The organism is Roseovarius sp. CH_XMU1461 (assembly GCF_037027165.1).
In the GTDB taxonomy this organism is placed as follows: Bacteria; Pseudomonadota; Alphaproteobacteria; order Rhodobacterales; family Rhodobacteraceae; genus Roseovarius; species Roseovarius nubinhibens.
The window spans coordinates 55,054-111,702 of sequence record NZ_JAYMDV010000005.1 but is presented as its reverse complement, the minus strand read 5'-3'; the positions used below and the strand labels follow the sequence as shown (position 1 = coordinate 111,702).

Genomic DNA, 56,649 nt, shown 5'->3' with positions numbered 1-56,649 from the left:
ATCATATTCGGATTTCGGCGTCGCATCACGCCAATGCGGCTGCCAGCCCTTGTTGCCGGTCAGCCCCTCTTTCAGGACACGCCACCCCGAAAAGCCCATGCTCTTACCCCCGATTCCCGATGTTGCGTCAATCAATCAACATGCGCCGGATATAGCAATGGGGGCCACCCCCACCGGCACAAATTCCGACCCGCGCCGACATGGGTGCGACGGGCCGAGGATTTGGGTCTCTGCACCCGGCGCTTCTGTCCCAAGACCAGATAAGCTCGCAAAACTTACAGAGCGCGCGCCCCTGCCCTCACATCTCACACGGGTCCCGCCCTCCAACGCGTGAACAATTGCGCCTGCGCCCCTCGGCCGATCTGTTCAACGTCTCCGATGAAAAGATCCTCCCTTCGAGAATGTGACCGCCGTGGATCACAGCCATGCGGTGTCAGCCGCCCGGCGAACCTCAGGCGCCAAAAAAGTCCGACCCGGCTGGTCAGTTTCGCCGGCAATGGCACGCATAGGTAAAAAGGCGCAGCGCTCCGGCGCAAACTCTCCCTGAAAGCAAAAGCTGCCTCGCAGACAAACTACCGCGCTGCGAACAATGGCCTGTCCGACCAAGCGCGTTCCCAGCGCTCTTTTTGCAAAACGATCTATCCTCTCGCGCGGCAAGCCGCCCTTGCCTGCACTTAATCGCTTCGCCAGAAGGGCTGAGAAGGGCTGGACCTCGCAGTTCAGATTTCTACTCGCATCCGATGCCCTGTCACGCGACCGGTGTCTCGTTCCGCAACCTTAGCTTCGTCCTGCAAACAAGACCTATATCCGCAGATTTGGTTCGGTCTCTCTAAACGGGCTTTGCCGAGTGAACCGGTTGCACACAGGACGAGACACCGCATCCTTCGCAAGCCAAGCGTCGTCCCGCGAAGGCCAAGCGTCACCTAGTGTATGCCGCCCTGGTCTCTCACCTTCGTTTCGCAACCAAGGCCCCGTTCGGCACATTCTGCCCCGTCGCTGATCGCAAGCATGACCGCCTGTACCAAGGTGTCCCTGCTGAGACATCTCTCATCGCAAGCAAGGCTTCGCCTCGCATCCAAGGCCGCGCCACCCGAGAGCGCATGAGACCCGCATGCTGTCTCTTGGTCTGCCAAACACCTGCACGCGACCCGGCCCTAACGAAGGGCTGGGCAGGGCCGCGCGCGGCCCCGCCCCTCATCCTAAGTTTTGGCGGTCAGAGACCCGCCGCGCGATAGCTCGCCGCGACCTTGTCGATCGACACGAGATATGCAGCAGTGCGCAGGTCGGTCACATCCTGCCGGCCGTGCCAGACTTCGCGCATCGACTGATAGGCCGCGCGCATCGTGTCATCGAGCCCCGAGCGCACCAGCTCGAGCTCACCCGCGCCGCGCAGATACTGCTGCTTGAACCCCGGCGTCAGGGTCCAGCCGAGGTTGCGGTCCGCGCTCAGCTGTTCGAGCTCATCCACGATGAGCTGATGCCGCGCCTCTTCCTGACGACGGCCCATCCGGCCAAAGCGGATATGGCTGAGGTTCTTGACCCATTCGAAGTAACTCACCGTCACACCGCCCGCGTTGGCATACATGTCGGGGATGATCACTGCGCCCTTCTTGCGCAGAATCTCATCGGCCCCGGCCGTCACCGGCCCGTTCGCCGCCTCGATGATGAGCGGCGCCTGAATATTGGCGGCGTTACCCATGTGGATCACCCCTTCGAGCGCTGCAGGCACGAGGATGTCACAGGCGTTTTCCAGAACCTTGCTGCCATCTTCGACATATTCGGCATCCGGATAGCCCTTGACCCCGCCATGTTTGGCGATCCAGTGGCGCACCTCTTCCACATGCAGCCCGTCTTCAGAGACCAGCGCCCCATCGCGCTCGATGATGCCGGTGATGATACAGCCGTCCTCCTCCGACAGGAACTTGGCCGCGTGATAGCCCACGTTGCCGAGACCCTGCACGATGACCTTCTTGCCGTCGAGCGTGCCGCTCAGACCGGCGGCCTTCATGTCCTCGGGATGGCGGAAGAATTCCTGCAGCGCATATTGCACGCCGCGCCCGGTCGCTTCGGTCCGGCCCTGGATGCCGCCGCCATTGATCGGCTTGCCGGTGACACAGGCGCGGCCGTTGATGTCGGTGGTGTTCATCCGCTTGTACTGATCCGCGATCCAGGCCATCTCGCGCTCGCCGGTGCCCATGTCGGGGGCCGGCACGTTCTGGCTCGGGTTGATCAGGTCGCGCTTGATCAGCTCATAGGCAAAGCGCCGGGTGATCCGTTCCAGCTCATCCTCGTCCCATTCGCGCGGATCGATGCGCAGCCCGCCCTTGGAGCCGCCGAACGGCGCCTCCACCAGCGCACATTTATAGGTCATCAGCGCCGCCAGCGCCTCGACCTCGTCCTGATTGACGCCCATCGCATAGCGGATGCCGCCCTTCACAGGCTCCATATGTTCCGAATGCACGCTGCGATAGCCGGTGAACGTGTGGATCTGCCCGCGCAGCCGCACGCCGAACCGCACCGTATAGGTGGCATTACAGACGCGGATTTTCTCTTCGAGACCGGGGGGAAGATCCATCAGCGCGACCGCGCGGTTGAACATCAAATCTACACTCTCGCGGAACGTCGGTTCCTTGGCTGCACTCATATCATCCTCCCAGACTAGTGGCGGGCCTTGCTGCCTTGCTATCGCGCAAAGCATGTCAATATCGTTAAAGCACCACAGGTATTTGTCCAGCCATATGGCCCGAAGCCATGATTTCGCTCTGCCTTGGTCGAGGGACGCCAACCCTCGGATTGTCGCCAGCAGCGCGACAATATTCCAAATCCCGCAAAAACGTCCACTAAACCCCTGAATTTAAGGTAATTTTGAGCGAATTCGGCCCTATTTTCGCCACTTTGCCCCGCCAAAACAACTGTTGCCGTAATCCGACTCGGCTTTGGCCACCCCGGCCTGATGAGGTGATGAAATGACAGCGCGAATTTCTTTCCAGACTCTCCGCCACGCGGTCGCAAAAGGCTGGCACGCACTGCCCGCCGCGACCCGCGCGTTCCGCCGTGACGAAAACGGTGGCGCGACGATCATGGCCCTGGTTTTCTTTCTCATCATGATCGCCGCTGGCGGCATCGCAGTCGATATGATGCGCTATGAAATGAAACGCGCACAGATCCAATCGACGCTCGATTCCGCCGTGCTGGCCTCGGCCGGTGCACCCTACGGGTCGGATCACCGTGCCATCATCGAGGATTACTTTCGCGTCGCGAATATGACCGACTATCTCGCCGCTGAAAAGGAAGGCGAGATCGTGGTTACGGTCAACTCGGCCTCGGTGACCGCCAATGCCGATATGACGATGGACACCTATCTGATGAAGCTCAGCGGCATCAAAGAGCTGCGCACCACCGGCGGCTCGACCGCTGTGCGCAAAGTGCCGAAGCTCGAAGTGGTTCTGGTCCTCGACGTGTCGGGCTCGATGGGCAGCAACAGCAAGCTGGTGAACCTCAAGAAAGCCGCCAAGGAATTTGTGACCTCGCTGCTGAACGGCTCCGAGCCGGGCAATACCGTGATCTCTATCGTGCCCTTTAGCTGGTCGGTGAGCCCGTCGGTCGCCACGTTCGAGGCCCTTGCCGTTGACCGCAAGCATGAATTTTCGACCTGTATCCGGTTCAAGGCCAACGATCACAGCCATGCCTCGCTGGCCACCGGCAATTCGGGCTTTTCCAGCGGTCAACCGCTCGACCAGATGATCTACACCGCGCTTTACGGGAATTTCGACGAATTCAGCGGCAGCGAAAGCTCGTCTGACTATCGGTCCTGCTACGCCAATGATTACATGGAAATCCTGCCCTTCTCGGTTAGCGAAACCGAGTTGCACGCCAAGATCGACAGCCTTCAAGCCTCGGGCAATACCTCGGGCAACCAGGGCATGATCTGGGGCGCGGCGCTGCTCGACCCGAGCTTCCGCCAGATCACCGACGACCTGATCGCCGCGGGCGAGGTTGCCTCGTCGCAGGCCGCCATCCCGTCCAATTACGGCACGGCGGAAACGCTCAAGGTCGCCGTGGTCATGGGCGATGGACAGAACACCACCTCTTATTTCTTCTCAACTGGCGGCCAATGGCGCGGCCAGAACTCGGACCTTTACGAGGTCAAGTCTCAGAAACGCGTGTTCAAATACGCCTATCGCAAGAACAAGAAGGACAAGATCAGCTACGATCAAAGCAAGTGTAGCAACAACTCTTGGGAATGCGTTTACGAATCCTCGGGAGAGATCGAAAGCGCCTTCTACCTGCACGACAATTATGACGACAATCGCTACTACAACACCGAAGAAGGCGAATACCTGAGTTCTAGCGAATGGAATGACCTTCAAGATAGCGATGAATTCGTCAGCATGCGGCGCCTCGATTGGGAAGAGGCCTGGGGTTACATGTCGCCCTATTACTACTACCAGGTCACCGGCGACCCCAACGCATATTACGATTATTACTACTATGACCGCCTCGACGGATCGGAAAAGGACACAAGGATGAAGGCCTCCTGCACCGCCACCAAGAATGAAGGTGTCGTGGTCTTCTCGATCGGCTTCGAAATCGATCAGGGCGGGACGGCTGAACAGGTGCTCAAGAACTGCGCGTCGAGTGAAAACCACTACTTCCGGGCCGAAGGCATCAACATCAATGACGCCTTCAGTGCCATCGCGTCCAACGTTGTGAACCTGCGGCTGACCCAATGATGCGCCTCGTTCCTTCCAAACTGGCGCGGTTCTGGCGCGGACAGGCGGGCAATGCGACCGTGGAATTCGTCATCGTCTTCCCGGTCTTCCTGACCCTGTTCCTGTTCTCGCTCGAACTGGCGATCATCACTCTGCGGCACACGATGCTCGAGCGTGGCCTCGACATCGCGGTGCGCGAGTTGCGGCTCGGCACCGGCAGCGCGCCGCAGCATGATGAGATCAAGCAGATCATCTGCGACAACGCGATGATCATCGCCAGCTGCAACAGCACGCTGCGGCTCGAAATGGTGCGCACCAATATCCGTACCTTGGGATCGCTGCCTGACGATGTGAACTGCGTCGATCAATCGGAAGAGGCCGCCCCGGTGCGGACCTTCCAAAACGGCCAGCAAAACGAGCTGATGCTACTCCGCGCTTGCGTGAAATACAGCCCCCTTCTGCCCGGCATGGATCTGGCCCAGGCGCTGGACAAGGATGGCGCCGGACAGGTGGCAATCGTTTCCAAAACCGCCTTTGTACAGGAGCCGCTCTGATGTTTGGCTTAGGGACATATCTCGGCCGCGGTCTGCGCCGCTTCTGGCGGCGCGACGACGGGTCGTTCGTGGTGGAATCGGTGATCGCCCTGCCCTTGCTGTTTCTCGCGGCGATGGTGATCTACGAATTTTTCGAGGTCCACCGCTTCAACAGCGCCCGCGACAAGGCGAGCTATACGGTGGCCGACATGCTGTCGCGTGAAATGGGCACGGTGAACACGACCTATATCGACAACACCAAGAGCCTCTTTGACAGCATCGTGGACGACAACGCGGGCAGCCAGCTCCGCGTCACCGCCATCAGCTATGACGTCGACACCGACCGCTATGCGGTCTACTGGTCTGAGGTGCGCGGCACCGGCCCAATGTCGGTTCTGACAACCTCGGATATCGCGACGAGCCACGCCACCCTGCCGTTGATGTCGGATGGTGAACATATTCTGCTGATCGAATCCGTCTCTGACTATCAGCGGATGTTCGCGGCGGGCTTTTCCGAGGATATGGAGATCAAGACGCGGGTCATCACCAGCCCCCGTTTCGTGCCGAAGATCGACTGGGCCAGCTGATCCGGCGCATATGATCCAGGCCTTGGGGACACGCTCTGCTCGGTGTGTCCCTTTTGGTTTTTCAAAGGGTGCACATAGGGCTGATCGCCCGCCCGAGCGCAGCGCAGAGGGTCAAAACCCGCACTGTCGCTTTGCCGACGCAATACCGACGTGTTACCGACCCGCCATTATTCGCTGTTTTGCCGCGCCAGGATCTGCCCGGAAATCACCTCGGCCATGGCCTTGGCCTCGGCCGCGCCGGTGACACCGCCGATGCCCACACGCCGTCCCAGACGCCACCACATGCCCGGCTCCCAGCGCGGTTTCTGGGCCTCTTTCAGGATCACGATAAACCCGTTGGACGGCTTGAAAGCAAAGGCCCCCCGGTCCACCCGGTCAATCTGATCGAGCTCGGCGATCATCTCGCCCGCGCCATCATGCAGCCCGGTCTCATCGAGGATGATCGCCTGCTCCGTCGCCCGGAACATCCGCTGGGTGACATAGAGCGCCAGCGCGCCGAGCGCGATCAAAAACACCTTGATACCAAGGGTTTGCCCCTCGCCATTCAGCGCGAGATAGAGCAACAGCCCGCCCAGACCGGCCAGCATGGCCAGCCCGAAATAGCGCCGTGGCGCCGAGGCGCGCATGGTGATCTGCATCGGTTCTGTCATGGCTTTACCCCTTGTGCTACGCGCTCATATCGCGAACGCCGCAAGGGGTGAAGCGAGCGCCGCTCAACGCGGCGGAAAGACTTCGGCCCCCGGCTCTTCGGGCTCGTCATCGACCATCTCGGGCGGAAAGCCCGGTGCCGTGACATCAAGCCCGGTCGCCTCTTCTAAGCGCTTGATGATATTGGGAGAAAGCTCTCTCGGGCCAAAGCGCGAAATGCCATCCTGAAAGATCGAAATGAGCAGCGGGTTGAGCTCGAGCGGCACCTGCGCCCGGTCCGCAACCTCTTGAAAAAGCCCGATATCCTTGGCCACCAGATCCATGGTAAAGCTGATGTCGCGGCTGCCGTTGAGGATCACCTGGCTTTCGGTCTCATGCACGAAACTGTTGCCCGACGAGATGCGGATCGCCTCAAACGCGGTGTTGAGATCCATCCCCGCCCCCTTGGCCACGGTCAGCGCCTCGGCACAGCTCACCAGGTTGGCGGTGGCAAGGTAGTTGGTGATCACTTTGAGCACACTGGCCGAGCCCAGATCACCCGTGTGCAGCACCCGCCGCCCCATGATGGTCAGAAGCGGCAGAATGCGTTCAAACGTGGGCCGGTCGCAGCCCGCGAAAATGGCGATATTGCCCGTATCCGCCCGGTGACAGCCGCCCGAAACCGGACAATCCACCGCCGCACCGCCGCGTTCGATCACCAGCGCGCCGAGCCGTTTGACCTCGGCCTCATCGGTGGTCGACATCTCCATCCAGATCTTGCCGGGCCCCACCTCGGGCAGCATCTCCTGCATCACCGCATCACTCGCAGCCGGGCTCGGCAGACAGGTGATGACCGCATCGCAATCCCGCATCATCTGCGCCGGGCTGCCCCCGGGACGCGCACCCTTGGCTTCGAATTTCGCAACGAAATCAGGGTTCAGATCATGAACGCTGAGCTCGACACCATTGCGCAACAGGCTGCCGGACAGTTTGCCCCCGACATTGCCCAGGCCGATAAATCCAATTTTCAAAGCACTCTCCCTGCTTGTGTTTCGCCCTTGATGGCAGCCCGTTTGCGACCTCGCTACTGAAAACGCGACCTCGCGGTGAAAAAACTGCGCGAATGTTCATCTCCGCTCATTTTGCGCACAGGATGCGTGCGACCCTGCATATGGGCGCAGCCCCTGCGCCACTCTATCTTCTGCCGCAGAAGGGCTTCACAGCGAGGCCCGCCAGAGGAGAACCGGATATGTCCCTCAGACCCGTGATCGAAACCCGTCAGGCCCAGCCTCATATCGAGGGCGCGGGCGTCCAACTTCACCGCGCCTTCGGCTTTGGCGACCCGAGCGAGCTCGACCCGTTCCTGCTCTTCGATGACTTTCGCAATGACGATCCCCGCGCCTATGCCAAGGGCTTTCCCTGGCACCCCCATCGCGGCATCGAAACCATCACCTATGTGCTCGCAGGCAGCGTCGATCACGCCGACAGTCTCGGCAATCAGGGCGCGCTCGGCGCGGGCGATGTGCAATGGATGACCGCCGGGTCGGGCATCCTGCATCAGGAAATGCCCAAAGGTGACGCACGCGGCCAGATGCACGGGTTTCAGCTCTGGGCGAACCTGCCGTCGGATCAAAAGATGACCGCCCCCCGCTATCAGGACATCGGCGCGGCTGATATCCCCGTGGTGATCGATGACGACGGCACCAGCGTGCGGGTGATCACCGGCGATTTCTGGGGCAAGCGTGGCCCGGTCGACGGCATCGCCGCTGATCCGCAATATCTCGATGTGCATGTGCCCGCCGGGGTGAAAAAGACCTTGCCTGTCGACACTTACCGCAAGAGCTTTGCCTATGTGTTCGAGGGCAGCGGCGCCTTCTCGGACGCGAGCGCCCCGCAGGGCGTACTGCTCGAGAAAGAATACGAAGGCCGCGAGTTGCACCTGCTCGACATGTCCGGCGATCGGACCTTGATCCGCTTTGGCACGGGCGACGAGATCACCGTTCAGGCAGGCGAGCAAGGCGTGCGGTTTCTGCTGATCTCCGGCGCGCCGATTGACGAGCCTGTGGCTTGGCACGGCCCGATCGTGATGAACACCGAGGCCGAGCTACGGCAGGCCATTCGTGAGCTGAACAACGGCACATTCATCAAGTAAACCCCGGGGCGGCACAAGCCGCCCCCCCCCGAGCCTAAAGGGCGGCACAGGCCGCCCCACCCGCCTCAGGCGGCGACCGTCCGGCGCACCATGTCGAGATAAATCCCCTCCACCTCATCGAGGCTGAGCCGCCCCTCTTCGCGGAACCATGTGTTGACCCCGGTCAGCATCGCGATGAGCGCCATGGTCGTCACCCGAGGCTCGGCCAGCCGAAAATGCCCCGCCGCCACGCCCGCGACGAGAATCTCGGTGAGCTGATCCTCATAGGTGCGGCGCATCGCTTCGATGGCTGCGAAATTCTCGGGCGTGAGATTGCGCAGCTCCATATAGGCGATGAACACCTCGTCAGGCCGGTTCGAGTGAAAGCGGATGTGAAACCGGGTGAATTGCTCGAGCGCCTGCACCGGATCGGCGGGCGCGTCCAGTTCGGCGCGCGCCGTTAACAATTCCTCCATATGCGCCTGCATAATCTCGAACAGAAGCGTTTGTTTGTCCGGGATGTAATTGTAGAGCGCGCCGGCCTGCACACCGACTTCGGCGGCGATCTTGCGCATCGACACGGCGGCGAAGCCATGCCGCGCAATCAGGCGCCGCGCTGCCTCTCGCACGCGCGGGCCGGTGATATCGGAGTGTGAGCCTTGGGTTCTTGCCATTGGCCGAGGTTTATCTGAACACGCGTTCAGATCAATCCCTTGCTTGCCACCTCGGGCGAAAGAGTGGCATTAGGGTCTCCGTATCGTTGCGAACCGGACCTGATCATGCCCCACCGCGCCTCTCGCCTCTCGATGGCTCTGGCCCCTGCCCTGATCCTGGGTGGGCTGGTGTTTGCAGTCTCCGGCTGCACGCAGTTCCCCGAGGTGAACGCCTCGGTGAGCGACGAGATGGCCAACAAGCCCTATCCCGATCTCGTGCCGATCCACACGCTCCGGGCGCGCATCGACAGCCCTAGCCTCACCCCGCAAAACGCCGACGCCGTCGCCGCCCGCGCCGACGCCCTTCGATCCCGTGCCGCCGCGCTCAAGCGGCGCGAAGCGGTCGATGCCCAGACCCGCGCCCGGATGGAGCGCGGAGTTAGGTAGAAAAGGGGTAAAAGCCGCGTTGCGCCCCTGACCTTTACCCGTTACATCGCCTTGAACCTAGCGAAACGGGAGAGTGAGATGAGCCAGCCTCTGCGCCTTGGGATTGCCGGTCTGGGGACCGTCGGCACCGGAGTGGTCAAGATTGTCCGCCAAAAGGCCAATCTCCTGTCGATGCGCGCCGGTCGGCCCATCGAGATCACCGCCGTGTCCGCCCGCTCGCGCAGCAAGGACCGGGGCATCAACATCAACCATTACGCCTGGGAAGACGATCCCGTGGTGCTCGCCCAGCGTGACGATGTCGATGTCTTCGTCGAGCTCATGGGCGGCAGCGACGGCCCCGCCAAGGCCGCGACCGAGGCCGCCATCGCCGCGGGCAAGGATGTGGTCACCGCCAACAAGGCGCTTTTAGCCCATCACGGTCAGGCCCTCGCGCTCAGCGCCGAAGAGGCCGGCCGCGTGATCCGGTTCGAGGCTGCCGTTGCAGGCGGCATCCCGGTGATCAAGGCACTGACCGAAGGTCTCGCCGGGAATGAAATCACCCGCGTCATGGGCGTGATGAACGGCACCTGCAACTATATCCTGACCCGGATGCAATCGGCGGGCCTGCCCTATGATGTGGTCTTTGAAGAGGCCAATCAGCTCGGCTATCTCGAGGCCGATCCGACGCTCGACGTGGGCGGCATCGACGCCGGTCACAAACTGTCGCTGCTGGCCTCCATCGCCTTTGGCACCCAGGTCGATTTCGGCGCGGTCGAACTGGAAGGGATCGAGCGGATCACCATTCAGGACATTCACCACGCTGCTGATCTCGGCTTCCGGATCAAGCTTTTGGGCGTGTGCCAGATGACCGGTCGCGGACTCGAACAGCGCATGTCGCCTTGCCTCGTCCCGGCCGAGAGCCCGCTGGGCCAGCTCGAGGGCGGCACGAATATGTGCGTGCTCGAAGGCGATATGGTCGAACAGATCGTGCTCCGTGGTCCCGGCGCGGGCGAAGGCCCGACCGCCAGCGCCGTGATGGGCGATGTGATGGATATCGCGCGTGGCTTCCGGGTCTCGACCTTTGGCATGCCGGCCGCCGAGCTGAGCGCCGCCAAACCGGCCCAGGCCGTGACCCCCGCCCCCTATTACCTGCGCATTTCGCTCGATGACAAACCCGGGGCGCTGGCCAAGGTCGCCAAGGCGCTGGGCGAGGCAGGCGTCTCCATCGACCGCATGCGTCAGGTCCGCCATGACGAGGCCACCGCGCCGGTTCTCATTGTCACCCATAAAACCACCCGCGCCGCGCTCGACGAGGCACTGGCCCATATGGCCGGTCTCGATGTCATCGCCGAGACGCCGGTGGCGCTGCGCATCGAAAAGGTCTGACCTCGCGGCCTGCCCGCGCGCATGTCCCGCGACTTGTGCGCGGGGCGGCACAAAGATAAACCTGTCTGCGACCCAAAGTTTCAAGGAAGATTGCCCATGTCCGCCGCCACCACCGATTTTGACGACCGTATGCTGTCGCTGGGTCTTGCCCGCGTTTCCGAACAGGCGGCGCTTGCCTGCGCGCATCTTATCGGGCGCGGCGATGAAAAGGCCGCCGATCAGGCCGCTGTCAACGCCATGCGCGAAGAGCTTGGCAAGCTGGCCATCGCCGGTGTCGTGGTCATCGGCGAAGGTGAACGCGACGAGGCGCCGATGCTCTATATCGGCGAAGAGGTCGGCACCGGCGAAGGCCCGGGCGTCGATATCGCACTCGACCCGCTCGAAGGCACCACACTGACCGCCAAGGCCATGCCCAACGCGCTGACCGTGATCGCCATGGCGCCGCGCGGCAGCCTGCTGCACGCGCCTGACGTCTATATGGAAAAGCTGGCCATCGGGCCGGGCTATGACAAGGATGTGGTGGGCCTCGAGATGAGCCCCCGCGAGCGTGTCGAAGCGCTGGCCAAGGCCAAAGGCGTCAAGCCCTCCGAGATCACCGTTTGCATTCTCGAACGCCCCCGCCACGAAGACATGATCGCCGAAGTGCGCGAAACCGGCGCGGCCGTGTTCCTCATCCCCGATGGGGATGTGGCCGGTGTCATCCACTGCGCCGAAGCCCGCCTGACCGGCATCGACATGTATATGGGCACCGGCGGCGCCCCCGAAGGCGTGCTCGCAGCCTCGGCGCTCAAATGCATGGGCGGTCAGATCTGGGGCCGTCTGCTGTTCCGCAACGACGACGAAAAAGGCCGCGCGACCAAGGCCGGGATCACCGATTTCGACCGTGTCTATTCGCGCGACGAAATGGTCACCGGCGACGTGATCTTTGCCGCGACAGGCGTCACCGACGGTTCGCTCGCCTCGGGCATCAAATCGCGCCCCGGCTATGTGGAAACCGAAACCGTGCTGATGCGGTCGAAATCCGGCTCGCTGCGCCGCATGGTCTATCGCAAGCCGGTGTGAGCCAGCGCGAGCCCCTCACATGAGCTTTCTGGGCATCGCGCAATCGCTGACCGGACGGCGCTGGATCGGTCCCACGACCGAAATAGACCGGCTCGCCGAGGCGATGGCCCAGACCACCGATTTGCCCCGCGCCCTGTGCCAGATTCTGGCCCGGCGCGGGGTCGCGCCGCAAGAGGCCGAGAGCTTTCTCACCCCGCAGATCCGTGACCTGTTGCCCGACCCCCGCGGCCTCAAGGATATGGAAGCGGCCGCACAGCGGTTTCTTTTGGCGGTACAACGCGGCGAGAGAATCGCGATCTTCGCCGATTACGATGTGGACGGCGGCAGTTCTGCGGCGCTTCTCATCGACTGGCTGCGGCAGATGGGCCGGGCCGCCACGCTCTATGTGCCTGACCGCATCGACGAGGGCTATGGCCCCAATGATGCCGCCATGGCCGAGCTCGCCAGCAGTCACGATCTGATCATCTGCGTCGATTGCGGCACGCTGAGCCACGGGCCGGTGGCCGCGGCCAAAGGCGCGGATGTGGTCATTCTCGACCATCACCTTGGCGGCGAGACCCTGCCCGAGGCGGTCGCGGTGGTGAACCCCAACCGACAGGATGAAGACGGGGCGCTGGCGCATCTCTGCGCGGCGGCGGTGGTCTTTCTGATGCTGGTCGAGGCCGGGCGGCAGCTGCGCGAGGCCGGGCAAAAAGGCCCTGATCTCATGGCGATGCTCGATCTCGTGGCGCTGGCCACCGTGGCCGATGTCGCGCCTCTCATCGGTGTCAACCGTGCCTTTGTGCGGCAAGGGCTGCGCGTCATGGCGCGGCGCGAACGGCCGGGGCTTGTGGCGCTGGCGGATGCGGCGCGGCTCGACCGGCCGCCTGCGGCCTATCATCTCGGCTTCGTGCTTGGCCCCCGGGTCAACGCGGGCGGGCGGATCGGCCAGGCCGATCTTGGCGCGCGGCTTTTGAGCACCGACAACCCTGCGGAGGCGCGCGCGCTGGCCGACCGGCTCGAAGAGCTCAACCGCGAACGCCGCGATGTCGAGGCCCAGGTGCGCGCCGCCGCCCTCGATCAGGCCGAGGCGCGCGGGCTCGATGCGCCGCTGGTTTGGGCGGCGGGCGATGGCTGGCACCCCGGTGTGGTGGGAATCGTTGCCAGCCGCCTCAAGGAGGCCGCCAACCGTCCCGCCATCGTCATTGGCTTCGATGGTGATGAGGGCAAGGGCTCTGGCCGCTCGATCTCGGGCGTCGATCTGGGGGCCTCGATCCAGAAGCTTGCCGCCGAAGGGCTGTTGATCAAAGGCGGCGGACACAAGATGGCCGCCGGGCTGACCGTGGCCCGCGATCAGCTTGATGCCGCGATGGCGCGCCTGTCGGAACTGCTCGACAAACAGGGCGCAGGGGCTGCCGGGGCCGCCGATCTGCGGCTCGACGGTCTCTTGATGCCCGGGGCCGCGACGCCCGAGCTGATTGATCAGATCGACGGCGCCGGCCCCTTTGGCGCCGGGGCCTCGGCGCCGCGCTATGTGTTCTCGGACATGCAGATCAGCTTTGCCAAGCGGATCGGCGAGAGCCATCTCAAACTGCGGTTTGGCGATGGCATGGGCGCGTCCTTGGAGGCGATCTCCTTTGGCGCGTTCGATGGCCCGCTGGGCCCCGCGCTGAGCGAACATGGCGGGGCGCGGTTTCATCTCGCGGGGCGGCTTGAGATCAATCATTGGGGTGGGCGGCAGAGTGTTCAGCTGCGTTTGGAGGATGCGGCGCGCGCTTAAAATAGGTGGCTCGAAAAAAAATCGGAAAGAAGTGCATTTTGCTGCAAAAATCCTCTTGCACCCGTCCCCGGTTTTGCCTAGTTACGCGACACGCCACGGCGCTGGCCCGTTCGTCTATCGGTTAGGACGCCAGGTTTTCAACCTGGAAAGAGGGGTTCGATTCCCCTACGGGCTGCCACTTCACCGCGGTGTTTCCACAGAAAATCAGACTAAGAAATCAGAGCCTTACCTGACAAAGCTCAGGTTGCGCGCGGCTGCGTTTATCGCGTTGATTTACCCCTCACGGGGTGACCCGTGGCGGCCCAAAAGCGCCACGGATCGCAAGGTTTTCAAAGCGCGTCAGACAGCCCGACCGGCGCGGAGACCTTCGAGCACGGCCTCTTCGGCGGTGCGTGGGGCGATGCAATCGCCGGCCAATTCATGCGAAATGCCCATGCGGCGAAGCGTCTGTTCTACGTCGGTATCCGGTCGGTGCCCCTGACAGAGCACCAGCGTGTCCACTTCTTCGCAAATCACCGCCTCCTGGCTCATGATATGCTGGAGATAGACGCTGTCCTCATCCGCCCCGAAGAGCCGCATATAGGGCAGCACCTCGACGCCGAGGCTATGGAGACGGCCAATGCCTGCGTCGCGCACATACATCTGGATCGTCTGCCCGGGCATATAGCCGTTGACCGCAAGGCGCACGCGATGGCCTGCCTGGGCCAGATGTTCGGCGAGGCCCATGCCGACCCAATCGGCGCGCCAGTCGGCCACGACGACCGAGGCCCCGACCTGAGCCTTGCCCTGCAGCACCTGCCAGGCATCGACCACGTGATCAAGATCATCGCCCTCGAATCGCGGCCAGCGCGGGATGGCCCCGGTCGCCACGATCACCGCCTCGGGGGCAAATTCGGAAATGACCGCCTCATCCACGGTGACACCTTTGCGGAACTCGACCCCGGCCAGTTCGCATTCGCGGGTCAGGTTGGTGATGATGCCGCCAAATTCGGCGCGATGCGGCAGAAGCTGCGCGAGCCGCGCCTGACCGCCAAGCTGGGTCTCGCGTTCAAAGAGCGTCACGTCATGGCCGCGTTCTGCCGCCGCAGCGGCGCCCTTGAGCCCGCCGGGGCCGCCGCCGATGACCATCACGCGGCGCGGGCTGGTGGCGGGCTGCGGCGCGCCAAGGGTTGTTTCACGGCCGCTCACCGGGTTCTGGATGCAGGAGATCGGATAGCCCGCGTGGAAATGCCCGATACAGGCCTGATTGCAGCCGATACAGGCGCGGATATCGTCGAGCCGCCCCTCCCCGGCCTTGTTGCCAATTTCCGGGTCGCAGATCATGGCGCGGGTCATGCCGCACATATCGGCCTGCCCCGAGGCGATGATACGCTCGGCCTCTTGCGGCTGATTGATGCGGCCAGTGACGATGGTGGTGAGGCCGGTGCGGGATTTGATCGCCTGCCCCAAGGGCGCGGTATAGCCCGCCTCTTCATACATCGGCGGCGCGATATGGACCGAGCCTGCCAAGGTGGCGGAAGAGCCCGCCACAACGCTCAGATAATCGAGCGTGGCATGGTCGGCGATATGCGCCCAGGCGTCGAGCGTGTCGGATTGTTCGAGCCCCTCATGGCTGCGCTCGTCGCCTGAAAGGCGCATGCCGACGACAAAGCCCGCGCCGGTCTTGGCCCGAATATCGGCGGCAATTTCGCGCAAGAATCGCGTGCGGTTTTCCAACGAGCCGCCATAGTCATCGTCGCGCTGATTGACCTCGGGGTTGAGGAATTGCGCGGGCAGATAGCCATGCGAGGCCACCACTTCGACCCCGTCGAGCCCGGCCTCTTCCATCCGGCGGGCCGCGTCGCCATAGGCGCTGATGACCTCGGCGATCATCTCGGGCGGCATCGGGCGCGGCATGACGTGAAACCGTTCATTGGGCGTGGCCGAGGCGCTGTAGGACACGGGCGCGGTGCCATCCTCGGAGGCGATCATCTCGCGCCCCGGATGAAAGAGCTGGGCGATCAGCCCGGTGCCATGGGCATGGATACGTTCGGCCAGGCGGCGATAGCCGGGAATGCAGGCATCGCTGTCGACGCGGATCGGATCGGCCACGAAGACCGCACTCGGATGGACGAGCGCCACTTCGGTCACGATGAGACCGGCACCGCCGCGGGCGCGGGCTTCGTGATAGGCGATGAGTTTCTCGCCGATCTGGCCCTCTTGGTTGAGGTGGGTTTCATGCCCGGTGGACACGATGCGGTTGCGCAGGGTGAGCTTGCCGAGGGTGATGGGGGCGAAAAGCTGGGGGAAATGGTCCTGGCTCATGAGGCGGTCCTGTGGCTGGTCTCGATCGGGCGATCAGAAGCTGGGCGGGGTGAGCGCCCAGATGACGATGGTTTCGGTCTCGGACGGGTTGCGGTAGCGATGCGGCGTGGCGCTGTCGAAGGCAAAGCTGTCGCCCGCCTCGAGCCGGTGATGGGCGTCGCCGACCCAGAGCTCGAGCACGCCGGAGAGCACCAGTCCCGCCTCTTCGCCCTCATGGGCATAGACCGTGTCGACGCCGCTGCCGGGGGCGAAGCGGCAGGAGAGCAGTTCGAGCTTGCCGCCCAGACCGGGGGTCAAAAGCTCGTCCCGGATGCCGTCATCATAGGCGATGGCGCGGCGCTCAGCCCGGCGCACGATGATGCTACGCTCGGCGGTGTTTTGATCGGGGGAATCGGGATCTGGGGTCCCCGAATCTGGGGCCTCGGGACCGGGGAAGAACCAGCTCACCGAGACGCCGAGCGCCCGGCTGATCCGAAAGAGCGCGGTGACCGATGGGCGGTTTTGGGCGCGTTCGATCTGGCTGATGAAGCCGGTGGAGAGCCCCGTCGCCTCGGCCAGAGCGCCGAGGGTCAGGCGGCGCGCCTTGCGCAGGTTGCGGATCTCTTCGCCGAGGCCGGGATCGACGCGCGACATCTCGAGCGTGTCCATGTTGAACGGCGCGGTGAGCAGCTGACCTTCGTGGTGATTGGGCATGCGGTGCCTTCTGGGTTTGTAAAATTTATCATATATAATTTTACAATTGTGCAGAAGTCAACGAAAAGCGTCACACCCCGCGCCGGACCCTGGGCGGGGATTGGCGCGGTTCTATGGCGCACGCGTGAGTCAAGAACGCGGCCTAAGCTGCCTGCCCTATTAGATTTTCCGTGAGTCTCGCCCGGTCAGAGCGCCGGACCCCGGCGCAGCATATAGACATCCATGAGCCAGCCATGGCGGGCGCGGGCCTCGGCCCTTGTCTCGATGATGCGCGGGCCGATCTCTTGCAGCGGGCCGCTCAGCAGGATCTGTTCCGGCATGCCGAGATAGGCGCCCCACCAGATGTTGAGCCCGTCGGGCTCGATCTGCTGAAAGCTGCATTCGCCGTCGAGCATGACGATGGCGGTGTCGCTCTCAATCGGCAGGCCGTGATCGCGGAGCCGTCGGCCGGTGGTCACGGTCACCGCCCCGTTCACGGTGTTGAAAGGGATGGCATGGGCCGCGGTCAGCGCCTGCAGCGCGGTTATGCCAGGCACGACGCGAATGGCGGGTTTCGGGTCGAGCCGCTGGGCGATGCGCAGGGTGCTATCGTAGAGCCCCGGGTCGCCCCAGACCAGAAGCGCCACGGGGCCATCGGACGTGCCCTCCGCGAGGGCCGATTGCCAGCGGCGGGCGATCTCGTCATGCCAGGCGATGACGCGGTCCTGATAGGGCAGGCTGTCGTCGCGGGTGGGCATGTCGAAATGCAGGACGCGGGCGGTGGCCCCGGCGGCGTCGAGAATTCGGTGGCGCAATTCGGCCAGATCGTCCTTGGCCGGGCCTTTGCGCGGGATCAGGATGGTGGCCGCGTCGCGCAGCGCCGCCTGCCCTTCGAGCGAGATATGGGCGGGAGAGCCGGTGCCGATACCGACCAGCCACAAGTCACGGATCATATTGAGGTCTCCTGATGCGAAACGGCCCGGCCCTCTTAGCAGAGGCCGGGCCGCGATGCCAAATTATCGCGTGTCGGTATCGCGTCGGTTATGCGGCTGCATAGAGACGGCGCGCGAAAAGCCCCGCCGTCGCGCCGTTGCGCAGGGTTTTCGCCACGGCGAGCACCGCGAGATCGGCCAGCGGCTCGACCAGAACGACGAGCATATAGGCCGCACCGAATGTGCCGACGGCGGCGAAGGTCTCGGCGCTGACGCCCTGGCCATAGAAGGCCCAGAAGGCGACCCAGGCGACGACACCGCCTTGATAGATCCCCGAGAGCTTGAGCACATGGGCATAGTCGAGATCGACATAGGCCCGGTCCTGCGGCAGGAGCCGTTTGGCCAGTGCCGAGATCGCCAGCAGCGGCACCAGAAGCGTGGTCACGTTGACGAAATACATCGGCATGTCGGTCGGGGCGAAGAACATGCCCTGGATGAGCAGGCCGAGCGCCAGACCGATCGCCGCGGGGGCCGCGCCGAGCAGCAGGAACAGGGTCGTGCCGAGGATGAAGTGGACTTCGGAGACGCCGACCGGGAAATGCGGCAGCACTTCGAAGAAGACGAAGGTGCCGAGCGCGGCGAGCAGGCTGCGGATGGCGAAGGAGGCGGGCTCGCTCTGCTTGAGGTCCTGCCACGCCAGTTTCGCGGTATAGCCCGCGGCACCGGCCGCAGTGGTGTAGGCAAAGGCCATCTTGGCACCGTCAACGACACCGGGTTCGATATGCATAGGATCTTCCTTCCTGTCTAGCTGCCCCACCGGCAGCGTTGTGAACCGCTCTCGCGGCAGATGATCAATGGCAGGTTTCCTGACTTACGGGTCGTCGCGTTGTCGGCCTTCCCAGCCCAGCTCGGGCCAGTGGTTTTCCTAAACGCTCGCCGCTTACAGTTGCGGGGGCAGTCCGGGGGTTTCACCCGGTTCCCTTTTTCAGCCACTTGCGTGACGCCATCGAATGGAAGGAGATTAGCAGCGCCCCGCGACCGCACAAGGATAAATGCGGCAGATCGAGGTCGCTTTGCGGATGTTTTCGCTACATCTCGGCCAAAGGCCCATAAAGGATGAGCGCCGGACGGTCGCCGATCTCTGCGCCAAGCTGTGCGGCGAGATCGGCCACGGTGCTGCGGGTGACCTGTTGCTCGGGCGTGCCCACCGCCTCAGCGAGGATGGCGGGCGTCGTGCCGGGCAGACCGGCGGCGGTGAGCGTCTCGGCCAGCAAGGGAAAGGTCCGCTTGCCCATGAAAACCACGGTACAGGCCGAAGGATCGGCCAGCGCGGTGATGTTGAGATCGTCGGGCAGTTTGCCGCCCGCGTCATGGCCGGTGACGAACTGCACCCGCCGCGCCGTCAGCCGCCGGGTGAGCGGGATGCCCGCCGCCGCCGCCGCCGCGATGGCCGAGGGCACGCCGGGGATGATCTCATACTCGATCCCGGCGGCGCGCAGCGCGACCAGCTCTTCCTCGAGCCGGCCAAAGAGGCCGCTGTCGCCGGATTTGAGCCGCACGATACGGCCCCCCTCGCTCGCATACTCCACCAGCAGGCGGCTCACATGGTCTTGGCGCGGCGAGAGCCGCCCTGCCCGCTTGCCGACACCGATGAGATCGGCATCGGGATTGGCATGATCGAGGATCGGCCCGGCGGAAAGATCGTCGAACAGCACCGCATCGGCGCGTTTCAGACGGTCCACCGCCTTGAGGGTCAAAAGCTCGGGGTCGCCGGGGCCGCTGCCCACGAAACTGACAAAACCGCTCATGAGGCCTCCGCGGTGATGAGGTGGAAGAAGGTGCCGGTGACATGGCCGCGCCGCGAGCCGGTTTCGGGCACCGGGTTGCCATCGGCGTCAAAGACCTGCGCCAAGGGCGCGTCGGGCTGATCGAGGATCATGGAATAGTGGAACTCATGCCCGCGCAGCGCCTGTCCCGCGTCAAAGCCCGGCATCGGCGTGTCGAGCACGGCGCGGCGATAGCCGAGGTGGAATTTGCGCTTTTCATAGGAGGTCTCGAGCCCGAGAAGCCCGGCCATCTGATGGCGGGTGCCCTCCTTGTCGACGAGCCCGGCGCCGAGCGCCATATAGCCCCCGCATTCGCCATGGACGGGGCGGGTTTTGGCGTGCTGGCGCAGCCCGGTCAGAAAGGTCCCGGCGGCGGCGATCCGGCCTGCGTGCAATTCGGGATAGCCGCCGGGCAGCCAGACCAGATCGGCGCTGGCATCGGGGGCCTCGTCCGCGAGGGGCGAGAAAGGCAGGATTTCCGCCCCGGCCCGCCGCCAGCCTTCGAGGATATGGGGATAGGTGAAGGAAAAGGCCGCGTCACGGGCGAGCGCGATGCGCTGCGCCGGGGGTTTCGGCAGATGCGCCGCGCCCGTGGGCAGGCCAGAGCCTTGGGCCGCAACGCGGATGAGATCGAGATCGACATGGGCGCGCAGGAAGTCGGCATAGCCCGCGATGGCCGCCTCGAGATCGGGGTGTTCCACCGCCTGAATGAGGCCCAGATGCCGTTCCGGCAGGGTCAGATCGCCACGCCGGGGCAAGACGCCGAGCACCGGCAGGCCGGCGCGCTCCATCCCGAGACGGGCGAGCCGTTCGTGACGGGGGCTTGCGACGCGGTTGAGGATGACACCGGCAAAGGGCAGATCGGGCATGAAATTGCGAAAGCCGAGGGCGGTGGCGGCGGCGGATTGCGCCTGACCGCTCACATCGAGGACGAGCACCACGGGCCAGCCCATGCGCCGCGCGGTTTCGGCGCTCGAGCCAAAGCCCGACTGACCGCGTGTCGCCACCCCGTCGTAGAGCCCCATCGAGCCTTCGGCGACGCAGATATCGGCGCCTTGCGCCTCTTGGGCGATGGCCGCCAAGAGGCTCTCGTCCATGGCCCAACTGTCGAGGTTGAAACTGGCGCGGCCGCTGGCGGCGAGGTGAAAGGCCGGATCGATGTAATCGGGGCCGGATTTATAGGGCTGCACCACTTGGCCCGCATCGCGCAGCGCGCGCAGCAGACCGAGCATGACCGTGGTCTTGCCAGTGCCGGAGGACGGGGCCGAGATCAGCAGGCCGGGGGGCATCTCAGTCATCGCCATGCTGCCATTCGCTCCACGGGCTGTCGGCGGTTTGCGGGCGGTAGCGGCGGTCGTAATCGGCGGCGTAGAGCCGGCTCTCGGCAAAGCCTTCTTGGGCCAGCGCGCGGCCGACGAGGATCAACGCGGTGCGCGAGATCGAGGCGTCGACATTTTCGGCCACGGTGCCGAGGGTGGCGCGGATGATCTTCTCGTCCGGCCAGCTCGCGCGGTAGACCACCGCGACCGGGCAATCGGCGCCGTAATGCGGGATCAGCTCGTCCACCGAGCGTTCGAGATTGCCGATCGACAGGTGCAGCGCAAGCGTCGCCCCGGTGCGGCCGAAATTGGCCAGCGTTTCGCCATCGGGCATCGAACTCGCCCGGCCCGGCGTGCGGGTCAGCACCACGGATTGCGCCACGCCCGGCAGGGTGAGTTCCGTGCCGAGCGTCGCGGCGGCAGCAGCGAAAGAGGGCACGCCGGGGGTCACGGTATAGGGGATGCCTGCGGCCTCGAGGCGGCGGATCTGTTCGCCCATGGCGGACCAGACCGAGAGATCACCGGAATGGAGCCTTGCCACGTCCTGACCGGCGCGATGGGCGGCTTCGCATTCGGCGATGATCGCGTCGAGATCCATCGGCGCGGTGTTGATGATCTTGGCCCCCTCCGGGCAGTGACCCAGTACCGCCTCGGGGACGAGCGAGCCTGCGTAGAGGCAGACCGGCGAGGCGGCGATGATGTCGCGGCCGCGCAGGGTGAGCAGATCGGGCGCGCCGGGGCCTGCGCCGATGAAGTGAACGGTCATGTCAATCTCCTGTCGCGAGGGCGCATGTGGCCCTTTTGTCTGTGCTGATGACGCGGGGCTGAAGGAGCCGCGCCTGTGGTCCGGCCAAGGCCAGCGCCGCCGCCTCGGCCACCGAGCCGGTGCCGCGCGCGGCCTGCGAGGCCGGGGAATGGGTGTCGGTTGTCTGCGCGCCAAGCACGTCCGGGTCAATGCCCATGGGGGCGAGGCCGAGCGTTTGGGCGAAGGTCTGAAAGCCCGGGGTTTCGGCCTTGTCGGCGGCGGTGGCGATGGCGCCAAGCGCCGTGCGGTCCTGACCTGCCGAGGCCAGCGCCGCGTCGAGCGCGTCTTGCAGGCTCTGGGCCGAGGTGCCTGCGCGAAATCCGAAACCGGCGGTGATCATAGTGTGCCGCTCCATTGCACCAGCGGATAGGCGGATTTCCAGCCACGACGGCTGCCGAGTGGCAGGGCTTGGGCGAGTTCGACCCGCAGCAACTCGCCGCCCTGTTCGGCCTGCCATGCGGCCAGCAGCATCTCGGCCTCGAGCGTCACCGCGTTGATCACCAACCGGGTGCCGGGGGCAAATTCAGCCAGCAGGGTTTGCAGCAGCTCGGCGCTCAGCCCGCCGCCGACAAAGATCACATCGGGCGGGTCGAGATCGCAGAGCGCCTCGGGGAGCTGGCCCTCGATGATCTCGATCCGGTTCTCGACCCCGAAGGCGCGGGCGTTGGCGGCGATGAGGCCGATCCGGTCGGCGCGGCCCTCGATGGTGGTGGCGCGGCAGCGGGGATGGGCGAGCGCCCATTCGACCGAAATACTGCCCGAGCCGCCGCCGATATCCAGAAGATGCTCGCCCGCGCGCGGGGCCAGCGCCGAGAGGGTGAGCGCCCGCGCCGGGCGTTTGGTCATCACCCCGTCGCTTTCAAAAAGATCGTCGGCGAGGCCGGAGGTTTTGGGCAGGGCTGCCTGCGCCGGGCCCTCCATGGCGATGGCGACGCAGACCGGGTGCGAGAAGCTGCCGCCGATGTCTTCGGCCAAGCCTTCGGTGATCTGTTGGCGCGGGCCGCCCATGGCTTCGCAGACCCAGAGCCGCGATGCGCCAAAGCCCATGTCGGCGAGGTAATCCGCGAGGCTTGCCACCGCGCTGCCGTCGCGCAGGAGCACGATGGCGCGGTCTCCCGGGGCGAGATAGGGGCGCAGCCGGGTCATCGGCTGGGCATGCAGGCCGAGGCAGAGCGTCTGTTCCAGCGGCCAACCGAGATGGGCCGCGACCAGTGAGAACACCGAAGCCCCGGGGATGGCGCGCCATTCGCCCGGGGTGAAATGCCGCGCGATGACAGCGCCCGCGCCGAACCAGAACGGATCACCCGAGGCCAGCGCCACGACCTGACGGCCGCGCAGGGATTTCAGCCGTTCGATCCCTTGCGCGAAGGGCACCGGCCATGCGATAGGCTCGGCCTGCAGGTCGGGCAAAAGCGCGAGGTGACGCGGCGGTCCGATGACCACCTCCGCCGAGGCGAGCGCCGCCAGAGCTGCGGGGCAGAGCCCGTCGGGGCCGTTCTCGCCCAAGCCGATAACCGTGAGCCAAGGGGTTTCAGACATGCGCATCAACCTTCTGATCCTGGGCGGCACCACCGAGGCCAAGGCGCTGGCCCAAGCGGTGGCCGAGGCGGAAATCCCGGCCATCTTCTCGCTTGCCGGGCGCGTGGCGCGGCCGCTCGATCAGCCGGTGCCAATGCGCAGCGGCGGGTTTGGCGGGGTCGAGGGGCTGTGTGACTTCCTGCGCCGCGAGGCCATCACCCATGTGGTCGACGCGACCCATCCCTTTGCCGCGCAGATGAGCCGCAATGCGGTGGCCGCCTGTGCGAATGTCGGCGTGCCGCTCATCGCGCTGAGCCGCGCCCCGTGGCGCGCCGTCGATGGCGATCAATGGCAGCGGGTGCCGGATATGGCGGGGGCGGTGGCGGCGCTGGCCGGTCCGCGCCGGGTGGTGATGCTCGCTGTGGGGCGGATGCATCTGGCCGAGTTCGCGCCCAATCCGCAGCATCGCTACCTGCTGCGGCTGGTCGATCCGCCAGAGGTGCCCCTGCCCTTGCCGGACTGTCATGTGATCGTCGCCCGCGGCCCGTTCAGCGAGGCGGAGGACCGCGCGCTCATGCAAGAACATGGGGTGGAGATCGTCGTGTCCAAGAACGCCGGGGGCCGCGGGGCCGAGGCCAAGATCGCCGCCGCGCGGGGCCTCGGCCTGCCGGTGATCATGATCGACCGGCCGGCCATCCCTGCGCGCCGCGAGGCCAGCGATGTGGCCGAGGTTCTGGACTGGATCGCTCATTCAGGGTCCGATGGGGCCGGAACGGATCGCGGGGTGTAGACGATCGGCGGCTGACCCTCGCGCAGGATGCGCCGGGTGAGCGACGAGCCGACCAGCACCACGGTGCGCATATCGGCCATCTCGGGCGTCGCTTCGGCGAGGGTGACGCAGCGGATCTCTTCCTCCGGGGTGCTGACCGCGCGGGCAAAGAGGATGAGCCGTTCGGCTTCGCATTCCTCGCGCAGGATGTCGAGCGCGCGGCCAAAGCCTTCGGGCCGGGATTTCGAGCGCGGGTTGTAGAAGCCCATGGCGAAATCGGCCTGGGCGGCGAGGCGCAGACGCTTTTCGATCAGCGCCCAGGGCTTGAGATTGTCGCTCAGGTTGATGGCGCAGAAATCATGGCCCATGGGCGCGCCGGCGCGGGCGGCGGCGGCGAGCATGGCGGTGATGCCGGGCAGCACGCGAATGTCGAGATTGCGCCAGTCGGGCGCGCCCTCTTCCACCGCCTCAAACACCGCCGAGGCCATGGCGAAAACGCCGGGATCGCCCGAGCTCACCACCGCGACGCGGCGGCCCTCAGAGGCCATTTCGAGCGCATGACGGGCACGTTCGACCTCGACCCTGTTGTCGCTTTCATGCAGCGTGAGACCGGGGCGCGGCGCGATGCGGCGCACATAGGGGATGTAGCCCACCACATCGGTCGCGTCATCGACCACGGCGCGCACCTCGGGGGTGACGAGCGCCTCGTCGCCGGGGCCGAGCCCCACGATCTTGACCCAACCTGTCTTGACCCCACCTGTCATGGCCGTCTCCCCTGCCCGTGTACGAGAATGATCGAGAAATACGGCAGGCTGTCGCCGTCGATCTCCGACAGCGGCGTCACCGATTGGTCCGGCAGGCTGGCATATTGCACCACGACGGCGCGGTCGGATTTGCCCGAAGCCTCGAGCGCGGCACGGACCTTGGGCAGGTTGCGCCCGACCTTCATCACCACCAGCGCATCGGCGGCCTGCATCGCGGCGACCATCTGATCGCGGTCGAGCGTGCCCATCACCACCGAGAGCACGTCATCGCCCCAGGTGATCGGCGCGCCCGAGGCGGTCCAGGCCGCCGACATGCCGGTGATCGCCGGGACCACCTCGACCGGGATCAGATCCTTGAGCCGGGTGAAGAGATGCATGAAAGAGCCGTAGAAAAACGGATCGCCCTCGCAGGGCACGATCACGTCTTCGCCCGCCTCGACCAGCGCCCGGATATGGGCGGCGCAGTCCTCGTAGAAGGCGGACAGGAGTTCGTTATAGCGCGGATCGGAGAGCGGGATTTCGGTGGTGACCGGATATTCCATCGGAAATTCCTGCACGTCGCCTGCCAGCATCGGGGCCACCGTGGCGCGGGCGCGCCCGGCATTCCCGGCCTTGCGGAAATAGGCGACATGGCGGGCCTGCCGGATGAGCCGGTCGGCCTTGACGCTCATCAGCTCGGCATCACCGGGGCCGAGGCCCACGCCATAGAGGGTGCCGCGGGTGCCGGTCATTCCGCGCGGCTCGCGATGGCGTTGATGGCGGCGACTGTGATGGCGCTGCCGCCCAGTCGTCCGCGCACGATGAGCGAGGGCACCGGCAGCGCCTCCCAGAGCGCGTCCTTGCTCTCGCGGGCGCCGACGAAACCGACGGGACAGCCGATGATCGCCGCGGGGCGCGGGCATTCGGGGTCTTCGAGCATTTCCAGCAGGTGAAAGAGCGCGGTGGGCGCGTTGCCGATGGCCACGAGCGCCCCGTCGAGCCGGTCGCGCCACAGCTCGAGCGCGGCGGCAGAGCGGGTGGTGCCAAGCTCGGCCGCGAGATCGGGCACCCGCGGATCGCGCAGGGTGCAGATCACGTCGTTCTGGGCGGGCAGGCGTTTCTCGGTCACGCCTTCGCTGACCATATAGGCGTCGCAGAAGATCGGCGCGCCGGCCTCGAGCGCGGCGCGCGCCGCCGTGACCATGCCGGGCGAGACGGCCACGTCGCGTTCCAGCCCGACCAGCCCGGCGGCATGGATCATCCGCACCACGACCTGTTCTTCATCCGCGTCGAACCGGCCGAGATCGGCCTCGGCGCGGATCGTGGCGAAGGATTCCAGATAGATCGCAGCGCCGTCTTTTTCGTATTCATAGGGCATGGTCAGAACTCGGTCAGTTTCAGGATGTCGGTATCGGTGAGGTCGCGGGCCTCGGGTGTGTCCCAAGGGGCGGCATTGCGCAAGAGATCATAGGCGCCGTGGCGGCCGACCAGCGTCAGATCGGCGGCGCGCGGCCAGGCGCAGCCCTTGGCACAGCCCGAGACATGCAGACTCTGCCCCGGGGTGAGGCGGGGGCCGAGCTGATCACAGAGCTGGCGGGCGAGCGCGCGGGTGCCGGCCTCGGCCTGGGCGCAATAGGGCGCGCCGGGACAGGCATGGACCGCGAGCGCGGGATCGTCGGGGGTGGTGATAAAGCCCGCGTCGCGCGCGGCCTCTGCTGCGCCCTCTGCCACACCCATGAGGCGAAAGAGACGCCCGGGCATCGGCCGCAGGGCACGCGCGCCGGTGCTGTCGAGCAGCGTGATCATGGCGCGCGCCTCGAGCGCGCCAAAGGCCGCGCCAAGGGTCAGATCGGCGCCGCTCTGCCCCGGTTTCGGCAGGCTCGCATAGCTGCGCGGCGCGGCGGCGAGCCAATCGGGCGGCAGTTTGGCGTGGCGCAGATGGCGTGCCATGCGGCCGGTGTCCTGCCCGCCGGTGGCGATGAACCAGTCGAGCATCTCGCGCAGGCCTTGCAGCGCCTCGCCGATGCGCAGCCGGCGGCCCAGCGGAGCGCCGTCGGCACGCAGGATGAGCCCGCCATCGGCGGCCAGCTCGAACGCCACGTCGGAGGCCACCATATTGACCGCCGGTTCCGCCCCGGTGTCGATGGCAAAGCCGAACTTACCGGGCAGTTTCGGCAGATCGCCGAGGAGGCCCATCAGCTCGGTCGCGATGCGGTGGCTGAGATCGCCGGGACGCCAGCCCGCCTCGATCACGATGTTGCGGCGGCTTTCGATCTCGGGGTCGGGATCGAGCAGCCCGAGCGCCCGCAACCCGTCGGTGAGCGTCGTCACATCGCCCTCGGGGACGCCGCGCAGCTGCAGATTGGCGCGCGAGGTGAGATCAATGAGCCCGTTGCCATGACGCCCGGCCAGATCACAGAGCCCGCGCATCGCCTCGGCGCTGACTTCGCCCAGCATTGGCCGCACTCGCAACAGCATCCCGTCGCCCGACAGCATCGGCCGCAGCGCGCCAGGGCACCAGCCGCGCACGCGGGGGGCGGCGGCGCTCATTCCGCGGCCTCCAGCGCCGCGAGGATCGAGTTGCGCCGCGTCTGCCAGAGCCCCGCCTGATGGAGCCGCGCGAATTGATCGCGCATCGCCGCGAGCGCCTCTGGATTGGCCTCTTGCAAGAACCCGGTGACCTCGTCATCGCCGAGCGTCGCGTCATAGTAGAGATCAAAGAGATGGGCGGGCACGGCGCGCGCGAGATGGGCAAAAGCCGCGAGATTGTCGAGGGTTACGGCAATTTCCGCCGCGCCGCGATAGCCGTGGCGGCGCATCCCGGCGATCCAGCCCGGGTGGCTGGCGCGGGCGCGCAGCACGCGGGCGAGCTCCTCTGTCAGGGGCCGCGCCCGGGGGCGGTCCGGGTCGGTGTTGTCGAGATGGTAGAGCGCCGCCTCGCCGCCTGCGACGGATTGTGCGGCGGCAAAGCCTGCCTCGTGATTGGCGTAATCCTGCGACAGGAGGAGATCGGTTTCCGCCAGATCCTGCAGATGAACAAAGGCCTCGGCCCCGGCGACCCGGTCGCGCAGACCTTCGGGGTCGAGGCGCGGGCTCTCGCCATCGAGCGCCCAGCTCGAGGCGCGCAGCCAGGCCTCGCCCGCCGCCTGCCGCGCCGCCGCGTCATATTGGTCGAGATGGGCGCCGACACCGACGCCAAACTGCCCCGGTGCCGGGCCGTAGACGCGGGCGCTCTGCTGGCCCAGATAGGGGTTCCAATCCTGGGCCTCATCGCGGGCGGCGAGCATCCGGACGGCTTGCGAAAAGAGCGTCGAGAGCGTCGGAAACACATCGCGGAAAAGGCCCGAGACGCGCAGGGTGACGTCGATGCGCGGGCGGTCGAGCTCGGCGATGGGCAACACCTCGACGCCCGAGACCCGCTCGGACCCGTCGTCCCAGACCGGGCGCACGCCGATGAGTGCCAGCGCCATGGCAAATTCTTCGCCCGCCGTGCGCATCGTGGCCGAGCCCCAGAGATCGACCACCACGCCGCGCGGCCAGTCGCCCTGATCCTGCAGGTGGCGGCGGACCAGTTCGTCGGCCAGACGTTCGCCCTGGGCAAAGGCGGCGCGGCTCGGCACGGCGCGGGGATCGGTGGAGAAGAGATTGCGCCCGGTGGGCAACACATCCATGCGGCCGCGATAGGGCGATCCCGCGGGGCCTGCCTCGATCCGCTGACCGTCGAGCGCGCGCAGCAGCGCGGCGCGTTCGTTTTCAACAGACGCGCCAATGTCAAAGCTCGGCGCGGCGGCGGGTGTGCGGCCCCAGATATGGAGCCCGTCGCCAAACTGGCTGTCCTTCACGTCGCAGACAAAGCGGTCGATCCGCGTGATCGCCTCGCCGATGTTCTCTGCACTGTCGAGCCCCAGATCCTCTGCCAAACCAAGGGCTTCGGCCTCGGAGCGAATGTCGTCCTGCAGCCGGTCGCGGCGGCGCGGATCGAGCCCGTCGGCATTGGAAAACTCGTCAAGCAGCGCCTCGAGCCGGACCATGCCGCCCGTTGTGCTGCTCTGCACCAGGGGCGGCGGCACATGGCCGAGGGTGATCGCGCCGATGCGCCGTTTGGCCTGCACCGCCTCGCCCGGATCATTGACGATGAACGGGTAGATCACCGGCAGCCCGGCGAGCAGCGCTTCGGGCCAGCAACTCTCTGACAGGGCCACGGATTTGCCCGGCAGCCATTCGAGCGTGCCATGGGCGCCGATGTGAATGAGCGCGTCGGCCTGATCCTGCAGCCAGAGGTAAAAGGCCACGTAGCCATGGCGCGGCACCCGTTCGAGATCGTGATATTCGTCGTCGCGCTGGGCGAATTGGCCGCGTTCGGGCTGTAGCGCGATCCAGGCATTGCCGCGCCGCACCACGCGCAGCGCCATGCCCTCGGGACCGGCGTCGGGATCGTCTTCGGGTGGCCCCCACGCGGCGGCGAGCGCCTCTTGCAGGGGCTGCGGCAGGCGGGCGAGCGCGGCTTTATAGGCCTCCATCGGCCAGTGCAGCTGGGCCTCGGCGAGATGCTCTGCCGCAAAGCCCGTGTCGACCGCATAGCCCGCGCCCTGCAGATCCTCGAGCATGGCCGAGGCCGAGGCCAGCGCGTCGAGCCCGACGGCATGGGCCATGTTCCAATCGCGCCCCGGATAGGTCGAGAGCACGAGGCCGACGCGGCGGGCGGCGGGGGCTGTCGTGCTCAGCCGGTGCCAGCGGGCCATGCGGGCGACGATGGCCTCGATCCGGTCGGGCACGGGCCGGTGCAGGGCGCGGGAAAATTCGAGATCGGGGTCGCGGGCTGCGGGTTCCTTGAAGGAGGCGACGCCTGCGAAAATCCGGCCATCGACCTCGGGCAGCACCACATGCATGGCGAGATCGGCGGGCGAGAGACCGCGTTCGGCCTCGGCCCAGGCGTCCTGGGTCGAGGTGGCGAGCGCCACCTGAAACACCGGCACGCCTGCGGCATCAAGGGGCGAGGCCCCCTCTGCCCCGCGCCCGGAAAAGGCCGTGGCGTTGACGATCATCGCGGGCGCGAGGGCGGCCACCTGATCACGGAGCCAGTCGCGGGTGCCGGGGGATTTGAGCGAGGGCGCAAAGAGGCCGAGCGGCGCAAAGCCTTGGGATTGCAGGGATTTGAACAGCGCCTCGATGGGCGCGAGATCGGCGGCGACGAGATAGGAGCGGTAGAAAACCACCAGCACACGGGGGGCGGTGCCGCCCTCCCCGGTCTCATCTGGCGCGCCGGTCCAGAGGTCGGGGGCGGCGGCGATCACGCCGTCGCGGGGCGTCCAGAGACCGGCCTCGGGGACAAGTTTCGCCCCTTTGACGGGGCCTGCGTAGAGACCGGCGGCAAGGGCCAGCTGGGCGAGCGCCGCTTGGGCCGCGACCGCGCCGCCTGCGTCGCAGAGATGCTGCAACCGGCGCAGCGTCGAGACCGGCAGGGTCGAGATCTCGTCGAGCCGGGGATCGGCGCGGCCATCGCCCGGCAGCACCGCCAGCGCGAGGCCTTTTTCCCGCGCCAGCGCCTCGATCCGTTGCAGCCCATAGGGCCAGTACGGCACGCCGCCGATGAGCCGGATCAGGATCGCCTTGGCCCCGTCGAGCGTCTGTTCGACATAGGTGTCGACCGAGAGCGGGTGTTTCAGCGCGGCGATATTGGCCAGCCGCAGATCGGGCAGCGACGAGCCTGCGTCGCGCGCCCGATGCCAGCCCGCCGCGAAAGCGCCGAGATCGGAATCCGAGAGGCTGAGCACCACCAGATCGGCCGGGCTTTGGCCCAGATCCGTCGGGGTTTCGGTCTCTTCCAACCCTTGGCTTTCGCGGAAAATGACATGCATTTCGGGGGCTTACCCTCTCGGGCCTTGATCGGACCTAGTCGGCCGCTGCGGTTTCAGGGATGAGCACGGCGCGGATGGCGGCGCTGTTGATGTCGTCATGTTCGGCGATGACCACGAGGCGGCCTTGACGGGCCTCGCCGGCCTCCCACATGCGGTCATATTGGTGCCGCACGCGGGCGCCCACGGCCTGCACCAGAAGGCGCATCGGCTTGCCTTTGACGGCGGCGTAGCCCTTGACGCGGAGGATGTTCTGGCTGCGGGCCAGATCCTCGATCCGGGCGGTGAGCGCCTCGGGGCTGTCCAGTTCCGGCAGGTCAATCACGACGCTTTCGAAATCATCATGATCGTGGTCATGGGGCGTGTCGTGATGCGAGGGGCGCGCGTCGAGATCATCCTCGGCGGCGGCCTCGAGACCGAGCAGCACGCGCGGGTCGACCACGCCTTCGGCGACTTCGATCACCGGCAGCGGACGGGGCGCTTCGGCGGCGATGATCTCACGCGCCTTGGCGACGCCGTCGGGACCGGCGAGATCGGGTTTTGTCAACAAGACGAGATCGGCGCAGGAGATCTGATCCTCGAAGACCTCGGAGAGCGGGGTTTCGTGATCGATGCTTTCATCGGCCAGACGCTGGGCATCCACGGCGGCCACATTGGGGGCAAAGCGACCGGCGGCCACGGCTTCGGCATCGGCCAGGGCGATGACGCCATCGACGGTGATCTTGGAGCGGATATCGGGCCAGTCGAACGCCTTGAGCAGCGGTTTCGGCAGCGCCAGACCGGAGGTTTCGATCAGGATATGTTCGGGCTGCGGATCGAGCGCGATCAGCGCCTCGATGGTCGGGATGAAATCATCCGCCACGGTGCAGCAGATGCAACCATTTGCCAGCTCGAGGATATTTTCGGCCGGGCAATCCGGGATCGCGCAGGATTTGAGGATGTCGCCATCGACGCCAACATCGCCGAATTCATTGACCACCACCGCGAGCCGCTTGCCACCCGGGTTCTTCATCAGATGCGAGATGAGCGTCGTCTTGCCGGAGCCGAGAAAGCCGGTGATCACGGTGACGGGGAGTTTGGTGAGATTAGACATTGTCGTCCTCCAGGGGCGGGATGCGGGCGATGCAGTTGCGTTTGAAATGCTCGGGGCGCGTGCGCCATGGGATCAGCCCATCGGCGCTGTCGTGATAGAGCGCGGCGCCCTCGGTCAGCGTGGCGAGATGTTCGGTTTCGTCAAGATTGCCGTAGACATAGGTCCAGCGGTTCGGACCGCCGCGCAGCGCGATGGAACAGCCGTTGTCGCAGTTTTGCAGGCATTCGACGGCGCGCAGGGTGACGCCTTCGGGCAGGTCCTGGGCCGAGAGCGCATCATGCAGCGCCTGACCGGGGCGAATGCCGTCCTCGGGGGCGTCGCTGCCCCGGCGGCATTTGACACAGACCAAGAGTTCGGTGGCGTGTTTCGTCATTGGCGCGCCCTCGGGGCACGGGCCAGTAGCCCCCGCCCACCAGATCGGCAAGACATTGAAATAGAACCCATATTCTTTCCTCCGCCGGGGCACCTCGCCCGGAGCTATGCGTGACAAGAGCGCCGGACAGCGCCCTGGATGGCAGGTCTCCTGGCTTGCGGGTCATCATGGGTCGCGCCTTCCCAGCCCGAGGGCCAGTGGCATGGTGCGAGACATTCGCCGCTTACAGTTGCGAGGGCAGCCGCGGAATTGGGTCAGACCCGCACCGCGTTCCCTTTTCAGCCCGGATTCGTCCCGGGCAACCATCAGGGGCGACAATGCTCAGGACGGGGGTGCAATGTCAATTGCGGGGGCGACATCCACGGGGCGGGAAACGGCATGTGAGAGGCGGAATGCGGCGGGGCCTGCGAAAAAGCGCGGAGCCCTGTTAACCAAGGGGGATCGGCGATTTTGCCCTGTCGGTGATACGTCGGTATTGCGACGGTAAAACGACGGTGGCGATTTCCGGGGGGACGCGCCCCCCGGAGAGAGGTTACCGGAGCGCGCGTTACTCGGCGGCGAGCTCGGTGATTTCGCGGCGGAAGGGCAGCGCGTCGCCGATGTCTTCGCCGTCCAGCTCGCGGGCATAGCGGTGGCCCGCGTAGGTCGCCCAGGCGATCGGACCGGGGGCCTCGGCATCGCCGAAGAGCCGCACCGATTTGATCCCGGCATCGGCCCAGTCGGCCTCGCGCGCCAAGAGATCGTGATAGAGCCCGTCGCGGCCCTGACGCGAGGCGACCATGACCACCGCATCGGCGTCATAGCGCGTGGTTCGGCCGGTGTAGACGCAATTGCTCATGACGTGATCGGCGGCAATCTCGGTCACGCCGCGATTGAGCACGATCTCGACCCCCATCTCGACGAGGCGGGCATGGATCACCGCCTGTTCGAGCGTGTTGTTGGTCCAGTCGCTGACATAGGCCGAGGGGGTGATCAGGGTCACATCGGCACCGCGCGAGGCCAGAAGCTCGGCCAGGACACCGCCCATGTAGTAATGGTCATCGTCAAAGAGCACGATCTTGCCCTCGGGGATGGTGCCGCCCATCAGGTCGTCCGGCGTGTAGACGCGCGCGCCCTCCGCAATGGGCATCGGCACCACATGCTGACGCGAGACACCGTCGCGACGCCAGGTGGCCCCGGTGGCGATGGCGATGTTTTCGAAACCGAACTCGAGCAGGCTCTCGGCGTCGAGCTCGCTGTCGCGGTAGATCTCGACATTGGGGCGCTGCGAGAGCTGATAGTCGCGGTAATCGACCACCCGCCCCCAGGCCGAGAGGCCGGGCAGCTTGCGTTCGCGGGTCACGCGGCCGCCGATTTCGGTGCCGGCCTCGGCGATGGCCACGTCATAGCCGCGCCGGCAGAGCGCCCAGGCGGCCTCGAGCCCGGCGGGACCGGAGCCCACGACGAGGACCGATTGGCTCGCGCCCTTGGGGTTCATCTTTTCGGGGTGCCAGCCCTTGCGCCATTCTTCCATGAAGGTCGGGTTCTGGGTGCAGCGGCTGATCGACATGGTCATGTCGCCGGTGATGCAGATGTTGCAGCCGATACATTCGCGAATGTCTTCGATGCGGCCTTCCTCGATCTTTTTCGGCAGGAAGGGATCGGCGATGGAGGGACGGGCGCAGCCGATCAGGTCGAGCGTGCCGGATTTGACCATTTTCGCCATGACATCGGGCGAGGTGAAGCGGCCGACGCCGACGATGGGCTTGTCGCTCAGCTCGTGGATGCCGCGCACCAGGGTTTCCTGGGCCGCCTCGTCCTTGAAGCGCGAGGGGCCGGAGCAATCCTCCCATGTGCCCTGCGCCAGATCCCACAGATCGGGCAGATCGCGGTTCATCTCGATGAAGTCGCGCAGCTCGGCGTTGGAAAAGCCCAGCTCGCCGATGGTTTCATCCAGGCTCACCCGCATTGTGAGGGCCATGGTGTCGCCGACGGCGTCGCGCATATCGGCCACCACCTCGCGGGCAAAGCGCGAACGGTTCTCGAGCGAGCCGCCATATTCGTCGCTGCGCTGGTTTGTGGCTCTTGAGAGGAAATGTTGAAAAATGCCAAATCCATGCGCCCCATAGAGGCATATCAGGTCGAATCCTGCCTCTTTTGAACGTTTCGCCGCATTGACGAACCAGCGCCGCAGATCGCGGATTTCGGATTTGGACATGGCGCGGGCCTGCACCGGGTCATTGGTGAAGGTGCGGATCGGCAGGGCCGAGGGGGCGAGCGGCACTTCCTTGGTGTAGAGGTTGGGGCCGTTGATGCCGGAATAGGCGAGCTGAATGCCCGCGAGCGCGCCATGGGTCTTCATCTTCTCGGACATGCGGCGCAGTTGCGGGATGTCCTTGTCCTCCCAGAGGCGGAGTTCGATGAAGGGGGTGATTTCCGAGGTGTGGTGCATTTCGCATTGCTCGGTGAAGATCACGCCCCAGCCGCCTTCGGCCTTGATGCCGCGCATTTCCGCCGCCGCCGAGGGATCGCGGTAGCCGCCGCCATTGCAATGGGGCACCTGATAAAAGCGGTTCTTGGCGGTGAGCGGGCCGATTTTTACCGGCTCGAAGAGGATGTCATAGCGGGGGTCGCGCACGGGTCAGGCTCCCATCAGGGTTAGGTGTCGGGACAGGATCACAGAATTGCGGCGCAGGATAAAGTCGTGGCTGCGAAAGCATGGCTTAGCCAAAGCTTAAGCCAAGGGCCCTCAGCCCTCTTCGAGACCGATGCGCAGGCCCGGGATGCTCTCGGCGCTGATGGAGGCGCGGCAGTGGTCGATAAATGCCTTTACAGTCAAGACGTTATCCGCCCCTCCTGAGGTGACGAGACCGAGGTGCAAGGGCCGCGCGCTGCCCGTCAGGGGGACATAGACGAGGGGCCGGCCATCGGGGGCCTGATCGCTCAGCGGGCGGATATTGGCGATGGAATAGCCAAAGCCGTTGCCGACGAGGCTGTGCATCACCGCCATGTCGCGGGTGCGTTCGGCGATCAGCGGCCGGGCGCCGATGCGGGCAAAGAAGGAATGGAAATATTCGGCGCTGATCGGCAGGTCGAGCAGCACCATCGGGTGATCCTTGAGATCCTCGGCCGAGACGCTGCGCCGGTCGGCGAGCGGGTGGCCCTCGGGCAGGATCGCATAAGGGGGCAGTTCGGCCAGCGCGAGGAAGTTGAGATCGGATGGGATGTCGAGATCATAGGTCAGCGCCACGTCGATCTCGGCCCGGCGCAGAAGATCAAAGAGCCGCGCCTGATCCTGTTCGACCTGCGAGATGCGGACATTGGGGTATTTGGCCTCGAACTGTCGGCGCAGGCCGGGCACCACGCGCTGAGCAAAGGTCAGGAGGCAGCCGACCGAGAGCGGGCCTTGCACCATGCCAGAGATGTTGTCGGCGAGGCGCGACAGGGCGTGGGCCTCGTTCAGCACCGATTTGGCCTGTGCCATGAACTGATGGCCCGCCGGGGTGAGCGACAGGCCATGTGCATGTTTTCGCACGAAAAGTTGCAGGCCGAACTCTTCCTCCATCTGCGACACGGCGGCCGAGATGGAGGGCGAGGAAACGTTGACCTTGTCCGAGGCATGGGCGATCGATCCCGCCTCGCCCACGGCGACGAAATATTCGAGCTGTCTGAGGGTGAAACGCAACGGCATGCGCCGGTTATCTGCCCTGCCCCGGATCATTTCAAGCCTGATACTTGATCCAGGTGGTTTTCAGCGCGGTATATTTGTCGAAGCTGTGCAGCGACAGATCCCGGCCAAAGCCCGATTGCTTCATCCCGCCAAAGGGGGTCTGGGCCGAGAGCGCATCGACGGTGTTGACCGAAACGGTTCCGGCGTGGATCGCCTCGGAAACGCGGTGGGCGCGGCTCAGATTGTCGGTCCAGACCGAGGCGGCGAGGCCATAGATGCTGTCATTGGCCATGGCGACGGCCTCGGCCTCGGTGTCGAAGGGGATGATCGACAGCACCGGGCCAAAGATTTCGTCGCGCGCCAGCGCATCATCGTGGCGCACATCGTCAAAGATTGTGGGCTCGATGAAACAGCCCTTGCCGTTGAGCGTGACCCGGTTGCCGCCTGCGACGAGATTGGCGCTGTTGCGGCCTGCGGCGATGGCGGCCTCGATGGAACGGGTCTGTTTTTCATCGACGATGGCGCCGAGTTTCGACGCCGGGTCGAGCGGATCGCCCGGCGGGGTGGCCTCGGCGCGGGCGATCATGCGCTCGACGAATTCGGCATGGATGGCGCGTTCGACATAGAGCCGCGAATTGGCCGAGCAGACCTGACCTTGGTTGAAGAAGATGCCAAAGGCCGCCATGTCCGCCGCGCGGTCGAGATCGGCGCAATCGGCAAAGATGAGATTGGGGCTCTTGCCGCCGGTTTCGGGCCAGACGGGTTTGAGGTTGGACTGGCCCGAATATTGCATGAACATTTTGCCGACGGCGGTGGAGCCGGTGAAGGCGAGGCAATCGACATCATTGTGCAGCCCGAGCGCGCGGCCCGCCGTGGCGCCCATGCCGGGGACCACGTTGAAGACGCCTTCGGGGAGGCCCGCCTCCATCGCCAGTTCCGCCAGACGCAGCGCCGAGAGCGGCGATTGTTCAGCCGGTTTCAGCACCACGGAATTGCCGGCGGCGAGGGCTGCGGCGGCCTTCCATGTCGCCATGTCGAGCGGGAAGTTCCACGGGGTCACCGCCCCCACCACGCCGAGCGGCACGCGGCGCACCAGCGCCAGATCGCCGGGGCCGGTCGGGGCCACCTCGTCATAGATCTTGTCGATGGCTTCGGCATACCATTGGAAGAAATGCGCCGAGCCGGGGGCATCCACGGTCACCGCGTCTTGCACCAGCTTGCCCATGTCGAGACTGTCGAGCAGGGCAAATTCGGCGAGGTTGTCGCGGATCAGATCGGCGAGCTTGAGAAGCACGGCTTTGCGGTGGCCGGGGTCGCTGCGCGACCAGTGGCCCGCGTCAAAGGCCGTGCGCGCGGCGGCGACGGCGCGGTCGACATCGGCGGCATCGCAGGACGCCACCTGCGCCAGCACTTCGCCGGTGGCGGGGTTGATGCTGTCGAAGGTCTCGCCCGATTGGGCGGCGACGAACTGGCCGTTGATGAAGGCCTTGTCGCGAAAGGTCATTTGGGAAGCGCGGGCGCGCCAATCGTCATAAGTGAGCTGCATGTCGCGCCCTCCGTTTCTGTGTTTCAGTCGTATTGTCAGGCAGGTATCGCGTCCGCCACCCGGTCTTGCGCGGCAAGCCAGGATTGGAAATCGCGCACCGTGCCCTCGTAATCCTCGCCCGCCAGCGGGCCTTCGCCCGCGTGATCGGAGGCGAGCGCCACCTGCATCCGTTCGAGCTTGGCCCGGTCCTCGGCATTGACCTCTTCCCAGAGCTTGATCCGGGCGGCGATCACCGCGTCGTCGAGATCCTCGCCATAGGTGGACATGGTCCATTTCACCCGGATCGTGCCCGCGTCGAGCGGGAAGATCGACAGCGAGACCAGAAGGCTCGCGGCCTGGCTTGCGACCTGGGTGGGGAACTTGGCGAAGAGCGTCGAGCGCATCATTTCATCGCGGCTCAGCCCCGGAGCGCCCATGCCGCGCGGCGGGATGCCGTCGGGGTAATTGGCGGCGTAGGAGGTATAACCCTCGCCCGCGATGAGTTTGCGCGCGAGCCCGGTGGGCGTGTAGCCATGCAGCGTCTGGGGATGGACCACCGAGAGGTGATAGCCTTCCATGAAGTTTTCGACGAGGCATTTCCAATTGCAGTGCCAGTTCTCTTCGGCGACATGCACGAGGCGGAATTTCTTGGGCTCATAAGGCGCGATCAGCGCGTCGAGCTCGGGGTGCTCGAAGGGCGCGGCCTTGGCGTCGAGCGAGACATAGATAAAGCCGTTCCAGAGCTGCAACTTATGGCCATGCAGGCGGCAGGATTTGGCGTCAAACCCGGCGTTTTCCATGCGGGCGGCGCGCAGCAGCGCCCCGTCGCGGCCATAGGCCCAGGCGTGATAGGAGCAGATGAAGCGTTTGACATTGCCGCGCCCTTCGGCGAGCGGCATGCCCCGGTGGCGGCAGACATTGGCCAGCGCGCGGATCTCGCCATCATCGCCCCGCACCACGATCAGCGGTTCATTGAGAAGCTGGACGGTGAAGAAATCGCCGGGCTCGGGAATTTCATCCTCGCGGCCAAGGCAATGCCAGCCCCGGCGGAGCACGGTCGCCGCCTCATGGGCGAACTGCTCGGGCGAGGTGTAGAAGGCGCCGCGCATACCGCTGGGCCGGTCGGCGGGCAATGCCGCCAGATGTTGAAGCCTGTCACGCAGATCACTCATAATCACCTCCTATTTCCCTGTTTTCAGAACATTATTCGTCTCCGGGCACGCCGTAGGACGGGGCCGAACGCGGGTCGAGCGCGCGGGTCACATAGTCGCGCAGCTGTGGCTTGTAGACGTCCCAGGCGGTGGCGATGGCCTCGATCGGGCAGTCCTCGGTCCAGTCGCAGCGCAGCTCGGCCACGGGCCAGCTCACATCGTCGACGATCATCATGCCGGCGGAATGAATGGGGCCTGCTTCGCCACCGGCGGCAAGCCCCGCGCGCATCGCGGCGATGAGCCGGTCGCCGATATGGCCCGAGGCGCCGAGAAAGCCGTCGACGATGGCCTGAGGCACCCCGTCATTGGCAAGGAGATTACCGCCCGAGGCCACGTTTTCGGCGCTTGCGTCGGTCCAGATGCCGAGGCTGTTGGGGCCGGAATGGATGGCGGTGCGGCCCTGTTTGTCGACCGCCAGCACCTGCCGGTATTCGATGAAACGGCCCAGGTCGCGGACGCCTGCGATGGCCTCCGACGCGCTCATCCCGCCCTGCATCAGATCGAGCGCGAGCGGGCCGAGGGAAGGATCGGTGACATTTTGCGAACAGACCGCGCCGACGCCCGCGCGGGCAAAGGCACAGCGCGCCGCCACGGCGGGCGACGACGACGAGATGGCGAGGCCAAACATGCCGGTTTCGGCGCAGCGCGCCACCAGGGAGAATGTCATGCGATGGCTCCTTCGTCCTGTCGGGTCTTGGTCTTGTGCGGCTGCGCCGGGGACCGATGGCCCCCGGCGGCTATGTTGCGGGTCATTCTTCGTCGGGGATCACGGCGGTGCCGTCGATCTCGACGAGCCATTCGGGACGGGCCAGCGCCTGCACCACCAGACCGGTCGAGACCGGGTGCACGCCCTTGATATATTCGCCCATGGTCCGGTAGACCGCCTCGCGGTGGCGGACATCGGTGATGTAGACCACGACCTTGACCAGATGCTCCATCCGGCCGCCGCATTCCTCGATGAGCTGGCGGATGTTCTGCATGACCTTATGGGTCTGTTCGACCGGGTCGTGGCTTTCGATATTCTTGGCATCGTCGAGATTTTGCGGGCATTGGCCGCGCAGATAGACGGTGCGGCCGCCGCGCGTCACCACCGCCTGACAGAGATCATTGTCGAGATTCTGCTCGGGGTAGGTGTCGGAGGTGTTGAATTTGCGGATGCGGGTATGGGCCATGAGGCGCTCCGTGATGGGTCTTGATCAGGCGGGTTCGGTCTGGGCCTGAGCGGTTTCGTGAAAGTCGAGATAGGCGCGTTGGGTGGCGATATGATCGGCCACGTGTTTCGCGTCATGCCAGACGCCCCAGATAAAGGACGATCCGCGCCGCGATTGCCATGGCAAACCGAGGAAATAGACGCCTTGTTCGCGCGACACGCCACGCTGATGCAGGGGCGCGCCCTGGGCGTCGAACGTGTCGATCTCGAGCCAGTCGTAATCGCGGGCAAAGCCGGTGGCCCAGAGCACGGTGGTGATGCCCGCCTCGGCGAGGTCGAGGCTCTCGACCGGGTGGGTCAGGCAGTCGGGATCGGGGCCGATCTTGCGCGCCTCGGGGTCGAGCGGCAGGTCGAGCCCGTTGGCCTCGGCATAGGCGTCGCATTCGTCGAGCATCCGGTGATAGAAGGCGTCGCCCGCGGCGATGTTTTCCACCAGATCATCGGCAAAGCGCAGCGTGCCATCCGCATAGCTGTCGGTGCGCCCGACGAGGGTGCAGCCGGCTTCGGCGAAGCGGCGGAAATCGACGGTGTTGCCGCCATTGGCGCCGCTGAAGGCCACGGTGACATGTTCGGTGCCGGGGGCCATCGCCTCGAGGTCCCATTTGCCCAAGACGCCGAGCCACCAGACGAAATCGCGGTTGCGGTAGCGGCGCGGCGGGCGGTCATGGGGCCCCAGCGAGAGATAGACCTTGCGGCCCGAAGCGATGAGTTCCTCGGCGATCTGCGAGCCCGAGGCCCCTGCCCCGACGACGAGCACTGCGCCGGGTTTGAGCTGATCCGGGTTGCGGTAGTCAAAGCTGTGGATCTGATCGACCGGCGCGCTCTCGGGGATCACATTGGGGATGATCGGGCGCTGAAACGCGCCGGTGGCGCAGACCACGCGGCGGGCCTCGAAGACGCCATCGCTGGTCTCGACGCGAAAGCCGGGGCGCCCCTTGAGGCGCTGGGCGCGGGTCACCTCGACGCCGCAGCGCACGGGGGCGTTGATCATCTTGGCGTATTGGACGAAATATTCGGCGACGCGGTCCTTGCCGGGAAAGACCTCCGGTTCGCAATTGTCATAGGTCATGTTGGGAAAGCGGTCATGCCAGGCCGGGCCATTGGCGACCAGCGAATCCCAGCGCCCGGTGCGCCAGCGTTCTGCAATCCGGTCGCGTTCCAGCACCACATGCGGGATGCCCGCGCGGCCCAAATGTTCGCTCATCGCGATGCCGGCCTGGCCTCCGCCAACCACGAGCGTATCGATCTTTTCCACTGACATATCCGGCCCCTTTCGCAATGCCGCCCGAAGGCTGCGTGTTGCGGCGAGAGTTCCAGATAATCGGGTAAGGAGAAAGAAATCTATCACTCAGCCGGGGTTAGGTCCGGCCTAAGCCAGCCCGGTCCGGCTGGGCGGGGATCAGCCTGGCCTAGCCCGCGTGGAGCTGTGACAGACGCCGCGCGCCATCGCGCAGCACGTCGAGAAAGCCCAAGAGATCCTCGACGCTGCGCCGTTGCAGCGGGGCGTGGACCGCCAGCGTCGCCAAGAGCCGGTCTTGGGCGTCGAGCACCGGGACCGCGACGGCGACCATCTGGGGCAGGAATTCCTGATGGTCGGTGGAATAGCCCTGTTTGCGGATCTGGACCAATTCCCGCGACAGCGCCTCGGGGTCGGTGATCGTGTTGGGCGTATGCGCGGTGAGCTTGGCCCCCGCCAGATAGCCCTGAAGCGCCCGCGAGCGCAGGGTCGAGAGATAGAGCTTGCCGCTCGAGGTGGCGTGGAACGGCACCTGCGTGCCGATGGGCAGCTGGATGCGCAGCGGCCAGCTCGTCTCGACGCGGTCGAGATAGGTCATGCCTTCGCGGTCGGGGGTGGTGAGGTTGCAGGTCTCGCCAATTTCATCCGAGACGGATTTGAGAATGGCGAGACGCGCGGTGCGCAGGCGCTCCGACGACATGGTGTTCATCGACAGCGCCCGGAGCCGGGGGCCGGGCCCGTAGGCCCGACCGTCTATGTCACGTTGCAGGAACCCTTCGGCCTCGGCGGTCTGCAACAGGCGATGCACCGTGGGTTTCGGCAGGCCCATGGCCTCGGTCAGCTCGGACGGTTTGACCGCCACCCCCCGCGCCGCGACCTCTTCGAGGATCAGAAGAAGCCGCAGATTGGTTGGGATCTGGCTTTCCTTGCCTTTGGCCATATCGTCAGGCATCGCGCACTCCGCAGGTTATCTCGCCGGCAGAAGGATCAGGGCAAGCTCTGGCACCAGAGACACCAGAATCCACACTGAAATCAATGCCACAAGATAGGGCACAGTGTATTTCAACAGACGGAAATACGGAACCCCGGTGACGCCGGAAGCGACATAGAGGTTGAGCCCATAAGGCGGCGTGATAAAGCCGATCGAGGCGCCGACGAGGAAGATCACCGAGAAATGCACCGGATCGACGCCGACATCGGCCGCGATGGGCGCGAGGATCGGCGCGAGGATGATCGTCACCGGCAGGCTCTCGAGCACCATGCCCGAGACAAAGACGATGATCATCGCGGTGAAGAGCACGGCATAGTAGCCACCCATCGAGGTCACGAAATCGCCGATCACCTGCTGGGCGCCGAGCAGCGACAGGATCTGCTGCATCACCACCGAGATGGCGATGAGCGGCGCGAGAATGCCGGTGATCTGGGCCGAGCGCATCACGATGCCCGGCAGCTGCGGGATGGTGAAACCTTCGACGACGAGCATCTCGGCATAGGATTTCTCTTTCCAGGTCTTGTCGTCGCGCAGGTTGAGCGCGCGGCTCACCACCCAGCTCAGAAGGCCCGCGATGACGCAGAAGCCGACGGTGACGCCTGCCGCCTCGGTGGGCGAGAATTTCCCGGTGTAGATCCCCCAGAGCACGAGGCCGATGGCAAAGAAGCCGAGCCAGGCGCCAAAGGCGGTTTTCAGCACGCGGTTGAGCTGCAGCGGGATGAGAAAGCCCCAGCCATTGGCGCGGCAGATGATCCAGCAGGCGAGCTGCATCCCCACCACCATCAACGTGCCGGGCAGGATGCCCGCGACGAAGAGGTCCGAGATCGGCAGGTTCATCAGGAAGCCGTAGACGATGAAGATGATCGAGGGCGGGATGATGATCCCCACCGTGCCGCCTGCCGCCGCGGTGGCCGCGGAAAAGCGTTCGTCATAGCCGCCCTTGACCATTTCGGGATGCAACATCGAGCCGATGGTCGCCGTGGTGGCCGAGTTCGACCCCGAGATCGCGGCAAAGAGACCGCAAGCCCCGAGCGACGCCATAGCGAGACCGCCGCGCAGCCAGCCCAGACAGGCATAGGCGAAATCGGACAATCGTCGCGCAATGCCGGATTGGTTGATCAGGTCGCCGGTCAGGATGAAGAGCGGCATCGCCAGCAGGGCAAAGCCCTTGTTGAACACGTTGAGAAGCTCTGCCCCCATATTGTCGAGGGTGAGGCCCAGCACGAAGGAGCAGCCGATCACCCAATAGGCGATGATCAACAGCACCGGCACGCCGATCATGAAGAGAAAGGTGACCCCGAGAGAGATCAGTGTAATCCAGGTCCCATCGGTCATGCTCAGTCCCCCCCGATCACGGCCTGCCGGATCAGCGGCTCGTTTTGTTTCAAATTGTCGACATCTTCAAAGAAGTTCTGCCAGAGCCGCGCCACCATCAGCACGAAGGCCAGAGGCGCGGTCACCAGGAACCACCATTGCAGCACGTCGTCGGTGCCCAGAACGATCTGAAAGTTCGAGGCCGAGAGCGCGGCCACTCGGCAGGTCGTCACAAAGACGATCACCGCGAAGATGAACCACAGCACGTTGTCGAGGCAGAGGCAGAAGAACTGGCCGCCGCGCGGCATCCGCGAGCGGAATTCGGAAAACGACAGATGGGTGCGCAGCCGGACGTTATAGGAGGCCCCGAACCAGGCCATCACCATGAACAGAAGCGGCGGGATGGTCGTCGACCAGGGTTCCTGGCTCGAGAACACGAAACGGTCGACCACCCCCCAGAAGATGATGAAGGCGATGGCGAGGTAACTCACCACCATGATCGTGCGTTCGAGGTGGCGCTCGATAAAAGGCACGAGGCGGTAAAGCCCCATGACCGCCAGACCGCCCAAACCGGCGGCGAGCGTGCCCACATACCATGCGGCGTCCGATTTCAACGCCTCGCGGATTTCCCAGGCATCATTCGATGCCAAAGCGCTTATTATATCGGCGCTCTCCGACCAGAGTGACATTGCACCCCTCCCTTTTGAATTGCCTCGGCACTCCCCTGCCGATGGTCACAGAACCAGATGGCCGGCCCGTCGTCCCTCGGGCCGGCCATCCCTACTCGTAAAGGTTGATTAGCCTTTCCACCAGCGGCGGGGTTCGACATTTTCAGGCAGCATATCTTTGTCGACCTCGCGGGCGATGTTGTAGATTTCCTGATAGGTATCGATGCCACCGGCCCATTTGTTGAGACGGTCGCGCCACTGTTCCCAGAGCTGCGGCTGGAACTCGGGCGAACACATTTCCTCGGCCATCTTGATCTGATCTTCGGCGAGGAAGGCGTTGCGCACGTTGTTTTCGGCAAAGATCGTGTTGGGCAGCTGCGGGTCCGAGAAACCCACCGTCTTGACCAGCGCGGCCTCGTTGGCGGCCTGGACATGGGTCTGGGCCCAATAGGCGGATTCGAGAACCGCATCCTGCAGATCGCCGCCGAGGCTGTCGAAGACAGAGGCCGACATGGCGGTGTGCTCGGTGCCGCAGAAGAACTTGAGATCCACCGATTGCGAGACCACCGGCGACATGTTGGCATAGGCCACGGCCGAGGCCCAGGTTTCGGCGCCGTCGATCAGGCCTTGTTTCAGCCCGTCGAGGGTTTCTTCCCAAGCCACGGGGACCGGGTTGAGGTTGAGCGCCTCCATGGCGATGCGGCCAAGCTGGGTGCCGGTCACGCGGTTCTTGGTGCCGAAAAGCTGTTCGAGCTTGGTCACCGTCGGCTTGTCCTGCCACGACAGGCCGAGCTGAATGCCGCGCAGCTCGCAATGGCTGAACAGGAATTTGAGCCCGTGACGTTTCTCATAGGGGTCGCGCAGGATGCGCTGGCTCTCGGGGCTGTAGAGGAAGTGGTACTGCGACGCGCGGCCCGGGAACATATAGGCATAGTCGAGCACGTTGAGATAGGGCGCGCCCCCGGCCGAGTTCTGGGTCGAGGCGGCATAGATGTCGGTGATGCCCTGCTGGGTCTTCTCGACGCAGGAGAGCTGACCGCAGAGCTGGTTGTTGCCGATGAATTCGACGCGAATCTCCCCGTCTGTGCGGGCTTCGAGATCGCGGGCAAATTCGAGCGCGCCGGCGCGTTCGATCAGAAGGTTCTGCGGGTTAAAGCCGGAAGCGCCGAATTTGAGCGTGTGCTTGGCCTCTTTGGAGAATCGCCGCGTGTAGGTCGATTCGGCCGCCGCCGCGAGGTTCCCCGCCGTCATCGCGCCGCCAAAAGCCCCCGCCGCCAGCATGGTCGAGCTTAGCCCGTAAGTGCCTGCGACACGGAAAAAATCCCTCCGCGAGACTCCCTTAATTCTATCATAAACAGCCATATTTTCCTCCCTAATGGCGATTATTGAGACGTATCGTTTCAAAAAAGACTAGATTAACATTCGCAATCTGCCTAGTGTTTTTTTCCATCAAGGCGGAGGAGATGGGCTGTGAAAGCGGATTATGTGATTGTGGGCGCGGGCTCGGCGGGCTGTGTTCTGGCCAATCGGCTGAGCGAGGACCCGAAGGTCAACGTGGTGCTGCTCGAGGCCGGTCCGGCGGACCGGAACCCGTGGATTCACATCCCGGTGGGCTATTTCAAAACGATGCATAACCCGAGCGTCGACTGGTGCTATCACACCGAGCCGGACGCCGGGGTCAATGGCCGGGTCATCGACTGGCCGCGCGGCAAGGTGTTGGGCGGGTCATCCTCGCTCAACGGGTTGCTCTATGTGCGCGGACAGCCGCAGGATTACGACCGCTGGCGGCAGATGGGCAATGAGGGCTGGGGCTGGGACGATGTGCTGCCGCTGTTCAAACGGGCCGAGAACAACGAGCGCGGCGCCGATGCGTTTCACGGCGATCAGGGGCCTTTGTCAGTGTCGAACATGCGCATTCAGAGGCCCATTTGCGATGCCTGGGTCGCGGCGGCACAGGCGGCGGGCTATCCGTTCAACCCCGATTACAACGGGGCGGAACAAGAAGGCGTCGGGTATTTTCAGCTCACCACGCGCAACGGGCGGCGCTGCAGCGCGGCGGTGGCCTATCTCAACCCGGTCAAGAAACGCCCCAACCTGCGCATCGTCACCAATGCGCTGGTGAGCCGCGTTTTGCTCGAGGGCAAGCGGGCCACTGGCGTCGCCTATCGCGACAAATCGGGGCAGGAGCAGACGGTGCATGCGGCGCGCGAGGTGATTCTCTCGGGCGGGGCGATCAACAGCCCGCAGATCCTCATGCTGTCGGGCATCGGCGAGGCCGAGCATCTGCGCGACAATGGCGTGACGCCGGTGCATGAGCTCAAGGGCGTCGGCAAGGGGCTTCAGGACCATCTGCAGGCGCGGCTCGTTTACAAATGCAACGAGCCGACGCTCAATGACGAGGTGCGCAGCCTGGTCAATCAGGCGCGGATCGCGCTCAAATACGCGCTTTTCCGGGCCGGACCGATGACCATGGCGGCGAGCCTTGCCACCGGGTTCATGAAAACGCGCGACGATCTCGACACGCCGGATATTCAGTTCCATGTGCAGCCCTGGTCGGCGGACAGCCCCGGCGAAGGCGTGCATCCTTTCTCGGCCTTCACCATGTCGGTCTGTCAGCTGCGCCCCGAAAGCCGCGGCGAGCTGCGGCTCGATGGGCCGGACCCGAAGAGCTATGTGAAGATCCACCCCAATTATCTGGCGACCGAGACCGATCAGCGCACCATCGTCGATGGCGTCAATATCGCGCGCAAGATCGCGCGGCATGATCCGCTGGCGGGCAAGATTTCGGAAGAGTTCCGCCCCGATCAGAGCCTCGACATGGAGGATTACGAGGCGACGCTCAACTGGGCGCGCAGCAACTCAAGCTCGATCTACCACCCGACCGGCACCTGCAAGATGGGCGACGGGCCGGAGGCGGTGGTCGATGCCAAGCTGCGGGTGCATGGCATCGAAGGGCTGCGGGTGGCGGATTGCTCGATCATGCCCGAGATCGTCAGCGGCAACACCAACGCCCCGGCGATCATGATCGGCGAAAAGGCGAGCGACCTGATCCGCGGGCTCTAACGAAAGCGGGCGGGGCTCAGCGATTTGGCGAGCCCCGCATCCGCGATGCCGCCGCTGAGCGCGTCGCGGGCCAGCGCCGCCATGGCGGGGGCGGTCTGCACACCATAGCCGCCCTGCCCCGCGAGCCAGCAAAACCCGTCGGCCAGCGGATCGAGACCGAGCACCGGGGTCCGGTCCGGCACAAAGCTGCGCAAGCCGGCCCAGCTGTGGCTTGGCCGGGTGACGGGGATATCGACCATCTGTTCGAACCGGTAGAGCCCTTCGGCCAGCACCATATCATCGGGCCAGGCGTCGCCAGGCGCCACCGGGTCTTCGTCGGCGGGCGAGATCATCAAGCGGCCCGCCTCGGGCTTGGCATACCAGCCCTCGTCGCCTTCGAGCAGTGCCCCGAAGAGCGGCCAGCTGTCGACCGCGAGCCCCTCGGGCACCTCCATGATCACCGCCGAACGGCGCATCGGTTGCAGCCCGACGCCGGGCAGCCCGGCAAGCGCCGCCAGCGCATCGGCCCAGGCCCCGGCGGCATTGACCACGGTGGGCGCGGAAATCGTGCCGGTGGCGGTGGTGACCTGCCAAAGCGCGTCTTTGCGGGCAAGGGCCGTCACCCGCTGCCCGGTGCGGATGTCGCCACCCTCGGCGCGCAGGGCTCGGGCGTAGGATTGCAAGAGCCGGTCGACGTCGATGTCCTGCGCGTCCTGCTCATAGACCGCCGCCGCGATCTGATCCCGACGCAGCACCGGCACGAGATCCATCGCCTCTTGCGCGGTCAACCGCTCGATCGTGTCGGTCCCGGCTATATACGCGTCGAGCGCATCCATCTGGTGATCCAGCGCCAGCAACAGCTCGCCCCGCTGCGAGAGCACGTTTTCCGCGCGCGTCTCGCCCGCCAGCGCCGGATGGGCCAGCGCGTTGAGACGGCGCAGCACCGCGTTGCCATAGTTGCGGATGAAGATCGCGGCAGAGCGGCCCGTCGAATGATAGGCGAGCTGATCCTCGGCCTCGAGCACACAGACCGTGCGGTCGCGGGCAATCTCGGCCGCGGCGCTGATCCCGGCGATGCCGCCACCGATGACGATCACGTCGAATGTGGTCCGGCTCATCCCTGCACCCCGAAGAGAAAGCTGGTGAGGTTGGGGCCGAGATCGTCGGAGAGATAGCCGCCCTCCTGCACATAGAGCGTCCGCAACCCCCGCGCCGCGATGGCCGCGCCGATCCGGGCAAAGCCTTCGGTCGTCACGCGCAGGGCGCGGAACGGGTCGCCCTCATGGGCGTCGAGCCCGGTCGCCACCACCAGCGCGTCGCAGCCAAAGGCCTCGATGCGGTCGAGCGCCACCTCGAGGGCCGCGAGGAATTCGGCGTCGCCCTGCCCCTGCGGCAGCGGCAGGTTGAGATTGGACCCGATCCCCGCGCCTGCGCCATGTTCATGGGCATGGCCAAAGAAGAACGGATAGAAGCCGGTGGGATCGGCATGGATCGACAGGGTCAGCACATCGGCGCGGGCGTAGAAGATATCCTGCGTGCCATTGCCGTGATGCACATCAATGTCGAGCACCGCCGGCCGCGCGCCCTGCGCCAGAAGACGCTGCGCCGCGATGGCGGAATTGTTGAGAAAGCAGAACCCCGCCGCCATGTCGCCATAGGCGTGATGCCCCGGCGGCCGCGACAGCACATAGGCCGGGGTGCCGCTCTGCGCCAGGTGATCTGCGCCGGCGATGGCGGATTGCGCCGACCAATAGGCGGCCTCCCAGGTATGCGCGGCGATGGGACAGGCGGTGTCGCCCTGATGGTAGCCCGCCTGCCCCACCGGCGAGCTGGGATAGCTGTCATCGCGGCGGCGCGGGTGGACATTGGGGATGACCTCGGGGGCCGCCCCCTCAATCTCGCTCCAGCGGGCGTGGATCGTCCGCAGGAAGGTCAGGTATTGCGAACTGTGCACCGCCGCAATCGGCCCGATCCCGGCGTCTTGCGGTGCCTCGAAAACACAGCCCGCCGCCTCGGCCCCGGCATGAAGCCGGGCGATGCGTTCGGGCTGTTCCGGGCAGGCGCGTTTGACCCCCGCCGCCATAAAATTCTTGGGGTCGTGTTTCCACTGACGGTCGTCGAAAAACGCTTTCATCGCAGCACCTTGCCCCTGTCTTGGCCGAGCACGGTCTTGACCGCGCGCACGGTGGCGGCGACCACTTGGTCGGCCTCCTCGCGGCTCAGGCAGAAGGGCGGCGCAAAGCCCAGGATATCGCCCTGCGGCATGGCGCGGGCGATGACCTTGTCCTGCTCGAGCAGCTTGGCCGAGACCTGCGGCCCGATCTTGTCGGCGGCGTCGAAAAACACCCGGTCGTCGCGGTCGCGCACAAACTCCACGGCGCACATCATGCCCTCGCCGCGCACCTCGCCGACATGAGCATGATCGCCAAGCGCCGCCTGCATCTGGTCGCGCAGATAGGTGCCGACCGCGCCCGCGTTCTGCACGAGGCCCAGATCGTCGATGAGCTTGAGATTGGCGACACCCGCCGCCGCGCCGATGGGATGGGCGGAATAGGTCCAGCCATGGCCGATGGGGCCGTTTTCATCGGTGCCCTGTTCGAGCACTTTCCACATCTTGTCGCCGACAATCGAGCCCGACAGCGGCGCATAGGCCGAGGTCAGCCCCTTGGCGATGGTGATGAGATCGGGGCGCATTCCGTAATGATCCGAGCCGAACATCGTGCCGAGACGGCCAAAGCCCGTGACCACCTCATCCGCCACCAGCAGGATGTCATGTTTTTCGAGCACCGCTTGAATGGCCTCCCAATAGCCCGGCGGCGGCGGCACGATCCCCCCGGTGCCGAGCACCGGCTCGCCGATGAAGGCGGCAATCGTGTCGGCCCCTTCGCGGGCGATGAGCGCCTCGAGCTCGGCCACACAATGGGCGACGAACTCGGCCTCGCTCTGACCGAGGTCCTTGCGGCGGTAATAGTAAGGCGCTTCGGTGTGGATGACCTGTTCGACGGGCAGGTCGAATTTCTTGTGAAAGAGCTCCAACCCGGTGAGCGAGCCGGTGACCAGCCCCGAGCCATGATAGCCGCGCCAGCGCGAGATGATCTTCTTCTTCTCGGGGCGGCCGAGGATGTTGTTGTAATACCAGATCAGCTTGACGTTGGTCTCATTGGCGTCCGAGCCGCCAAGCCCGAAATAGACCTTGGACATGCCTTTCGGCGCCCGGTCGAGGATCATTTTCGACAGCGTGATGCTGGCCTCGGTGCCATGGCCCACATAGGCATGGTAATAGGCCAGTTCGCGGGCCTGATCGGCAATGGCTTCGGCAATCTCCTGACGGCCATAGCCCACGTTGACACAGTAGAGCCCGGCAAAGGCGTCGAGCAGCTTGGTGCCGTCGCGGTCTTCGATGAACACGCCCGAGGCGGTCTTGATCACGCGGTTCGCCGCCTCGCCGCGCGCATGCTGCGCCAGATGGGTCGAGGGGTGGAAAAAATTGTCGCGGTCCCACTGATCCAGTTGATCATTCTTCAGCATGGCGTGTCCTTTCGTGATCGAATGACCAAGCCGTAGCTGATTTGAACCGCCCCTTCCACCCCTTGTGATTTGCCGGTTTTGCGGCCCCGCCGCTAGCCGAAGCGCGCCGCGCTATAGGCGCTCAGATCATGGTTGATGGGTTGTCCCAGCACCAGATCGGCGAGGATGTCACCGGATTTCGGCGCCATCATCAGCCCATAGTGGGAATGGCCGAAACAGCCAAAAAGCCCGTCACGCGCGCCGAGCCTGTCGATGACCGGCAGGCTGTCGGCAAAGCTCGGACGGCGGCCCATCCAGAACCGTGGCTCGACCTCGGCGAGATCGGGCAAGGCAGCATGGGCGAGCCGGCTGAGCCGGGTCTTGACGCGCGGATCGGGGGGCGCATCGAGTGGGCCGAACTCGGCCTGACCGGCGACGCGCAGCCCGCCCTCCATCGAGGACATGACGAATTTCGCATCGGTATCCGTCACCGAATTGTTGAGCGTGACGCCCGGCTCGGGGAATTCGACGTGATAGCCGCGTTCGGCCATCAAGGGCAGCTTGATCCCCAGCGCGTCGAGCAGCGGTTTCGACCAAGCCCCCAGCGCCACGACCACCTTGTCGGTGCTGCGCCGGCCCTGGTCCGTTTCGATGGCCCAGCGGCTGCCGTCTGGGATCACCGCCCGGACCTCGCTGCGCAGGATCTCGACGCCGAGCTTTTCGGCCTTCTGGGCGAGCACCGTATGGATGCGCCCCGGGGCCAGCGCCCGCGCCTGACCATGGATCACCACCGCGGCCTTGAAATCGGACGAGAGCGCCGGTTCCAGCGCCCGCAACCCATCCGCCCCGACGAGTTCGAGCTGCGCGCCCTTCTCGCGGCGAATGGTGCAATCGAGCGAGCTGAGCGAGGCGCGGCTCGCATCGCGGAAGGCGTGGACATAGACGCTGTCGCGCACCAGATGTTCATGCCCGGTGCCCTGCAGGTGGCGGCGATAGAGATCGACCGAGGGCGCGCAGAGCAGCTCCATCCCGTCGGCGATCTCACGCACCCGCGCCTCGGTGCCCTGACGTAGCAGGCTCAGCCCCCAGGGCACCATGCGCGGCCAGGTCGCGGCGCGCACGCTCAGCGGACGGAATTGCCCGAACATGAGCGACGGCAGCTTCTTCCACAGGCCCGGCATGGTCTGCGGGATGACCGACCAGGGCGAGATCACCCCGGCATTGCCGTAGGAGGTCTCCTGCCCTGGATCACCGCGGTCGATGAGCCGCACCTTGGCCCCGCGTTCGGCCAGCGACAGCGCGCAGCAGATCCCCACCGCGCCTGCGCCGAGCACGGTCACTTCGGTCGTCGTCTCCGGCATCTGTCAGGCAGCCTCTGCTTTGCGGTTCCGCCGCGCGATGAGCTGGCTGATGATGGCGGGCGACGCGATGATCAGCGCCACCAGATCGGCCTGCAGCGACGGTGCGATGAACACCAGCCCGGCAAAGGCCATGAGGATGCGGTAGATCACCCCCATCGGCGCCAGCCAATAGCCCACCACCGCCGCCGACAGGGCCACGACCCCGGCGATACAGCTTGTCGCGGTGTAGGAGAATTCCCACAGATCAAAGCCCGTCGAGCTCACGAAGAGAAGCACCGGCGCATAGACAAAGGCCATCGGCGCCACCACCTTGCCGAGCCCCAGCGTGAAGGCCGAGATGCCGGTGCGGAACGGGTTCGAATTGGCAATCGCCGCCGCCGCATAGGCCGAGGTACAGACCGGCGGCGTGATTTCGGCCACCACCCCGTAGTAGAGCACGAACATATGGCTCGCGATCGGCGGGATGCCGAGCTGGGCCAGCGCCGGCTGCGCCACCGAGACGAGCATGATGTAGAGCGCCGTGGTCGGCACGCCCGCGCCCATCAGGATACAGGCCAGCGCAATGAACACGAGGCTGATGAAGAGCGTGAGATCCTCGACCGAGAAGAGCTCCCAGCTGCCAAAGGCAAAGAGCCCGTGCAGATCGCCGCCAAGGTTCGACGCGGCCTGGGTCACCATAAAGCCGATGCGGAACCCGATGCCGGTGGTGTTGATCACCCCGATCACGATGCCCACCGCCGCCGAGGCCGCGCCCACCGCCAGCGCGTATTTCACGCCGGTCTCAAACGTGTCGCCCATTTCCTTGAGGCTGATCCGGTCCTGCGGGTTGAACGTGGCCAGCACCGCGCCGCCGATCAGGATCAGCGACATGATGAGATCAAAGCCGCCGCCGGTGTATTTCCAGATGACAAAGGCGATGAAGGCCGCCGCATAAAGCAGGGTCACCGGCTGCCGCGCCCGGCTCATCCCGGCGATGATCGACAGCGAAATCCCGCAAAAGGCCGACATATAGGGGGTATAGCCCGAAAACAGCACCACCAGCAGGCCGACCAGAGGCACGATATTGGCCCAGCCATGACGCCAGACCGCGCCAAGCTGCGGCAGCGCCTCGCTGCTCAGGCCCTTGAGGCCGAGACGGCGCGCCATCAGATGCACCACGGTAAAGACGCCGACATAATGCAGCAGCGCCGGGAAGATCGCCGCAATCACGATGGTCGTGTAGGGCAGTTCCAGAAACTCGGCCATGATAAAGGCCGCGGCCCCCATGATCGGCGGCGTGATCTGCCCGCCCGCCGAGGCGGCGGCTTCGACGCCGCCGGCAAAATGGCCGGGATAGCCCAGACGTTTCATATTGGGGATGGTCAGTGCGCCGGTCGACACGGTGTTGGCCACCGAGCTGCCCGAGATGGTGCCGAAAAAGGCCGAGGACACGACCGAGACCTTGGCCGGACCCCCGGTATAGCGGCCCGCGAGGATCGTCGCGTTGTCGATGAAAAGCTGTCCCAGCCCGGTGCGCTGGGCGATGACGCCAAAGAGCACGAAGTGGAAAACGATGGTCGAAACCACCCAGAGCGTCACGCCAAAGATGCCTTCCGAGGGGAAATACATCGACGAGACGAAGGTTTTGAAATTCACGCCCGGGTGCTGAAGGATGCCCGGAAAGATCGGCCCAAAGAGCGCGTAGGACATGAAGATGCAGATGATCAGCGGCAGGATCCAGCCCAGCGTGCGCCGCGCGATGTCGAGCACCAGCACGATGAGCACGATGCCAAAGAACATGTCGAACGTGTTCGGATTGCCCATGCGGAAGGTCTGTTCCTCGATGCCGAGCATCGGGATGCCGCGCCAGGCCAGCCCGAGATAGAGCGCCGAGGCCACGCCCAGAACCATCAAGATCACATCGAGATAGGGCACCCCGCCAAGCCGCATTGCCCCGGTCTTGAGGTCAAAGGCGGTGGGTGTCTTGACCAGCGGAAACAGCGCATAGGTCAGGATGAACAGCCCCGACAGGTGCCAGCCCATGTGCCAGAAATCGGGCGGCAGGGCGAAGCCGGCGGTGAGGTAATGGTACATCGCAAAGGTCAGCGACACGTAGCGCAGGAATTTCGCGAACCCCGGCGTCACATCCCGCGTCGCGGCACCTTCATCATATTTCTCTTCGATGGCCGCCAGCTCTTCGGCTGTCAGTTCGCGATCGTCGTCGGTGCGCGCGTCACTCATCACCTGTCCCCCGTCTTCGCTTGTTTTATTGGTGGTGTTTTGGATCGGGCCGGCCCGGAGATGGTTTCCGGGCCGGCCCTGATCATCACTCAGCGTAGCGCTGATCTTATTGGATCAGGCCTTGCTCGCGATAGAAACGCTCGGCGCCCGGGTGCAGCGGCACACCGAGGTTGAGAACGCCGTCGAGCGCGGTGTCGAGGGTGATCTGCTTGCCCTTGGCATGGCCATTGTCGAGCAGCGTCCGCGTGTTGTCGTTCCACAGCGCCTTGGTGATGCCATAGACCAGCTCTTCGTCGAGATCGGCCGACACGTTGAGCAGGGCCGACACCGCCGGGGTCTTCACCTCGTAATCCACGCCCTCATAGACATTGGCGGGGATGGTCGAGGCGATATAGGCGGGCATGGCTTCGATGATCTTGTTGAGATCTTCTTCGCTGAAGCTGTGCAGCTCCATGCCTTTGGTGGTGGCAAGCTGCACCATGGCCGACACCGGCCAGCCGGCTGCGTAGAAATAGCCGTCGAGCTGACCATCGGCGAGACGTTCGGCGGACTGGCTGTTGTTGAGCTCGGCCTCGTCGATATTGTCGCGGTTCACGCCCCACATTTCCATCATCTGCAGCACGGCCACCTGGGTGCCCGATCCGGCCTGGGCGATGCCGACGCGCTTGCCCTTCAGATCGCCGAGACCGTTGATTTTCTGGCCTTTGGGCAGCACCAGATGCACGTCTTCGGGATAGAGGTTGGCGACGATGCGCAGCTTGTCATGCGGCTTGCCTTCGAACTTGTCCTCGCCGAGATACATCGAGCGGGTCACGTCGGCGGCGGCAAGGCCGGCCTCGAGCTCGCCGTTCTGCACGGCGATGTTGTTGAACACCGAAGCGGTGGTCGATTGCGCGATGGCGATCAGACCGGGCACGCCGCATTGGCCACCCTCTTCGCAGGGGCGCGAGCCCGGAGGCGACGAGATGCCGTTGGCGATGGTGCCGCCGATCGGGAAATAGGTGCCACCCGCGCTGCCTGTACCGATTCGGAAAAAGGTCGGGCTTTGGGCTTCGACCGCGAGGGTCGAGGCCAGGGTCGCGGCCAGGGCGACGCCTGCGAGCTTGGAAAAATAGGTCATATGTGACTCCCATTGGACATACGGACCCCCGTTGCGCGGGGATTCCTCGTGTAGAGATGGCCGAGATTAGGCGCACTGGCAATAAATGCAAATTTGAATTACTTTTAATGTTTAAAGTTCGGCTTATAGATACAGGCAGACGCTGCTTGGTAATTCATCATGAACCTCACCCAGATCACCGCCTTTCGGGCTGTCATGGACTCGGCCTCGCTCTCGGCGGCGGCGCGCAAGCTGGGCCGCACCCAGCCCGCGATCAGCCTGTCGATCCGCGCCCTCGAAGAGGCGCTCGGTCTCAAGCTCTTTGAACGGCAGGGCCGCCAGCTCATCCCGGTGCCCGAGGCGCATTACCTGCACGCCGAATCCGGTGCGATCCTCGACCGGCTGGCCGGGGTCACCCGCACCATGCAGAGCCTCGCGGGCGGCACGGCGGGGGTGCTCAGCGTCTCGGCCATGCCGGGGCCGGCGGCCTATGTGTTTCCGCATTTCATCGCCAATGCCATCGACACGCTCGATCAGGTGAGCCTGTCGATCACCTCACGCAGCTCGGAACAGATTGCCGAGCTGGTGCGCAGCCAGAGCATCGATTTCGGCTTTTGCGACGCGCCGCTCGGGCCTTTGCACGGTGACGCGGCCCCTGCCCCCCTCGACCAGACCGGCGAGACTGGCGAGGCTGGCGAGACCAAACCCGCCGCCGAGGCCGAACAATCCTATCTGCTCGACCGGATCAGCGCCGATTGCTTTCTCGCCCTGCCCGAGGATCACCCGCTCTGCCGGTTTGACATCGTGCCGATCGCGGCGCTCGACGGCGCGCCGATGGGCGCGTTGCAGGCCCGGCACATGCATCAAAAGCGCACCCTCGCGGCCTTTGCCCAATCGGGCGCGCGGTTCCGGCAGGTGATCGAGAGCCAGACCTTCCTGCCGCTGTTGCAATTCATCCGCACCGGCAAATGTCTGGCGGTGGTCGACCCGCTCAGCGTGATCAATGACCGCCCGCAGACCGGCCATGACAGCCGGGTCGTGTTCCGCCCGCTCGCCCAGCCCATCCGCTATGATTACGCGATCCTGTCGCCGCGCTACCGGCCGCTGTCGCAGGTGGCGCAGAAACTGCGCAGCGGCTGGATGACGCATCTCTATGATCTCTTGGCCAGCATCGAGGCCGCCCCCCGCTGGGAAGAACAGAGCAGCCCGCCGCCCGTTTCCCTGCCCGTTTCCCTGCCCGTGTCCGGATCGGATGATTGACATTTCAACGGCTTTGCGGCCCTCATCCGCGCAGATGACACCGCCAAAAGTCACACCGACGCGATACCGACGCCGGACCGACGTAAAACCGACCGCCAAATCGACCGCAAGATCGACCACGAGACTGACAGGGACCGCCGCCATGAAACTCACCGCCATCGAAACCTTCACCAATGAATTTGTGGGCTTTGTCCGGGTCACCGCTGAGGATGGCGCACAGGGCTGGGGGCAGGTCTCGACCTATCATTCCGACATCACCTGCGAGGTCCT

50 protein-coding genes, 1 tRNA gene and 2 riboswitches (2 of these 53 cut by a window edge) are annotated in these 56,649 nt (G+C 65.2%); of the genes, 13 read left to right on the top strand and 38 right to left on the bottom strand.

Annotated features, from left to right (window positions below):
• Both WA237_RS14795 and WA237_RS14790 read right to left on the bottom strand, forming a co-directional pair.
• Window positions 1–99 carry the 5' end (the start) of a sarcosine oxidase subunit beta family protein gene (locus WA237_RS14795; protein ID WP_336098572.1) on the bottom strand. Its footprint begins 1,155 nt before the window's first position, so 99 of the gene's 1,254 nt are visible here — the first part of the coding sequence; the start codon lies at window positions 97–99; its stop codon lies off the left edge, out of view.
• A 1,114-nt stretch (window positions 100–1,213) separates the two neighbouring features.
• Complete coding sequence (locus WA237_RS14790) at window positions 1,214–2,644, bottom strand: Glu/Leu/Phe/Val family dehydrogenase (protein ID WP_336098571.1); 1,431 nt, start codon at window positions 2,642–2,644, stop codon at window positions 1,214–1,216.
• Window positions 2,645–2,978: 334 nt separating this feature from the next.
• Here WA237_RS14790 and WA237_RS14785 point away from each other — a divergent pair, with 334 nt between their 5' ends.
• From WA237_RS14785 to WA237_RS14775, 3 genes are read left to right on the top strand one after another with little or no spacing between them, the layout of a single operon-like run.
• Window positions 2,979–4,733 carry a pilus assembly protein TadG-related protein gene (locus tag WA237_RS14785; protein ID WP_442970271.1) on the top strand — a complete coding sequence of 585 codons (1,755 nt, stop codon included), beginning with the start codon at window positions 2,979–2,981 and terminating at the stop codon, window positions 4,731–4,733.
• Window positions 4,730–5,266: a TadE/TadG family type IV pilus assembly protein gene (locus tag WA237_RS14780; protein WP_009814600.1), complete on the top strand. Its 537-nt coding sequence runs from the start codon at window positions 4,730–4,732 to the stop codon at window positions 5,264–5,266. The genes WA237_RS14785 and WA237_RS14780 overlap by 4 nt, the downstream gene beginning before the upstream one ends.
• The gene (locus WA237_RS14775) at window positions 5,266–5,832 is read left to right on the top strand and encodes a TadE/TadG family type IV pilus assembly protein (RefSeq protein ID WP_336098569.1); all 567 of its coding nucleotides are present in this window, start codon (window positions 5,266–5,268) and stop codon (window positions 5,830–5,832) included. Before WA237_RS14780 ends, WA237_RS14775 begins: the two co-directional genes overlap by 1 nt.
• Before the next feature lie 167 nt (window positions 5,833–5,999).
• Here the strand turns inward: WA237_RS14775 and WA237_RS14770 are convergent, their stop codons facing one another.
• Together WA237_RS14770 and WA237_RS14765 are read right to left on the bottom strand one after the other, a co-directional pair.
• On the bottom strand, window positions 6,000–6,482 hold the full coding sequence (locus WA237_RS14770; protein WP_336098568.1) for a hypothetical protein: 483 nt from the start codon (window positions 6,480–6,482) through the stop codon (window positions 6,000–6,002).
• A gap of 63 nt (window positions 6,483–6,545) precedes the next feature.
• Window positions 6,546–7,490, bottom strand: coding sequence for an NAD(P)-dependent oxidoreductase (locus WA237_RS14765; RefSeq protein WP_009814597.1), 945 nt, complete (start codon window positions 7,488–7,490; stop codon window positions 6,546–6,548).
• A gap of 218 nt (window positions 7,491–7,708) precedes the next feature.
• On the opposite strand from WA237_RS14765, the gene WA237_RS14760 reads away from it, so the two are divergent.
• Entirely contained in the window at window positions 7,709–8,611 is a 903-nt protein-coding gene (locus tag WA237_RS14760; RefSeq protein WP_336098567.1) for a pirin family protein, read from the top strand.
• Window positions 8,612–8,676: 65 nt separating this feature from the next.
• On the opposite strand, the gene WA237_RS14755 is transcribed toward WA237_RS14760, so the two are convergent.
• Entirely contained in the window at window positions 8,677–9,264 is a 588-nt protein-coding gene (locus tag WA237_RS14755; protein ID WP_040618069.1) for a TetR/AcrR family transcriptional regulator, read from the bottom strand.
• A 105-nt stretch (window positions 9,265–9,369) separates the two neighbouring features.
• Between WA237_RS14755 and WA237_RS14750 the strand changes: the two genes are divergently transcribed.
• From WA237_RS14750 to WA237_RS14730, 5 genes are all read left to right on the top strand, one after another.
• Window positions 9,370–9,690, top strand: a complete 321-nt coding sequence (locus WA237_RS14750; protein WP_336098566.1) for a hypothetical protein — start codon at window positions 9,370–9,372, stop codon at window positions 9,688–9,690.
• 78 nt (window positions 9,691–9,768) lie between these two features.
• A complete protein-coding gene (locus WA237_RS14745; RefSeq protein ID WP_336098564.1) occupies window positions 9,769–11,055 on the top strand; it encodes a homoserine dehydrogenase in 1,287 nt (428 codons plus the stop codon).
• A gap of 96 nt (window positions 11,056–11,151) precedes the next feature.
• Window positions 11,152–12,117, top strand: coding sequence for a class II fructose-bisphosphatase (gene glpX, locus WA237_RS14740; RefSeq protein WP_336098563.1), 966 nt, complete (start codon window positions 11,152–11,154; stop codon window positions 12,115–12,117).
• 19 nt (window positions 12,118–12,136) lie between these two features.
• Complete coding sequence (gene recJ, locus WA237_RS14735) at window positions 12,137–13,876, top strand: single-stranded-DNA-specific exonuclease RecJ (protein ID WP_336098560.1); 1,740 nt, start codon at window positions 12,137–12,139, stop codon at window positions 13,874–13,876.
• Between the two features lie 103 nt (window positions 13,877–13,979).
• Window positions 13,980–14,054: transfer RNA gene (locus WA237_RS14730), tRNA-Glu, on the top strand.
• A gap of 161 nt (window positions 14,055–14,215) precedes the next feature.
• Here WA237_RS14730 and WA237_RS14725 read toward each other — a convergent pair.
• The 9 genes from WA237_RS14725 to cbiE all read right to left on the bottom strand — a co-directional run bounded on the left by WA237_RS14725 (window position 14,216) and on the right by cbiE (window position 23,273).
• Entirely contained in the window at window positions 14,216–16,180 is a 1,965-nt protein-coding gene (locus tag WA237_RS14725) for an oxidoreductase (protein ID WP_336098557.1), read from the bottom strand.
• Window positions 16,181–16,213: 33 nt separating this feature from the next.
• Entirely contained in the window at window positions 16,214–16,873 is a 660-nt protein-coding gene (locus WA237_RS14720; protein WP_336098555.1) for a helix-turn-helix domain-containing protein, read from the bottom strand.
• A gap of 185 nt (window positions 16,874–17,058) precedes the next feature.
• Window positions 17,059–17,805, bottom strand: coding sequence for a precorrin-6A synthase (deacetylating) (gene cobF / locus WA237_RS14715; protein ID WP_336098554.1), 747 nt, complete (start codon window positions 17,803–17,805; stop codon window positions 17,059–17,061).
• A gap of 88 nt (window positions 17,806–17,893) precedes the next feature.
• On the bottom strand, window positions 17,894–18,571 hold the full coding sequence (locus WA237_RS14710) for an energy-coupling factor ABC transporter permease (protein WP_286905706.1): 678 nt from the start codon (window positions 18,569–18,571) through the stop codon (window positions 17,894–17,896).
• Between the two features lie 52 nt (window positions 18,572–18,623).
• Window positions 18,624–18,807, bottom strand: a riboswitch (cobalamin riboswitch).
• A gap of 65 nt (window positions 18,808–18,872) precedes the next feature.
• Window positions 18,873–19,592 (bottom strand): uroporphyrinogen-III C-methyltransferase, encoded by a 720-nt coding sequence (gene cobA / locus WA237_RS14705; RefSeq protein WP_216016325.1) that lies wholly within the window; start codon window positions 19,590–19,592, stop codon window positions 18,873–18,875.
• Complete coding sequence (locus WA237_RS14700; RefSeq protein WP_336098551.1) at window positions 19,589–20,908, bottom strand: cobyrinate a,c-diamide synthase; 1,320 nt, start codon at window positions 20,906–20,908, stop codon at window positions 19,589–19,591. Before WA237_RS14700 ends, cobA begins: the two co-directional genes overlap by 4 nt.
• Window positions 20,901–21,695, bottom strand: coding sequence for a precorrin-4 C(11)-methyltransferase (gene cobM, locus WA237_RS14695; protein WP_336098550.1), 795 nt, complete (start codon window positions 21,693–21,695; stop codon window positions 20,901–20,903). The genes WA237_RS14700 and cobM overlap by 8 nt, the downstream gene beginning before the upstream one ends.
• Window position 21,696: 1 nt before the next feature.
• Window positions 21,697–22,074 (bottom strand): cobalamin biosynthesis protein, encoded by a 378-nt coding sequence (locus tag WA237_RS14690; protein WP_336098549.1) that lies wholly within the window; start codon window positions 22,072–22,074, stop codon window positions 21,697–21,699.
• Window positions 22,071–23,273 carry a precorrin-6y C5,15-methyltransferase (decarboxylating) subunit CbiE gene (gene cbiE, locus WA237_RS14685; protein WP_336098547.1) on the bottom strand — a complete coding sequence of 401 codons (1,203 nt, stop codon included), beginning with the start codon at window positions 23,271–23,273 and terminating at the stop codon, window positions 22,071–22,073. The genes WA237_RS14690 and cbiE overlap by 4 nt, the downstream gene beginning before the upstream one ends.
• Between cbiE and WA237_RS14680 the strand changes: the two genes are divergently transcribed.
• Complete coding sequence (locus WA237_RS14680; RefSeq protein ID WP_336098546.1) at window positions 23,272–24,042, top strand: cobalt-precorrin-6A reductase; 771 nt, start codon at window positions 23,272–23,274, stop codon at window positions 24,040–24,042. The genes cbiE and WA237_RS14680 overlap by 2 nt on opposite strands.
• On the opposite strand, the gene cobJ is transcribed toward WA237_RS14680, so the two are convergent.
• From cobJ to WA237_RS14590, 18 genes are all read right to left on the bottom strand, one after another.
• Window positions 24,000–24,785 (bottom strand): precorrin-3B C(17)-methyltransferase, encoded by a 786-nt coding sequence (gene cobJ, locus WA237_RS14675; RefSeq protein ID WP_336098544.1) that lies wholly within the window; start codon window positions 24,783–24,785, stop codon window positions 24,000–24,002. The genes WA237_RS14680 and cobJ overlap by 43 nt on opposite strands.
• Entirely contained in the window at window positions 24,782–25,516 is a 735-nt protein-coding gene (gene cobI, locus WA237_RS14670) for a precorrin-2 C(20)-methyltransferase (protein ID WP_336098541.1), read from the bottom strand. Before cobI ends, cobJ begins: the two co-directional genes overlap by 4 nt.
• Window positions 25,513–26,142: a precorrin-8X methylmutase gene (locus tag WA237_RS14665; RefSeq protein WP_336098540.1), complete on the bottom strand. Its 630-nt coding sequence runs from the start codon at window positions 26,140–26,142 to the stop codon at window positions 25,513–25,515. The genes cobI and WA237_RS14665 overlap by 4 nt, the downstream gene beginning before the upstream one ends.
• Window positions 26,143–26,144: 2 nt before the next feature.
• The gene (locus WA237_RS14660) at window positions 26,145–27,314 is read right to left on the bottom strand and encodes a hypothetical protein (protein ID WP_336098539.1); all 1,170 of its coding nucleotides are present in this window, start codon (window positions 27,312–27,314) and stop codon (window positions 26,145–26,147) included.
• Window positions 27,311–30,622, bottom strand: a complete 3,312-nt coding sequence (gene cobN, locus WA237_RS14655) for a cobaltochelatase subunit CobN (RefSeq protein WP_336098538.1) — start codon at window positions 30,620–30,622, stop codon at window positions 27,311–27,313. The genes WA237_RS14660 and cobN overlap by 4 nt, the downstream gene beginning before the upstream one ends.
• 34 nt (window positions 30,623–30,656) lie before the next feature.
• The gene (gene cobW / locus WA237_RS14650) at window positions 30,657–31,712 is read right to left on the bottom strand and encodes a cobalamin biosynthesis protein CobW (protein WP_336098537.1); all 1,056 of its coding nucleotides are present in this window, start codon (window positions 31,710–31,712) and stop codon (window positions 30,657–30,659) included.
• Window positions 31,705–32,085 (bottom strand): DUF1636 family protein, encoded by a 381-nt coding sequence (locus WA237_RS14645; RefSeq protein WP_009814529.1) that lies wholly within the window; start codon window positions 32,083–32,085, stop codon window positions 31,705–31,707. The genes cobW and WA237_RS14645 overlap by 8 nt, the downstream gene beginning before the upstream one ends.
• A gap of 123 nt (window positions 32,086–32,208) precedes the next feature.
• Window positions 32,209–32,407, bottom strand: a riboswitch (cobalamin riboswitch).
• Between the two features lie 225 nt (window positions 32,408–32,632).
• Window positions 32,633–34,702, bottom strand: coding sequence for an oxidoreductase (locus tag WA237_RS14640; protein ID WP_336098536.1), 2,070 nt, complete (start codon window positions 34,700–34,702; stop codon window positions 32,633–32,635).
• Window positions 34,703–34,813: 111 nt separating this feature from the next.
• Window positions 34,814–35,755, bottom strand: a complete 942-nt coding sequence (locus WA237_RS14635) for a LysR family transcriptional regulator (protein ID WP_009814527.1) — start codon at window positions 35,753–35,755, stop codon at window positions 34,814–34,816.
• 31 nt (window positions 35,756–35,786) lie between these two features.
• Window positions 35,787–37,280 (bottom strand): aldehyde dehydrogenase, encoded by a 1,494-nt coding sequence (locus WA237_RS14630; protein ID WP_336098534.1) that lies wholly within the window; start codon window positions 37,278–37,280, stop codon window positions 35,787–35,789.
• 35 nt (window positions 37,281–37,315) lie between these two features.
• Complete coding sequence (locus tag WA237_RS14625; protein ID WP_336098533.1) at window positions 37,316–38,431, bottom strand: aromatic ring-hydroxylating oxygenase subunit alpha; 1,116 nt, start codon at window positions 38,429–38,431, stop codon at window positions 37,316–37,318.
• Between the two features lie 31 nt (window positions 38,432–38,462).
• Window positions 38,463–39,137 carry a DUF1028 domain-containing protein gene (locus WA237_RS14620; RefSeq protein WP_336098532.1) on the bottom strand — a complete coding sequence of 225 codons (675 nt, stop codon included), beginning with the start codon at window positions 39,135–39,137 and terminating at the stop codon, window positions 38,463–38,465.
• Between the two features lie 82 nt (window positions 39,138–39,219).
• On the bottom strand, window positions 39,220–39,642 hold the full coding sequence (locus tag WA237_RS14615; protein WP_009814523.1) for a RidA family protein: 423 nt from the start codon (window positions 39,640–39,642) through the stop codon (window positions 39,220–39,222).
• 24 nt (window positions 39,643–39,666) lie between these two features.
• Window positions 39,667–40,941 (bottom strand): flavin-containing monooxygenase, encoded by a 1,275-nt coding sequence (locus WA237_RS14610; RefSeq protein WP_336098529.1) that lies wholly within the window; start codon window positions 40,939–40,941, stop codon window positions 39,667–39,669.
• 148 nt (window positions 40,942–41,089) lie between these two features.
• On the bottom strand, window positions 41,090–41,869 hold the full coding sequence (locus WA237_RS14605; RefSeq protein ID WP_336098528.1) for an IclR family transcriptional regulator: 780 nt from the start codon (window positions 41,867–41,869) through the stop codon (window positions 41,090–41,092).
• Between the two features lie 15 nt (window positions 41,870–41,884).
• Window positions 41,885–43,243, bottom strand: coding sequence for a TRAP transporter large permease (locus tag WA237_RS14600; protein WP_009814520.1), 1,359 nt, complete (start codon window positions 43,241–43,243; stop codon window positions 41,885–41,887).
• 2 nt (window positions 43,244–43,245) lie between these two features.
• A complete protein-coding gene (locus WA237_RS14595; RefSeq protein ID WP_040618061.1) occupies window positions 43,246–43,911 on the bottom strand; it encodes a TRAP transporter small permease in 666 nt (221 codons plus the stop codon).
• A gap of 108 nt (window positions 43,912–44,019) precedes the next feature.
• Window positions 44,020–45,252, bottom strand: a complete 1,233-nt coding sequence (locus tag WA237_RS14590) for a TRAP transporter substrate-binding protein (RefSeq protein ID WP_336098527.1) — start codon at window positions 45,250–45,252, stop codon at window positions 44,020–44,022.
• A gap of 108 nt (window positions 45,253–45,360) precedes the next feature.
• Here WA237_RS14590 and WA237_RS14585 point away from each other — a divergent pair, with 108 nt between their 5' ends.
• A complete protein-coding gene (locus tag WA237_RS14585; RefSeq protein WP_336098526.1) occupies window positions 45,361–46,953 on the top strand; it encodes a GMC family oxidoreductase in 1,593 nt (530 codons plus the stop codon).
• Here WA237_RS14585 and WA237_RS14580 read toward each other — a convergent pair.
• From WA237_RS14580 to WA237_RS14555, 6 genes are all read right to left on the bottom strand, one after another.
• A complete protein-coding gene (locus WA237_RS14580) occupies window positions 46,950–48,050 on the bottom strand; it encodes an NAD(P)/FAD-dependent oxidoreductase (RefSeq protein WP_336098524.1) in 1,101 nt (366 codons plus the stop codon). The two genes, WA237_RS14585 and WA237_RS14580, sit on opposite strands and share 4 nt — an antisense overlap.
• Window positions 48,047–49,066, bottom strand: a complete 1,020-nt coding sequence (locus tag WA237_RS14575) for a histone deacetylase family protein (RefSeq protein WP_336098522.1) — start codon at window positions 49,064–49,066, stop codon at window positions 48,047–48,049. Before WA237_RS14575 ends, WA237_RS14580 begins: the two co-directional genes overlap by 4 nt.
• The gene (locus WA237_RS14570; protein ID WP_336098520.1) at window positions 49,063–50,460 is read right to left on the bottom strand and encodes an aspartate aminotransferase family protein; all 1,398 of its coding nucleotides are present in this window, start codon (window positions 50,458–50,460) and stop codon (window positions 49,063–49,065) included. The genes WA237_RS14575 and WA237_RS14570 overlap by 4 nt, the downstream gene beginning before the upstream one ends.
• A gap of 92 nt (window positions 50,461–50,552) precedes the next feature.
• A complete protein-coding gene (locus tag WA237_RS14565) occupies window positions 50,553–51,800 on the bottom strand; it encodes an NAD(P)/FAD-dependent oxidoreductase (protein ID WP_336098519.1) in 1,248 nt (415 codons plus the stop codon).
• Window positions 51,801–51,803: 3 nt separating this feature from the next.
• A complete protein-coding gene (locus tag WA237_RS14560; protein ID WP_009814512.1) occupies window positions 51,804–54,020 on the bottom strand; it encodes a TRAP transporter permease in 2,217 nt (738 codons plus the stop codon).
• A 106-nt stretch (window positions 54,021–54,126) separates the two neighbouring features.
• Window positions 54,127–55,140, bottom strand: coding sequence for a TAXI family TRAP transporter solute-binding subunit (locus tag WA237_RS14555; RefSeq protein ID WP_009814511.1), 1,014 nt, complete (start codon window positions 55,138–55,140; stop codon window positions 54,127–54,129).
• Window positions 55,141–55,299: 159 nt separating this feature from the next.
• Here WA237_RS14555 and WA237_RS14550 point away from each other — a divergent pair, with 159 nt between their 5' ends.
• Together WA237_RS14550 and WA237_RS14545 are read left to right on the top strand one after the other, a co-directional pair.
• Window positions 55,300–56,379, top strand: coding sequence for a LysR family transcriptional regulator (locus tag WA237_RS14550; RefSeq protein WP_336098517.1), 1,080 nt, complete (start codon window positions 55,300–55,302; stop codon window positions 56,377–56,379).
• 142 nt (window positions 56,380–56,521) lie between these two features.
• Window positions 56,522–56,649, top strand: the beginning of a protein-coding gene (locus tag WA237_RS14545; RefSeq protein WP_336098516.1) for a mandelate racemase/muconate lactonizing enzyme family protein. It continues 973 nt past the right edge of the window; the window shows 128 of its 1,101 coding nt (coding positions 1–128); its start codon is at window positions 56,522–56,524; its stop codon lies off the right edge, out of view.

What these genes read in the sequence shown, in the direction of transcription:
- WA237_RS14790 (WP_336098571.1), bottom strand. Translation starts at nt 2,644, where the DNA reads ATGAGTGCAGCCAAGGAACCGACGTTCCGCGAGAGTGTAGATTTGATG.
- WA237_RS14780 (WP_009814600.1), top strand. Translation starts at nt 4,730, where the DNA reads ATGATGCGCCTCGTTCCTTCCAAACTGGCGCGGTTCTGGCGCGGACAG.
- WA237_RS14775 (WP_336098569.1), top strand. Translation starts at nt 5,266, where the DNA reads ATGTTTGGCTTAGGGACATATCTCGGCCGCGGTCTGCGCCGCTTCTGG.
- WA237_RS14770 (WP_336098568.1), bottom strand. Translation starts at nt 6,482, where the DNA reads ATGACAGAACCGATGCAGATCACCATGCGCGCCTCGGCGCCACGGCGC.
- WA237_RS14760 (WP_336098567.1), top strand. Translation starts at nt 7,709, where the DNA reads ATGTCCCTCAGACCCGTGATCGAAACCCGTCAGGCCCAGCCTCATATC.
- WA237_RS14755 (WP_040618069.1), bottom strand. Translation starts at nt 9,264, where the DNA reads ATGGCAAGAACCCAAGGCTCACACTCCGATATCACCGGCCCGCGCGTG.
- WA237_RS14750 (WP_336098566.1), top strand. Translation starts at nt 9,370, where the DNA reads ATGCCCCACCGCGCCTCTCGCCTCTCGATGGCTCTGGCCCCTGCCCTG.
- WA237_RS14745 (WP_336098564.1), top strand. Translation starts at nt 9,769, where the DNA reads ATGAGCCAGCCTCTGCGCCTTGGGATTGCCGGTCTGGGGACCGTCGGC.
- glpX (WP_336098563.1), top strand. Translation starts at nt 11,152, where the DNA reads ATGTCCGCCGCCACCACCGATTTTGACGACCGTATGCTGTCGCTGGGT.
- recJ (WP_336098560.1), top strand. Translation starts at nt 12,137, where the DNA reads ATGAGCTTTCTGGGCATCGCGCAATCGCTGACCGGACGGCGCTGGATC.
- WA237_RS14725 (WP_336098557.1), bottom strand. Translation starts at nt 16,180, where the DNA reads ATGAGCCAGGACCATTTCCCCCAGCTTTTCGCCCCCATCACCCTCGGC.
- WA237_RS14720 (WP_336098555.1), bottom strand. Translation starts at nt 16,873, where the DNA reads ATGCCCAATCACCACGAAGGTCAGCTGCTCACCGCGCCGTTCAACATG.
- cobF (WP_336098554.1), bottom strand. Translation starts at nt 17,805, where the DNA reads ATGATCCGTGACTTGTGGCTGGTCGGTATCGGCACCGGCTCTCCCGCC.
- WA237_RS14710 (WP_286905706.1), bottom strand. Translation starts at nt 18,571, where the DNA reads ATGCATATCGAACCCGGTGTCGTTGACGGTGCCAAGATGGCCTTTGCC.
- cobA (WP_216016325.1), bottom strand. Translation starts at nt 19,592, where the DNA reads ATGAGCGGTTTTGTCAGTTTCGTGGGCAGCGGCCCCGGCGACCCCGAG.
- WA237_RS14700 (WP_336098551.1), bottom strand. Translation starts at nt 20,908, where the DNA reads ATGACTGAGATGCCCCCCGGCCTGCTGATCTCGGCCCCGTCCTCCGGC.
- cobM (WP_336098550.1), bottom strand. Translation starts at nt 21,695, where the DNA reads ATGACCGTTCACTTCATCGGCGCAGGCCCCGGCGCGCCCGATCTGCTC.
- WA237_RS14690 (WP_336098549.1), bottom strand. Translation starts at nt 22,074, where the DNA reads ATGATCACCGCCGGTTTCGGATTTCGCGCAGGCACCTCGGCCCAGAGC.
- WA237_RS14680 (WP_336098546.1), top strand. Translation starts at nt 23,272, where the DNA reads ATGCGCATCAACCTTCTGATCCTGGGCGGCACCACCGAGGCCAAGGCG.
- cbiE (WP_336098547.1), bottom strand. Translation starts at nt 23,273, where the DNA reads ATGTCTGAAACCCCTTGGCTCACGGTTATCGGCTTGGGCGAGAACGGC.
- cobJ (WP_336098544.1), bottom strand. Translation starts at nt 24,785, where the DNA reads ATGACAGGTGGGGTCAAGACAGGTTGGGTCAAGATCGTGGGGCTCGGC.
- cobI (WP_336098541.1), bottom strand. Translation starts at nt 25,516, where the DNA reads ATGACCGGCACCCGCGGCACCCTCTATGGCGTGGGCCTCGGCCCCGGT.
- WA237_RS14665 (WP_336098540.1), bottom strand. Translation starts at nt 26,142, where the DNA reads ATGCCCTATGAATACGAAAAAGACGGCGCTGCGATCTATCTGGAATCC.
- WA237_RS14660 (WP_336098539.1), bottom strand. Translation starts at nt 27,314, where the DNA reads ATGAGCGCCGCCGCCCCCCGCGTGCGCGGCTGGTGCCCTGGCGCGCTG.
- cobN (WP_336098538.1), bottom strand. Translation starts at nt 30,622, where the DNA reads ATGCATGTCATTTTCCGCGAAAGCCAAGGGTTGGAAGAGACCGAAACC.
- cobW (WP_336098537.1), bottom strand. Translation starts at nt 31,712, where the DNA reads ATGTCTAATCTCACCAAACTCCCCGTCACCGTGATCACCGGCTTTCTC.
- WA237_RS14645 (WP_009814529.1), bottom strand. Translation starts at nt 32,085, where the DNA reads ATGACGAAACACGCCACCGAACTCTTGGTCTGTGTCAAATGCCGCCGG.
- WA237_RS14635 (WP_009814527.1), bottom strand. Translation starts at nt 35,755, where the DNA reads ATGCCGTTGCGTTTCACCCTCAGACAGCTCGAATATTTCGTCGCCGTG.
- WA237_RS14630 (WP_336098534.1), bottom strand. Translation starts at nt 37,280, where the DNA reads ATGCAGCTCACTTATGACGATTGGCGCGCCCGCGCTTCCCAAATGACC.
- WA237_RS14625 (WP_336098533.1), bottom strand. Translation starts at nt 38,431, where the DNA reads ATGAGTGATCTGCGTGACAGGCTTCAACATCTGGCGGCATTGCCCGCC.
- WA237_RS14620 (WP_336098532.1), bottom strand. Translation starts at nt 39,137, where the DNA reads ATGACATTCTCCCTGGTGGCGCGCTGCGCCGAAACCGGCATGTTTGGC.
- WA237_RS14615 (WP_009814523.1), bottom strand. Translation starts at nt 39,642, where the DNA reads ATGGCCCATACCCGCATCCGCAAATTCAACACCTCCGACACCTACCCC.
- WA237_RS14610 (WP_336098529.1), bottom strand. Translation starts at nt 40,941, where the DNA reads ATGTCAGTGGAAAAGATCGATACGCTCGTGGTTGGCGGAGGCCAGGCC.
- WA237_RS14605 (WP_336098528.1), bottom strand. Translation starts at nt 41,869, where the DNA reads ATGCCTGACGATATGGCCAAAGGCAAGGAAAGCCAGATCCCAACCAAT.
- WA237_RS14600 (WP_009814520.1), bottom strand. Translation starts at nt 43,243, where the DNA reads ATGACCGATGGGACCTGGATTACACTGATCTCTCTCGGGGTCACCTTT.
- WA237_RS14595 (WP_040618061.1), bottom strand. Translation starts at nt 43,911, where the DNA reads ATGTCACTCTGGTCGGAGAGCGCCGATATAATAAGCGCTTTGGCATCG.
- WA237_RS14590 (WP_336098527.1), bottom strand. Translation starts at nt 45,252, where the DNA reads ATGGCTGTTTATGATAGAATTAAGGGAGTCTCGCGGAGGGATTTTTTC.
- WA237_RS14580 (WP_336098524.1), bottom strand. Translation starts at nt 48,050, where the DNA reads ATGAGCCGGACCACATTCGACGTGATCGTCATCGGTGGCGGCATCGCC.
- WA237_RS14575 (WP_336098522.1), bottom strand. Translation starts at nt 49,066, where the DNA reads ATGAAAGCGTTTTTCGACGACCGTCAGTGGAAACACGACCCCAAGAAT.
- WA237_RS14570 (WP_336098520.1), bottom strand. Translation starts at nt 50,460, where the DNA reads ATGCTGAAGAATGATCAACTGGATCAGTGGGACCGCGACAATTTTTTC.
- WA237_RS14565 (WP_336098519.1), bottom strand. Translation starts at nt 51,800, where the DNA reads ATGCCGGAGACGACGACCGAAGTGACCGTGCTCGGCGCAGGCGCGGTG.
- WA237_RS14560 (WP_009814512.1), bottom strand. Translation starts at nt 54,020, where the DNA reads ATGAGTGACGCGCGCACCGACGACGATCGCGAACTGACAGCCGAAGAG.
- WA237_RS14555 (WP_009814511.1), bottom strand. Translation starts at nt 55,140, where the DNA reads ATGACCTATTTTTCCAAGCTCGCAGGCGTCGCCCTGGCCGCGACCCTG.
- WA237_RS14550 (WP_336098517.1), top strand. Translation starts at nt 55,300, where the DNA reads ATGAACCTCACCCAGATCACCGCCTTTCGGGCTGTCATGGACTCGGCC.